A 54989-nucleotide genomic window follows, 5' to 3' on the forward strand; every position below is an offset into this window, starting at 1 on the left:
GGTGGGTTGTTTATTTTGTTTATTTGCCACTCCTTTGGGGCGGGGCTTTTCGCCTGGGTGGGGGTGGGGTGGGTTGTCCACCACTAACCCCCCCAAAACTGGGGCCGGGGCCCCCCCTGCCCCCCGCGCCCGACTGCACGAGTACTGCGGGGTTCGCTCTCAGCCCTCGTCGGACTTCTTGAGCGCCTCCATGGCCCGCTCGGTCACATCGGTGACCTTGCCGAGCGCGGAGATGGTGACCACCAGGTCCTGAGCCCTGTAGTAGTCGATGATCGGCTCGGTCTGCGTGTGGTAGACCTCGAGCCGGGTGCGGACCGTCTCTTCGCTGTCGTCGTCGCGCTGGTACAGCTCGCCGCCGCAGGTGTCGCAGACACCCTCGGTCTTCGGCGGGTTGTACGTCACGTGGAACACGTGCGCGCTCTCGTTGCGGCAGACGCGGCGGCCCGCGATCCGCTTCACGACCTCGTCCTCGGGGACTTCGAGGTCGAGTACCGCGTCCAGCTTTACGCCCTCGTCCTTGAGCATCACATCAAGGGCTTCGGCCTGACCCACGTTGCGCGGGAAGCCGTCGAGCAGGAAGCCGTTGACCGCGTCCGACTGGGACATACGGTCCTTGGCCATCCCGATCGTGACCTCGTCCGGCACCAGCTGTCCCGCGTCCATGTAGGCGCGGGCCTGCTTGCCAAGGTCAGTGCCCTGGCTGATGTTGGCGCGGAAGAGGTCGCCCGTGGAGATGTGCGGAATCGACAGGTTCTTGGCAAGGTACGCAGCCTGCGTTCCCTTGCCGGCACCCGGCGGGCCGACGAGGACGATTCGCATCAGCGGAGGAACCCTTCGTAATTGCGCTGCTGGAGCTGACTCTCAATCTGCTTCACGGTCTCCAGACCCACACCCACGATGATCAGGATGCTCGTCCCGCCGAACGGGAAGTTCTGGTTGGCGCCACCGAAGCCTGCCAACGCCATCGTTGGCACAAGAGCGATCAGACCCAGGTACAGCGAGCCCGGCCAAGTGATCCTGTTGAGCACGTAGCTCAGGTACTCGGCAGTAGGTCGACCAGCCCGGATACCCGGAATGAAGCCACCATACTTCTTCATGTTGTCGGCGACTTCCTCGGGGTTGAACGAAATCGCCACATAGAAGAAGGCGAAGAAGACGATCAACAGGAAGTACGCGGTGATGTAGTACGGGTGGTCACCCTTGACGAAGTGGTCCTTGATCCAGGTCGCCCAGCCCGCGGTGGAGTTGGAGAACTGGACGATCAGGGCCGGGATGTAGAGCAGCGAAGAAGCGAAGATGACGGGGATCACACCCGCCTGGTTGACCTTCAGCGGGATGTAGGTGGACGTACCACCGTAGGACCTGCGGCCGATCATGCGCTTCGCGTACTGCACCGGGATACGGCGCTGGGCCTGCTCGACGAAGACCACGAGGGCCACCATCACGAAGCCGATCAGGATGACGGTGCCGAACTCGATCCAGCCGTCCGCGAGCTTGCCGCTCGTCTTGATGGCCCACAGGGCGCCGGGGAAGCTGGCCGCGATCGAGATGAACATCAGGATCGACATGCCGTTGCCGATGCCGCGGTCGGTGATGAGCTCACCGAGCCACATCACGCAGGCGGTGCCGGCGGTCATCGTGGTGACCATGACGATGGTCGTGAAGATGGAGTGGTTCGGGACGATCTGGTCGGCGACGGGGCAGCCGCTGAACAGCGCGCCGCTGGTGGCCGTGGCCACCAGACCGGTGCCCTGCAGGATGGCGAGTGCGACCGTCAGATAACGCGTGTACTGCGTGATCTTTGCCTGGCCGGACTGCCCCTCCTTCTTGAGCGCCTCGAGTCGGGGGATCACCACGGTCAGCAGCTGAAGAATGATGCTGGCCGTGATGTACGGCATGATGCCGAGCGCGAAGATCGTGATCTGCAGCAGTGCACCACCGCTGAACATGTTCACCAGGCCGAAGAGGCTGTTGTTGCCCTTGCTTGCCTGATCAACACAGGTCTGGACGTTCTCGTAGCTCACTCCCGGGACCGGGATGTGTGCCCCGAGCCGGTAGAGCACGATGATGCCGAGCGTGAAGAACAGCTTCTTGCGCAGGTCGGGCGTCTTGAACGCCCGGGCGAACGCGGTGAGCACGGTGCCTCCTGCGACCCCCGCGCGATGCGTAGAGGTGACGGTCTTGAGGATCGACGAATACGTAATAGTCAAAGGTCCCTGGACGTCTGCGCCCAGGGGTTACCACAGCAACGGAGGCCACCTTACCGGCGTACATGCCCCCCTAGGAACGACCAACCGGGGATGCCCCATATGAGAGGCATCCCCGGTCGGATGTTCAGTCCACCGAACTGTCCGAGTTGCCTCAGACGAGCTCAGTGACGGTGCCGCCCGCAGCGGCGATCTTCTCCTTGGCGGAGCCGGAGACGGCGTCAACCGAAACCTGCAGCGCCACGGAGATCTCGCCCTGTCCGAGGACCTTGACGAGGTGGTTGTTGCGCACCGCGCCCTTGGCGACCAGATCGGCCACCGTGACCTCTCCACCCTCGGGGTAGAGCGTCGCGAGCTTGTCCAGGTTCACGACCTGGTACTCGGTGCGGAACGGGTTCTTGAAGCCCTTGAGCTTCGGGAGACGCATGTGGAGGGGCATCTGCCCACCCTCGAAGCGCTCCGGAACCTGGTAGCGGGCCTTGGTGCCCTTGGTGCCACGTCCGGCGGTCTTACCCTTGGACGCCTCGCCTCGACCCACACGGGTCTTGGCGGTCTTGGCGCCCGGGGCAGGCCGGAGGTCGTGGGCCTTCAGCGGCTGGTTCTCCGCCATGTCAGTCGACCTCCTCGACCGTCACGAGGTGGCGGACGGTGTTAGCCATTCCGCGGAACTCGGGGCGGTCCTCCTTGACAACCACGTCGTGCAGGCGCTTGAGCCCGAGCGAACGCAGGGTGTCGCGGTGGTTCTGCTTGCTGCCGATGTACGACTTGGTCTGCGTGATCTTGAGGCGAGCCATCACACACCCGCCGCTCGGGCACGGAGCAGAGCGGCCGGGGCCACGTCCTCGAGGGGCAGACCACGGCGAGCCGCGATCTCCTCGGGACGCTGCAGGCCCTGAAGGGCAGCCACCGTCGCGTGCACGATGTTGATCGGGTTCGAAGAACCGAGCGACTTCGACAGGATGTCGTGAACGCCCGCGCACTCCAGAACGGCGCGCACCGGGCCACCGGCGATCACACCGGTACCGGGGGAAGCAGGCTTGAGCAGGACAACGCCCGCAGCCTTCTCGCCCTGGATCGGGTGCGGGATGGTGCCCTGGATACGCGGAACCTTGAAGAAGCTCTTCTTGGCCTCTTCAACGCCCTTGGCGATGGCCGCGGGAACTTCCTTGGCCTTGCCGTATCCGACACCGACGCTGCCGTCACCGTCGCCCACCACGACCAGCGCGGTGAAGCTGAAGCGACGACCACCCTTCACGACCTTGGCGACACGGTTGATCGCGACGACGCGCTCGACGTACGCGGTCTTCTCGGCCGCAGCACCGTCACGGCCCTTCCGGTCCCGCCGCTCGCCGCCACCGGCACCGCTTCCGCGGCGCTGGGGTCCAGCCATTGGAATTACCTCTCTCTGTTACGTCCGCTGTGCGTAGGAACCGGGGCTTAGAACTTCAGCCCGGCTTCACGGGCGGCGTCAGCCAGAGCGGCAATCCGCCCGGCGTACTGGTTACCACCGCGGTCAAACACGACGGCCTCGACGCCTGCGGCCTTGGCGCGCTCGGCGACCAGGGCCCCGACCTGCTTGGCGAGGGCACTCTTGTCACCCTCGACGCCGCGGATGGATGCGTCCAGCGTCGACGCCGACGCGAGCGTGTGGCCCGCGATGTCGTCGATGACCTGCGCGACCATGTGGCGGTTCGAACGCGTCACAACCAAGCGCGGACGCTCGGGCGAACCGGAGATGTGCTTCCGGACGCGGATGTGGCGGCGCTTGAGGGCGGCACGCTTGTAGGCGTCGCCCTTGGCAATCTTTACACCGTATGCCATGGCTTACTTACCCGCCTTTCCGACCTTGCGGCGGATAACCTCGCCGGCGTACTTGACGCCCTTGGCCTTGTACGGGTCGGGCTTCCGCAGCTTGCGGATCTTCGCCGAAACCTCGCCGACCTTCTGCTTGTCGATGCCCTCGACGGTGAACTTCGTCGGGGACTCGACCTTGAAGGTGATGCCTTCGGGGGCCTCGATGAGGATCGGGTGGCTGTAACCCAGGGCGAACTCCAGGTTGGAGCCCTTCGCCTGGACTCGGTAACCGACACCGCTGATCTCGAGCGCCTTGATGTATCCCGTGGTCACGCCGGTGATCATGTTCGCCACCAGCGTGCGGGACAGGCCGTGAAGGGCCTTGTTCTGACGCTCGTCGTTCGGGCGGACGACGTTCAGGACGCCGTCCTCACCCTTGGTGACCTCGATCGGCGCGGCAACGGTGTGCGAGAGGGAACCCTTGGGGCCCTTCACCGCGACCGTGCGGCCATCGATGGTGACGTCCACACCGGCGGGAACCTGGATGGGGAGCTTGCCGATTCGCGACATGAGCTTTTCCTCCGTTCCCGACTACCAGACGTAGGCGAGGACTTCCCCACCTACGCCCTTCTTGCTGGCCTGCTGGCCGGTCAGGAGACCGTGGGACGTGGAGATGATCGCCACGCCCAGGCCGCCCAGAACCTTCGGCAGATTGGTGGACTTTGCGTATACACGCAGACCCGGCTTCGAAATACGCTTGATGCCGGCGATCGAACGCTCGCGGTTCGGACCGAACTTCAGGTCGAGAACGAGGCTCTTGCCGACCTCGGCGTCCTCGACCTTCCAGCCGGTGATGAAGCCCTCCTGCTGGAGGATCTCCGCGATGTGCGACTTGATCTTGCTGTGCGGCATCTTGACGTCGTCGTGATACGCCGAGTTCGCGTTACGCAGACGCGTGAGCATGTCTGCGATGGGATCAGTCATGGTCATGAGTTGGCCTTCGGCCTCTCTCGCCGGGGTTTCCTGTATGCGCCATCCCTCTCCCCACTCAGTGGCGGGACGGGTGCGGTGCGGGGACCTACGGCGTAGTAAGTCGGTCTTGGGCGGCAGGCGCCCAACCACACAAGCCTACGGCATGTGGGGCCGGGCTCCTGCCGACCAGATACTTACCGAGAGCTTCCGGATAATCCCAACGCCCAAAGGGCGAAGGAGGATTACCAGGAGCTCTTGGTCACGCCCGGCAGCTCGCCACGGTGAGCCATCTCACGAAGGCACACGCGGCACAGGCCGAACTTGCGGTAGACGGAGTGGGGCCGGCCGCAGCGCTGGCAGCGGGTGTACCCGCGGACGCCGAACTTCGGCTTGCGGGCGGCCTTAGCGATCAGGGACTTCTTCGCCACGGTCAGTTCTCCTTGAACGGGAAGCCGAGGTGACGAAGGAGGGCACGACCCTCGTCGTCATTGGTCGCCGTGGTGACCACGGTGATGTCCATGCCCCGGACCCGGTCGATCTTGTCCTGGTCGATCTCGTGGAACATGACCTGCTCCGTGAGACCGAAGGTGTAGTTGCCACGGCCGTCGAACTGCTTCGGCGACAGGCCACGGAAGTCACGGATACGCGGAAGCGCGAGCGACAGCGTACGGTCCAGGAACTCCCACATGCGGTCACCACGGAGGGTGACGTGGCAGCCGATCGGCTGCCCCTCGCGCAGCTTGAACTGCGCGATCGACTTGCGGGCCTTGGTGACGGCCGGCTTCTGGCCGGTGATCGTGGTGAGGTCGCGCACGGCGCCATCGATCAGCTTGGAGTCGCGGGCGGCGTCGCCCACACCCATGTTGACCACGATCTTGACCAGGCCGGGGATCTGCATGACGTTCTCGTAGGAGAACTCCTCACGCAGCTTGCCGGCGATTTCCTCGCGGTAGCGCGTCTTGAGACGCGGCGCTGTGGTGGTAGTCATCAGATGTCCTCACCGGTGCGCTTGGCAACGCGGATCTTGTTGCCCTCGTCGTCAAAGCGGTAGCCGACGCGAGTAACGACCTTGTTGCCGTCCTTCTCAACAACCAGCTGCACGTTGCTGACGTGGACGGGGGCCTCGGTCGTCACAATGCCACCGGTCTGCGAACCGCGAGCGGTCTGACCGGCCTTCGTGTGCTTCTTGACCCGGTTGACACCCTCGACGAGGACGCGGTCCTGAGCGGGGTAGGCAACGATGACCTTGCCCTGCTTGCCCTTGTCCTTACCGGTGATGACCTGAACCAGGTCGCCCTTCTTGATCTTCATGCTTACAGCACCTCCGGCGCGAGCGAGATGATCTTCATGAACTTCTTCTCGCGCAGCTCACGGCCCACCGGGCCGAAGATACGGGTGCCGCGGGGGTCGCCGTCGTTCTTCAGAATGACGGCGGCGTTCTCGTCGAAGCGGATGTACGAGCCATCCTGACGACGACGCTCCTTGACGGTGCGAACGATGACGGCCTTGACGACGTCACCCTTCTTCACGTTGCCACCGGGGATCGCGTCCTTGACGGTGGCGACGATGACGTCACCGATGCCCGCGTAGCGGCGACCCGAGCCACCGAGAACACGGATGGTGAGAATTTCCTTCGCACCCGTGTTGTCGGCGACGCGAAGTCGCGACTCCTGCTGGATCACGTCTATCTCCTGATCGTCTGCCGGTTCCCGGTGGGGAGCTCCGTAAGTGACTTACGAAGGCTCCCCACCGAGCCTGGCGGAACCTGCCTGAGGGGAATGCCCCTCAGGAATTACTTGGCCTTCTCGAGGATCTCGACGACGCGCCACCGCTTCGTGGCGGACAGCGGCCGGGTCTCCATGAGGATGACACGGTCGCCGACGCCGGCGGCGTTCTGCTCGTCGTGAGCCTTGAGCTTGTTCGTACGGCGGATGACCTTGCCGTACAGCGCGTGCTTGACGCGGTCCTCGACAGCGACGACGACGGTCTTGTCCATCTTGTCGCTGACGACCAGACCCTCACGGGTCTTACGGAAACCGCGGTCAGTGTTCGTCTCAGTCACAGTCTTCTCGCTCATCAGACGCTCTCCACCGTCTCGATGCCGAGCTCGCGCTCGCGCATCAGGGTGTAGATCCGGGCGATGTCCTTACGGACGGACTTGAGCCGGCCGTGGTTCTCGAGCTGTCCGGTCGCCGCCTGGAAGCGGAGGTTGAACAGCTCTTCCTTGGCCTCGCGGAGCTTGTTGAGGAGCTCCTCGTTGCCCAGCTCGCGCAGCTCGGACGCCTTGGTACCGGCCGACATCACGACTCACCTGCCTCGCGCCGAACGATCCGGCACTTCATCGGAAGCTTGTGAGCAGCGCGGGTGAGCGCCTCACGAGCAATCTTCTCGTTCGGGTAGGACAGCTCGAACATCACCCGACCCGGCTTGACGTTCGCGATCCACCACTCGGGAGAACCCTTACCGGAACCCATGCGGGTCTCGGCAGGCTTCTTCGTCAGGGGACGGTCCGGGTAGATGTTGATCCAGACCTTGCCGCCACGCTTGATGTGACGGGTCATCGCGATACGAGCGGACTCGATCTGACGGTTCGTCACGTACGCCGGGGTCAGCGCCTGGATGCCGTACTCGCCGAACGCAACCTGCGTGCCACCCTTGGACATACCGCTGCGCTTCGGGTGGTGCTGCTTGCGGTGCTTGACCCTACGGGGGATCAGCATTTCGGTCAGGCCTCCGTTCCGGTGCTCTCAGCAGCCGGAGCAGCGGCGGGCGCCTCGGCCTTGGGGGCCTCGGCGGCCGGAGCCGACTGCTGCGGCTTGCGGCCGCGACCGCCACGCTCGCCACCACGGCCACCGCGGCCGGCCGGACGGTCAGCGCCGCCACGGGCCGGGCGGTTGCCCGCACGGGCAGCAGCGTTCTCGGCGCGGACCTCGGCGATGTTCTTGACGTCGCCCTTGTAGATCCAGACCTTCACGCCGATGCGGCCGAAGGTCGTCTTGGCCTCGAAGAAGCCGTAGTCGACGTTCGCGCGGAGCGTGTGCAGGGGCACGCGGCCCTCGCGGTAGAACTCCGAGCGGGACATCTCGGCGCCGCCGAGACGACCGCCGCACTGGATCTTGATGCCCTTGGCGCCGGCCTTCATCGTGCTCTGCATGCTCTTGCGCATGGCACGACGGAAGGAGACGCGGGAGGAGAGCTGCTCGGCGACGGCCTGGGCCACCAGCTGAGCGTCCACCTCGGGGTTCTTGACCTCGAGGATGTTCAGCTGGACCTGCTTGCCGGTCAGCTTCTCCAGCTCGCCACGGATGCGGTCGGCCTCGGCGCCGCGGCGGCCGATGACGATGCCCGGGCGGGCGGTGTGGATGTCAACGCGGACGCGGTCGCGGGTGCGCTCGATCTCTACCTTCGAGATGCCGGCCCGCTCCATGCCCTTCGTCATCATGCGACGAATGGCGACGTCTTCCTTGACGTAGTCCTTGTACAGCTTGTCGGCGTACCAACGGGACTTGAAGTCCGTGGTAATGCCGAGCCGGAACCCATGCGGGTTAACCTTCTGGCCCATTACCGGGTTCCTTCCTTGCTGCTGACGACCACGGTGATGTGGCTGGTCCGCTTACGGATCCGGTAGGCACGGCCCTGAGCACGCGGACGGAACCGCTTCAGGGTCGGACCCTCGTCCACAAACGCCTCGCTGATGACCAGCGAAGAAGCGTCGGGGTGGTCGTAGTTGTGTGCAGCGTTGGCGATGGCGCTGTCAAGCACCTTGCCAACCGGCACGCTCGCGGCCTGCGGGGCGAAACGCAGGACCGCCTGAGCCTCCGTGGCATCCATGCCACGGATGAGGTCCACCACTCGGCGGGCCTTCATGGGCGTGACGCGGATGTACCGCGCCTGGGCCCTGGCTTCCATGGTTGTCCCTTCGGTGTGAGTCATAGTCGTTTCCACCCCGCGCTAGCGGCGCTTCGACTTCCGGTCGTCCTTGACGTGGCCGCGGAAGGTGCGAGTCGGCGAGAACTCGCCGAGCTTGTGGCCGACCATCGACTCGGTGACGAACACCGGGACGTGGATCTTGCCGTTGTGCACCGCGATGGTGTGACCCAGCATGGCCGGGATGATCATCGAGCGACGGGACCAGGTCTTGATGACGTTCTTGGTGCCAGCTTCGTTCTGGACGTCCACCTTCTTGACGAGGTGGCCGTCGACGAAGGGCCCCTTCTTGAGACTGCGCGGCATCTAAACCCGCTCCTAGCGCTTCTTGTTCGTCTTGCGGCGGCGGACGATGTACTTGCTCGATGCCTTCTTCGGCGAGCGAGTACGACCCTCCTTCTGACCCCACGGCGAGACCGGGTGACGTCCACCGGAGGTCTTGCCTTCACCACCACCGTGCGGGTGGTCGACCGGGTTCATCGCAACACCGCGGACGGACGGGCGAACGCCCTTCCAGCGCATGCGACCGGCCTTGCCCCAGTTGATGTTCGACTGCTCGGCGTTGCCGACCTCACCGATCGTGGCGCGGCAGCGGGCGTCGACCAGGCGGATCTCACCCGACGGCATACGAAGGTGGGCCATGGTGCCCTCCTTCGCCAGCAGCTGCACGGAGGCACCCGCGGAACGGGCGAACTTCGCGCCGCCGCCGGGCCGCAGCTCGATGGCGTGGATGGTCGTACCGACCGGGATGTTGCGCAGCGCCAGGTTGTTACCGGGCTTGATGTCGGCGGCCGGGCCGTTCTCGACACGGTCGCCCTGCGTCAGGCCGCGCGGCGCGATGATGTAGCGCTTCTCGCCGTCGGCGTAGTGCAGGAGCGCGATGCGCGCGGTGCGGTTCGGGTCGTACTCGATGTGCGCGACCTTGGCCGGCACGCCGTCCTTGTCGTGACGACGGAAGTCGATCACGCGGTAGGCGCGCTTGTGGCCACCACCCTGGTGGCGAACGGTCACACGACCGGTGTTGTTACGGCCGCCCTTGCTGTGCAGGGGGCGGACCAGCGACTTCTCCGGCGTGGACCGCGTGATCTCGACAAAGTCGGCGACGCTGGAGCCACGACGGCCCGGGGTCGTCGGCTTGTACTTGCGGATACCCATTTCTCAGTCCTCGTCCGATTCCGGACGACTCGACCTCCGTTAGGAGGTCGGGCCGCCGAAGATGTCGATTCGGTCGCCCTCAGCGAGGGTCACGATGGCGCGCTTGGTGTCAGCGCGCTTGCCGAAACCGGTCTTGGTGCGCTTGCGCTTACCCTGCCGGTTGATCGTGTTGACCCCGGTGACCTTGACCGAGAAGACCGCTTCCACGGCCTGCTTGATCTGGGTCTTGTTGGAGCCGGGCGCGACGATGAACGTGTACTTGTTCTCGTCGAGCAGCGCGTAGCTCTTCTCCGAAACAACCGGCTTGACGAGAACGTCACGCGGGTCGGAGTAGGTCTTGCTGGTAACGGTCGCCTCACTCATCAGGCGTCGCTCCCTTCGGTCTCAGCGGTCTGGGGGCCAGACACGAAGGACTCGAAAGCGGCCTGGGTGAAGACCACGTCGTCAGAGACGATCACGTCGTACGTGTTCAGCTGGCCCGGGTCCAGGATGTGCACCTGGGGCAGGTTGCGAGCGGAGAGCCACGCGGCCTCGTCGCTGCGGTCGACGACCAGGAGCACGTTCTTGCGCTCCGAGATCTTGCCGAACAGCGTCTTGGCGGCCTTCGTGGAGACCGCAGCACCCTCGACCACGCCGGTGACGACGTGGATGCGGGAGTGGCGCGCCCGGTCGGAGAGGGCACCGCGCAGGGCGGCGGCCTTCATCTTCTTGGGGGTGCGCTGCGAGTAGTCACGCGGCTGCGGGCCGTGGACGACGCCACCGCCGACGAACTGCGGCGCGCGGGTCGAACCCTGACGCGCACGGCCGGTGCCCTTCTGGCGGTAAGGCTTGCGCCCACCACCGCGGACCTCGCCGCGACGCTTGGTCTTGTGCGTGCCCTGACGGGCAGCTGCCAGCTGTGCGACAACGACCTGGTGGATCAGCGGAACGCTGGTCTTCGCGTCGAAGATCTCCGCGGGGAGCTCGACGGTACCGGCCTTGTCGCCTGCCGGCGAAAGGATGTCAATGGTGCTCATTACCTCAAGCCCCCTTGGCCGCGGTACGGACCAGGACGAGGCCGCCGTTCGGACCGGGGACCGCGCCCTTGATGAGGAGCAGACCCTTCTCCGCGTCAACCGCGTGGATGGTCAGGTTCTGGGTGGTGACGCGCTCGTTGCCCATCCGGCCGGCCATGCGCATGCCCTTGAAGACACGCCCAGGGGTGGCGCAGCCACCGATCGAACCGGGGGAACGGTGCTTGCGCTGGACGCCGTGTCCGGCGCCGAGGCCCTTGAAGTTGTGACGCTTCATGACACCGGCGAAGCCCTTGCCCTTGCTCTTGCCCGTGACGTCAACCTTGACGCCGGACTCGAACACCTCGGCAGTGACCTCCTGGCCCAGCGTGTACTCGCTGGCGTCAGGGGTGCGGAGCTCCACCAGGTGGCGGCGCGGGGTGACGTCGGCCTTGGCGAAGTGGCCCTTGAGGGGCTTGTTCACCTTGCGCGGGTCGATCTCGCCGAAGGCGATCTGGACCGACTCGTAGCCGTCGCTGTCGTTCGTACGAACCTGCGTCACGACGCACGGCCCGGCCTTGACGACGGTCACCGGGACAACCCGGTTGTTCTCGTCCCAGACCTGGGTCATGCCGAGCTTCTCGCCCAGGACGCCCTTGATGTTCTTGCTCATCTCGGCCCGTCCCCTCAGAGCTTGATCTCGATGTCGACGCCAGCCGGCAGGTCGAGGCGCATCAGCGAGTCAACCGTCTTCGGCGTGGGGTCGAGAATGTCGATGAGGCGCTTGTGCGTGCGCATCTCGAAGTGCTCGCGAGAGTCCTTGTACTTGTGCGGCGACTTGATGACGCAGTACACGTTCTTCTCAGTGGGCAGCGGCACCGGGCCCGCGACCGACGCACCAGTGCGGGTCACCGTCTCGACGATCTTCTTCGCCGAGGAGTCGATGACCTCGTGGTCGTAGGCCTTGAGCCGGATGCGGATCTTCTGTCCCGCCATGGCTACTAGTAGTCCTGTCTCTCGTAACGCTCTGGAACCCGGGGATCTGATTACTCCGCCTCCGACCCACGCGGTCGGGCGTGTCGCATCCCCTCTACGAAAATCTCCCGAAAGAGATCCCAACCAAGGGGGTGCGGGCCTGAGACCGCGGATGCCGGGGGAGGAACCCCACCGGGTGCCTGGCCGGTGCCACACATACGCTTCCCGAAAGATTCCCGTACGTCCGGCCCAAAGGGCCGACGAGTACTGTGGGACTCGCTTCCGGTCCTCCCGGCGGGAGGCGCGCAGCATTGACACTCAACCGAGCAACCTGGTCAGTGTGCCATACGGGGTATGAGCCTGGCCAATCGGGCGGAGGATCTTACCCCCCGGGGTCCGATGGTCAAACGCGGGCACGCATCGGCGACGCCCGTTCGCCTCCCCCGCACCGTAATTCGGTCGAGCGCCGCGACGCACCGCCCCTACAGTGACCGGCCGGGAAAGGCATCGGCACCGGGGGCAGAGATCATGCGTACGCACTATCCGCGGACCCCGCACCTGCCCTGGTCGCCGGGGGCCGCATCGGACGACGTACGGATCACGGACCTCGCCGCGCTCAGCGGCTCGCAGGTCGTCGTCACCGAGAAGCTGGACGGCGAGAACACCACGCTGTACGCCGACGGACTGCACGCCCGGTCCCCCGACTCCGCGCACCACCCGTCCCGGGCCCGGGTCAAGGCACTCCAGGGGCGCGTCGGCCCCCGCGTCCCCGCGGGTTGGCGGATCTGCGGCGAGAACGTGTTCGCCCGCCATTCGATCCCGTACGACGAACTGGCGGGCCACTTCTACGGCTTCTCCGTCTGGGACGGGGACACCTGCCTGGCCTGGGACGAGACCGTGGCCTTCCTCCGGGACCTGGGCATCCCGACGCCGCCCGTGCTGTGGCGCGGGGTGTTCGACGCCCGCGCGGAGCGGACACTGCGGGCGCTGCGGCTGGACACCGGCCGCCAGGAGGGTTACGTCGTACGGCCCGCCGGGGAGTTCCCGGCCGCCGCGTTCGGCCGCCGGGTCGCCAAGTGGGTACGGCCCGGCCACGTCCGTACGGACACCCACTGGATGCACGCGGCGGTCGTGGAGAACACGCTCGGACCGGCCGCCGCCCTGTGGGACGTGCGCTCGGGCGCCCCGGTGGACCCCGGCGCACTCGCCGCCGCCGTGGGGAGCGCCCCGGGCGACGCACCGGCCGCCCGCAGGACCGCCGACGCCCTGGACGTACTCGGCCGCACTGGTGACGACCGGCTGACCGGAGTGCTCGCCGCCCTGCTGCACGGCACCCGCCGGGCCGCGCTGGCACCGGCACTCGCGGGCCCGCTCGGCATGCCGCTCGCCCGCCGCACCGCGGACCTCGCGGGCCTGGCACCCCTGCTGCACCGCCCCCACCCGGACGAGGAGCGCCGCGGCGGACTGGTGCGGATGTCGTGGGCCGCCGGCCTGCCGGTGCTGCACGCGGTGGCCTCCGGTCTCGCCACCACCCCGGACGCCCGCGAACAGGTGGAGTGGTCGCAGCTGCACGCCCAGGAGGCGGCCGAACCGGACGGGCTCCAGGAGGAGTTCGCCGGTCTGGAGCCCGACGCGGCCGACCGCTGCCGCGCCCAGGCCCGGGAGGCCTACGCGCTGGGCCGGATCAGCACCGCGCAGGAGGCCACCGCCGCGACCTGGCGGTGGCGGTCCGGCGACTTCCCGCGCCTGGTCCACCTGGCCGGCCCGTCGGGCAGCGGCAAGAGCACCTTCGGCCGCGGACTGTCCGGCACCGACACCTACGTCTCCCTCGACGACCTGCGGCGGGCGCGCGGCTCCCGCGCCGACCAGAGCGCCAACGGCGACGTACTGCGCGAGGGCCTGCGGCGGCTGGACGAAGCACTGGTCCCCGGCGCCACCGTGGTCTGGGACGCCACCTCGCTCAACGTGCACCAGCGCTCCCAGGTGCACGCGGTCGCCCGCCACCGGGACGCGCTGGTCACCCATGCCGTGGCGTGGATCGGCGAGGAGGAGCTCACCGCGCGCAACGGGCGGCGGGAGCACCCCGTGCCCCCGGAGGTGCTGGCCTCGCAGCTGCGCCGGTTCGTGCCGCCGTACCCCGGCCAGGCGCACCGCACCTGGTACATCGGCACCAGCACCACCGTGGAGGACCGGACCTGATGCGTACGAGCGAGGAGATCTACCACCGGGTCCGCTGGGACGCCAGGTTCGACCCGGCGCGCTTCGTGCTGGGCGTCGCCCAGCGCGGCCGGGACCCCAAGCGCGTACCGCTGGACCGGTTCACCCCGGGCGGGGACATCCCCTGGCACCGGGTGCTGTTCTTCGAGGCGGACGGCGAGACGGTGTGGGACCGGTCCACCGGCACCGACCGGATCGACGCGACGGACGCGGGACGAGTGCGGAGCCCGCGCCGCCTGCCGTCCCCCTACTTCACCTCCCGCGTTCCGAACGCCTTCTCCCCTTCCACGGGCACCTGGGAACCGGCGGCGGCCGGGTCCCCCGCCCCGTCCCCCGGTCTGACCGTCCTCACCTGGAACACCCTCTGGGACCGTTACGACAGCGACCGCATCGACACCGCCCGGCGCCGGCCCCTGCTGCTCGACGCCCTGCGCGCGGCGGACGCGGACGTCATCGCGCTCCAGGAGGCGGAGCCCGCGCTGCTGGATCTGCTGCTGGGCTCCGGCTGGGTGCGCGACGGATACGTCGTCGCGAGCGAACCGTTGGGCCGGGACGTACCGGACTACGGCCTGCTGCTGCTCAGCCGACTGCCCGTGCGCGAGGCGGGGCTGCACTCCCTCGGCCCGCACAAGGCCGTCGCGGCCGCGGTCGTGGACACGGCCGGGGGCCCCGTCACGGTGGCCGTGACCCACCTCAGCAGCGACCACTCCCCCGAGGGCGCCGTCCGCCGGGACGCCGAACTCGCCGAGCTGGCAACGGGGCTGGCCGGCGTCGAGGGTGAGTTGCTGCTCGTCGGCGACTTCAACGACGGCGGCGACCGCCCGCAGAGCCGGCTCACGATGGCGGACGCCTGGCACGAGGTGCACGGCCCCACGGACCGGACCGCGACCTTCGATCCGTCCGTCAACCCGCTGGCCGCCGTCTCCTCACTGTCGGGGCGCGTCTCCCGGCTGGACCGGGTGCTGCTGCGCACGGAGAGGCTGCGGGCCCGGAACGCCGCGCTCACCGGCGCTGCGCCGGGCGCGGAGGGGCTGTACATCTCCGATCACTTCGGCGTACGGGTGGAGCTCGGCATGGCCGGAGCCCTGCCGGAACGCCACGGCACCGACGCCGACGCCGATCGCCTCGCGGAGCGGGTCCCCGCGGAGGCAGGGCCGCCCCCCGCACCGGCCGACGCGGACCGCCTCGTGGAACGGGTCGCGGCCGCCCTGCCCGGCGCCCGGGTCCACCTCGTCGGCTCCCGGCGCATGGGCTGCGCACTGCCCGGCGCGGACGTGGACCTGGTGGCGGCGCTGCCCGGCCCGTCCGATCCGGCGGGGCTGCGGCGGCGGCTCGTCGCCGCGTTCCCCGGCGCCCGGGATCTGCGGGAGGTGACCGGCGCCCGGGTACCGGGCCTGCGCTGGCGCATGGACGGGACCGGTGTCGATCTGGCCGCCGTCGCGACCGGTGCGCTCTCCCCCGACGAGGCCGTGGCCCGCCGCACCGGGCTCGGCGACGCGGCGGCCGTCGCGCTGAGCGCGGTGAGCGATGCCGACGCGGTGCTCGCGGCGGCGGACCCCCACCGGCCGGCCTTCAAGGTCCTGGCCCGCGACATCAAGGCATGGGCGCTGGCGCGCGGCCTGGACTCCGCCCCCTGCGGCACACTGCCGGGACTGGCCTGGACCGTACTCGCGGCGCGTACCGCCCACGAGTCGGGCGCCCTGCCGGCCCTGCCGCTGCTCCGGCACTTCTTCGCGACCTGGGCGGCATGGGACTGGCGCGATGCGGTCGGCCCGGCCCCGGCCACCGGCGCCCCCGTCACCGTGCTGACCCCGACCGACCCCGGCGCCCCCGTCACCGTGCTGACCCCGACCGACCCCGCGCGCTCCTGCACCACGCAGGTCTCCCCCGCCGGCCGCGATCTCCTCACCGCCGAACTCTTCCGTGCCTGGGAGATCCTGGATTCCGCCCCGGACGGGTCCGACCCGCGCCCCCTGCTGTGCGCACCGCCCGTGCTGCGCGAAGGCCACCCACGCTGGGCCCTCGCCTCCGTACCCACCGGTCCGGACGACGAGGGCAGACTCCGCGGTCGGCTGCTGGCCCTGCTCGCCGCCCTCGCCGAGGCGGGCGCAGCCGACGCCCGCGTCTGGCCGCGCCCGAACACGGCCGGCGGTCGCACGGGATACGCGATCGGCCTGGGCGCGTCCCCGCCCGACGGGCCCCGGCTGGCGGAGATCGGGGCGGAGCTGCTGCGCGGGATCCGGGACGCGTCGCTGGCGCCGGTGGACCCGTCCACTCTCCGGTCGGCCGGGGGTCCGGCCTTCGCCCTCTGAGAGACTCCCGCCATGTCTGTACGTACCACCCAGGTGTGGTCCCTGCGGCCCGCCACCCCCGCGGACCTCGATGCCACGGCCGAACTCCGGGCCGTCGTGATGCGCCCGGACCTGGTCCGTCTCGGCCGCTACGACGAGGAGCGGGTGCGGCAGCGGCTGCGCGACTCCTACGAATCCGACTACACCTCGGTGATCGTCGTCGACGGCCGCTTCGCCGGCAGTGTCACGCTGCGGCCCTTCGAGGACGGCTGGTGTCTGGAGAGCTTCTTCCTCGACGAGGCGCTCCAGGGGCGGGGCATCGGCTCGGCCGTGCTGAGCAGCCTGCTGGACCGTACGGACGCGGAAGGCGTGCCGGTCCGCCTCAATGTGCTCCAGGGCAGTGCGGCCCGGCGGCTGTACGAGCGGCACGGGTTCACGACCGAGCGTGAGGACCCCGTGGACGTCTTCATGGTGCGGCCCGCCAGGGGGTAGCCGGGCCGGCACGGCGGCGAGCCGAGGGCTTGGAGCAACCGCCATGCCCGCCCGGGCCATCGCCTCCCGTCACGGCGCGACCCCGTCCGACCACAGAAGATCCGACCACAGAAGAAGGGCCCCGTCCCACCGCTTGCGCGGCGGGACGGGGCCCTTCCAGGTGCTCTGTGCGGAGCTACCAGGTCAGACTCTCAAGTACTTACTTGAGAATCTTGGTGACCTGGCCGGCGCCCACGGTCCGGCCACCCTCACGGATGGCGAACTTCAGGCCCTCTTCCATGGCGACCGGCTGGATCAGCGCGACGTCCATGAGGGTGTTGTCACCCGGCATGACCATCTCGGTGCCCTCGGGAAGGGTCACAACGCCCGTAACGTCCGTGGTACGGAAGTAGAACTGCGGGCGGTAGTTGTTGAAGAAGGGGGTGTGACGGCCACCCTCGTCCTTCGACAGGATGTAGGCCTGGGCCTGGAACTCGGTGTGCGGCGTGACCGAACCGGGCTTGATGATGACCTGGCCGCGCTCGACGTCCTCGCGCTTGATGCCACGGAGGAGCAGACCGACGTTCTCACCGGCCTGGCCCTCGTCGAGCAGCTTGCGGAACATCTCGATGCCGGTGACCGTGGTGGTGGTCTTCTCGGTCTTGATACCGACGATGTCGACGGTCTCGTTGACCTTCAGGACACCACGCTCGATACGACCGGTGACGACGGTGCCACGACCGGTGATCGTGAAGACGTCCTCGATCGGCATGAGGAACGGCTTCTCGACGTCACGCTCGGGCTGCGGGATGGACTCGTCGACGGCCTTCATCAGGTCGAGGACGGTGTTGCCCCACTCCTTGTCACCCTCAAGAGCCTTGAGCGCCGAGACCTTGACGACCGGAAGGTCGTCGCCCGGGAACTCGTACTCGGAGAGGAGCTCACGGACCTCGAGCTCGACGAGCTCCAGGATCTCCTCGTCGTCCACCATGTCGGCCTTGTTCAGGGCGACGACGATGTACGGAACGCCGACCTGGCGGGCCAGGAGCACGTGCTCCTTGGTCTGCGGCATCGGGCCGTCGGTCGCGGCGACGACGAGGATGGCGCCGTCCATCTGCGCCGCACCCGTGATCATGTTCTTGATGTAGTCGGCGTGACCCGGGCAGTCGACGTGCGCGTAGTGACGCGACTCCGTCTGGTACTCGACGTGCGCGATCGAGATGGTGATACCGCGCTGGCGCTCCTCGGGAGCCTTGTCGATCTGGTCGAAGGCCGAGGCCTCGTTCAGGTCCGGGTACGCGTCGTGAAGCACCTTGGTAATGGCGGCCGTGAGGGTCGTCTTACCGTGGTCGATGTGACCGATGGTGCCGATGTTGACGTGCGGCTTAGTCCGCTCGAACTTTGCCTTCGCCACTGGGTCCTCCTGCGGAGTGGTTCTGTACGCCTTGCTTCATCGGCGCCAGGTGATCTTTGCTGGGATGCCGGGTCCCGGGGGCATTCGCCACGGCGCTTGCGCGCCGCGCCGAATGCCTCACCGGGCTCCGGTGACAAGCCTAAAGCGTGAGCTCGGGAGAGTTACTCGCCCTTGGCCTTCGCGATGATCTCCTCGGCGACGTTCCGCGGAACCTCGGCGTAGGAGTCGAACTGCATCGAGTAGCTTGCGCGACCCGAGGTCTTGCTGCGGAGGTCTCCGACGTAGCCGAACATCTCCGAGAGGGGCACGAGGCCCTTCACGACGCGAGCGCCGTGGCGCTCCTCCATGGCCTGGATCTGGCCACGGCGGGAGTTGAGGTCGCCGATCACATCGCCCATGTAGTCCTCGGGCGTGGTGACCTCGACCGACATCATCGGCTCGAGGAGCACGGGGGACGCCCTGCGGGCACCCTCCTTGAACGCCTGCGAACCGGCGATCTTGAACGCGAGCTCGGACGAGTCGACCTCGTGGTAACCACCGTCGAGAAGGGTGACGCGGACGCCGACCATCTCGTAACCGGCCAGGATGCCGAACTGCATGGCTTCCTGAGCACCCGCGTCCACCGAGGGAATGTACTCACGGGGGATGCGGCCACCGGTGACCTTGTTGACGAACTCGTACGAGGCGTCGCCGCCCTCGATGGGCTCGATGGCGATCTGCACCTTCGCGAACTGGCCGGTACCACCAGTCTGCTTCTTGTGCGTGTAGTCGATGCGCTCGACGGTCTTGCGGATCGTCTCGCGGTACGCGACCTGCGGCTTGCCGACGTTCGCCTCGACGCGGAACTCGCGCTTCATGCGGTCGACGAGCACCTCGAGGTGAAGCTCGCCCATACCACCGATGATGGTCTGGCCGGTCTCCTCGTCGGAGTGCACCTGGAAGGACGGGTCCTCCTCGGAGAGGCGCTGGATGGCAACACCCAGCTTCTCCTGGTCGCCCTTGGACTTCGGCTCGATGGCGACCTCGATGACCGGCGCCGGGAAGTCCATGGACTCCAGGATCACCGGTGCCTTGTCGTCACAGAGCGTCTCACCGGTCGTGGTCTGCTTGAGACCCATGACGGCGATGATGTCGCCCGCGCCCACCGACGCGATCTCCTCACGCTTGTTCGCGTGCATGCGGTAGATCTTGCCGATGCGCTCCTTCTTGCCCTTGACCGAGTTCAGCACCGCGGTGCCGGCCACGAGGCGACCGGAGTAGATCCGGACGAAGGTGAGCTTGCCCAGGTGCGGGTCGCTCGCGATCTTGAACGCCAGGCCGGAGAACGGCTCGTCGTCCGAGGGGCGGCGCTCGATGACCTTCTCCGGGTCCTTGACGTCGTGGCCTTCGATGGCCTCGACGTCCAGGGGGGAAGGCAGGTAGCGCACGACCGCGTCGAGCAGGGGCTGAACGCCCTTGTTCTTGAACGCGGTGCCACAGAACACCGGGGTGACGGTGACCGAGTCGGCACTGCCCTTCGACGCCAGCGTGATCCGACGGATCGCCTCGTGCAGCTGCTCCTCGGTGGGCTCGGTGCCCTCCAGGTACAGCTCCATCATGGCGTCGTCGTTCTCGGCCACGGCCTCAAGGAGCTTGCCGCGCCATTCCTCGGCGGCCTCCTTGTGGGTGTCCGGGATCTCGACGGTGTCGTACATCTCGCCCTTGGCGGCCTCTTCGGGCCACACGAAGGCCTTCATCGACACGAGGTCGACGACGCCCTTGAAGTCGGCCTCGGCGCCGATGGGGAGCTGCATGACGAGCGGGACAGCGCCGAGGCGCTGAACGATCATGTCGACACAGCGGTGGAACTCGGCACCGGTGCGGTCGAGCTTGTTGACGAAGCAGATACGCGGCACGCCGTAGCGGTCCGCCTGACGCCAGACGGTCTCGGACTGCGGCTCGACGCCGGCCACACCGTCGAACACGGTGACGGCACCGTCGAGGACGCGGAGCGAACGCTCCACCTCGACGGTGAAGTCGACGTGACCGGGGGTGTCGATGATGTTGATGGTGTGGTCAACATCATTGAGCGGCCAGTGACAGGTCGTCGCGGCCGACGTGATCGTGATGCCGCGCTCCTGCTCCTGCTCCATCCAGTCCATCGTGGCAGCGCCGTCGTGGACTTCACCGATCTTGTAGCTCACACCGGTGTAGAAGAGGATCCGCTCGGTGGTGGTCGTCTTCCCCGCGTCGATGTGGGCCATGATCCCGATGTTGCGGACCTTGGCCAGGTCAAGCGAAGTGGTGGCCATAAGGCTCAATCTTCTCTCGGTCTCGATGGGGTGAGCGACTACCAGCGGTAGTGCGCGAAGGCCTTGTTCGACTCGGCCATCTTGTGGGTGTCCTCGCGCTTCTTGACGGCAGCGCCAAGACCGTTGGAGGCGTCGAGCAGCTCGTTCATGAGCCGCTCGGTCATCGTCTTCTCGCGGCGGGCGCGGGAGTAACCGACGACCCAGCGCAGCGCGAGGGTGGCGGCACGACCGGGCTTGACCTCGATCGGCACCTGGTAGGTGGCGCCACCGACACGGCGGGACTTGACCTCGAGCGAGGGCTTGACGTTCTCAAGCGCGCGCTTCAGCGTGATGACCGGGTCAGCGCCGGTCTTCTCGCGGAGGCCTTCCATGGCGCCGTACACGATCCGCTCGGCGGTGGAACGCTTGCCGTTGAGCAGGATCTTGTTGATCAGCGAGGTGACAAGAGGAGAACCATAGACCGGGTCAATGATGACCGGGCGCTTCGGGGCGGGGCCCTTACGAGGCATTCTTACTTCTCCTTCTTGGCGCCGTAGCGGCTGCGGGCCTGCTTGCGGTTCTTGACACCCTGGGTGTCAAGGGAGCCGCGGATGATCTTGTAACGAACACCCGGCAGGTCCTTCACACGGCCACCACGCACGAGCACGATGGAGTGCTCCTGCAGGTTGTGTCCCTCACCCGGGATGTAGGCCGTGACCTCGATGCCGGAGGTCAGACGCACACGTGCGACCTTCCGGAGCGCGGAGTTCGGCTTCTTCGGGGTGGTCGTGAACACACGCGTGCAGACGCCGCGGCGCTGGGGAGAACCCTCGAGCGCGGGCGTCTTGTTCTTCTCGACCTTGTCCTGCCGGCCCTTCCGGACCAGCTGCTGAATCGTAGGCACTACTTCTCCGGTTTCTGTGTGCCGTCGGTGAAACTAACCTGGAACATCGCCGACCCACGCGGTCGGGTGTGTCGAATGCTGCGGGCCACTGCCCTGAGGCGGTGAATGCGCAGATCACGGTGGCCAAAGACGGGCTCGCCGTGCGGTTGAGGACACGCACACGAGCCCAGGCACACCCCAGGCACAAGGTCTGAGCGTACCTACCTCATCGACTCCGGTCAAAACAAGTGCTGTCCAACCGGACACGCCGTACGCCGGCAGCCCCCGTACGCGCCCCGTGACAGGCGTCCGCACGCACGCCGGAGGGCGGCCACCCCGCGTACGGGATGACCGCCCTCCGGTCGGATCAGGCGACTCGCCTACTGGTTGTACGGACCGTAGTCGTAGTCCTCCAGCGGAACGGCCTGGCCGGAGCCCGTGCCGAACGGCGAGTAGTCGATGTCGTCGTAACCGACGGCCGAGTACATCGCGGCCTTGGCCTCCTCGGTCGGCTCGACCCGGATGTTGCGGTAGCGGGACAGACCCGTACCGGCCGGGATGAGCTTACCGATGATGACGTTCTCCTTGAGGCCGATCAGGGAGTCGGACTTGGCGTTGATCGCCGCGTCCGTCAGGACCCTGGTCGTCTCCTGGAAGGAAGCCGCGGACAGCCACGACTCCGTCGCCAGCGAGGCCTTGGTGATACCCATCAGCTGCGGACGGCCGGAGGCGGGGTGACCGCTCTCCTGGACCACACGACGGTTCTCGGTCTCGAACTTCGAACGCTCGACGAGCTCGCCCGGCAGCAGTTCCGCGTCGCCGGACTCGATGATCGTCACACGGCGGAGCATCTGCCGGATGATGATCTCGATGTGCTTGTCGTGGATCGACACACCCTGCGAGTTGTAGACCTTCTGGACCTCGCCGACCAGGTGGACCTGGACCGCGCGCTGACCGAGGATCCGCAGCACGTCGTGCGGGTTGGTGGCACCCACGGTGAGCTTCTGGCCCACCTGGACGTGGTCGCCCTCGCCGACCAGCAGACGGGCGCGCTTGGAGATCGGGAAGGGGATCTCGTCGCTCCCGTCGTCCGGCGTGACGACGAGCTTCTTGGTCTTCTCGGTCTCCTCGATCCGGACCCGGCCGGCGGACTCCGAGATCGGGGCGACACCCTTGGGCGTACGGGCTTCGAAGAGCTCGACGACTCGGGGCAGACCCTGGGTGATGTCGTCACCGGCCACACCACCGGTGTGGAAGGTACGCATCGTCAGCTGGGTGCCGGGCTCACCGATGGACTGGGCGGCGATGATGCCGACCGCCTCACCGATGTCGACCAGCTTGCCGGTGGCGAGCGAGCGTCCGTAGCAGAAGGCACAGGTGCCGACCGCGGACTCACAGGTCAGGACCGAGCGGGTCTTGACCTCCTCGACGCCGGCGCCCACCAGGGCGTCGATCAGGACGTCACCGAGGTCGACGTTGGCAGGCGCGATGACCTTGCCGTCGACGACGACGTCCTCGGCGAGCATGCGGGCGTAGACCGAGGTCTCGACGTCCTCCGTCTTGCGGAGCACGCCGTCGGCGCCCTTGACGGCGATCTTCAGCTTGAGGCCACGGTCGGTGCCGCAGTCCTCCTCGCGAATGATCACGTCCTGCGAGACGTCCACCAGACGACGGGTCAGGTAACCCGAGTCGGCGGTACGCAGGGCGGTGTCCGCCAGACCCTTACGGGCACCGTGCGTGGAGATGAAGTACTCCAGAACGGTGAGGCCCTCACGGAAGGACGCCTTGATGGGACGAGGGATCGTCTCGTTCTTGGCGTTGGACACCAGACCACGCATACCGGCGATCTGACGCATCTGCATCATGTTTCCTCGGGCACCCGAGTCAACCATCATGAAGATGGGGTTCGTCTTGGGGAAGTTCGCGTTCATCGCCTCGGCAACCTCGTTGGTCGCCTTGGTCCAGATCGCGATGAGCTCCTGCGTGCGCTCGTCCTTGGTGATCAGACCGCGCTCGTACTGCTTCTGGACCTTCTCGTCCTGGTCCTCGTAGCCCTTGACGATGGCCTTCTTGGCCTCGGGCACGACGATGTCCGCGACGGACACGGTGACGCCGGAACGGGTGGCCCAGTGGAAGCCCGCCGCCTTCAGGTTGTCGAGCGTCGCCGCCACGATGACCTTGGGGTAGCGCTCGGCGAGGTCGTTGACGATCTCGGAGAGCTGCTTCTTGCCGACCGAGTAGTCGACGAACGGGTAGTCCTCGGGCAGCAGCTCGTTGAAGAGCGCGCGGCCCAGGCTCGTCCGCAGCCGGAAGGTGTCACCCGGCTGGTACTCGGGCTCGCCCTCCTCGGCGACCGGCGGCACCCAGCCACGCGGCGGGATGGTGCCCACCGGGAAGCGGATGTCGACGGACGACTGGAGCGCCAGCTCACCGGCGTCGAACGCCATGATCGCCTCGGCCGTGGAGCCGAACGCACGGCCCTCGCCCTTGGTGTCACGGAGTTCACCGTCGGTGGTCAGGAAGAACAGACCCAGCACCATGTCCTGGGTCGGCATCGTGACCGGACGGCCGTCGGCCGGCTTCAGGATGTTGTTCGAGGACAGCATCAGGATGCGGGCCTCGGCCTGCGCCTCCGCGGAGAGCGGCAGGTGCACGGCCATCTGGTCACCGTCGAAGTCCGCGTTGAACGCGGTGCAGACGAGCGGGTGGATCTGGATGGCCTTGCCCTCGACCAGCTGCGGCTCGAATGCCTGGATGCCGAGGCGGTGCAGGGTCGGTGCACGGTTCAGCAGCACCGGGTGCTCGGCGATGACCTCTTCGAGGACGTCGTACACCACGGTGCGGCCGCGCTCGACCATGCGCTTGGCCGACTTGATGTTCTGCGCGTGGTTCAGGTCCACCAGGCGCTTCATCACGAACGGCTTGAAGAGCTCCAGCGCCATCGCCTTCGGCAGACCGCACTGGTGCAGCTTGAGCTGCGGACCGACGACGATCACGGAACGCGCGGAGTAGTCCACACGCTTGCCGAGGAGGTTCTGACGGAATCGGCCCTGCTTGCCCTTCAGCATGTCGCTGAGGGACTTGAGCGGGCGGTTACCGGGACCGGTGACCGGGCGACCGCGGCGGCCGTTGTCGAACAGCGCGTCGACGGCCTCCTGCAGCATCCGCTTCTCGTTGTTCACGATGATCTCGGGGGCACCGAGGTCAAGGAGACGCTTGAGGCGGTTGTTGCGGTTGATCACGCGGCGGTACAGGTCGTTCAGGTCGGAGGTCGCGAAGCGGCCACCGTCCAGCTGCACCATCGGACGCAGGTCCGGCGGGATGACCGGCACGCAGTCGAGCACCATGCCCTTGGGCTTGTTGCTGGTCTGCAGGAACGCGGAGACGACCTTGAGGCGCTTGAGCGCACGGGTCTTCTTCTGGCCCTTGCCGGTGCGGATGATCTCGCGGAGGCGCTCGGCCTCCTCGTCGAGGTCGAAGGACTCCAGGCGCTTCTGCAGAGCGGCAGCGCCCATGCAGCCGTCGAAGTACGTGCCGAAGCGGTCACGCAGCTCGCGGTAGAGCAGCTCGTCGCCCTCGAGGTCCTGGACCTTGAGGTTCTTGAAGCGGCTCCACACCTCGTCGAGGCGGTCGATCTCGCGCTGCGCACGGTCGCGCAGCTGCTTCATCTCACGCTCGGCACCTTCGCGCACCTTGCGGCGCACGTCGGCCTTGGCGCCCTCGGCCTCGAGCTCGCCGAGGTCGGTCTCGAGCTTCTTGGCGCGGTTCTCGAGGTCCGAGTCGCGACGGTTCTCGACCTGCTGACGCTCGACGGAGACGTGCGCCTCCAGTGACGGGAGGTCGCGGGTACGGCGCTCCTCGTCGACGAACGTGATCATGTACGCGGCGAAGTAGATGACCTTCTCGAGGTCCTTCGGCGCGAGGTCCAGCAGGTAGCCCAGTCGCGACGGGACGCCCTTGAAGTACCAGATGTGGGTGACGGGAGCGGCAAGCTCGATGTGGCCCATGCGCTCACGGCGCACCTTGGCACGAGTTACCTCGACGCCACAGCGCTCACAGATGATGCCCTTGAAGCGGACACGCTTGTACTTGCCGCAGTAGCACTCCCAGTCCCGGGTCGGACCGAAGATCTTCTCGCAGAAGAGTCCGTCCTTTTCGGGCTTGAGCGTGCGGTAGTTGATGGTCTCCGGCTTCTTCACTTCGCCGTGGGACCAGGTCCGGATGTCGTCCGCGGTGGCAAGGCCGATCCGCAGCTCGTCGAAGAAGTTGACGTCGAGCACTTGTCGTCAATCCCTCTTTCGGGGGTTCGAGCCCCCTCGCGTCAAGCGAGAAATCGGGGCACTTCAGCAATGGTCTGAACGGGTCCGGGGAGAGCCGGCCGGATCACTGGGATCCGGCCGGCCAACCCGTCAGACCTCTTCGACGCTGCTCGGCTCTCGCCGGGACAGGTCGATACCGAGCTCCTCCGCCGCACGGAAGACGTCCTCGTCCGTGTCGCGCATCTCGATGGACATGCCGTCCGAGGACAGCACCTCCACGTTGAGGCAGAGCGACTGCATTTCCTTGATGAGCACCTTGAAGGACTCGGGAATGCCGGGCTCGGGGATGTTCTCGCCCTTGACGATGGCCTCGTAGACCTTCACGCGGCCGGTCACGTCGTCGGACTTGATCGTCAGCAGCTCCTGGAGGGCGTATGCGGCGCCATAAGCTTCAAGGGCCCACACCTCCATTTCACCGAAGCGCTGTCCACCGAACTGAGCCTTACCACCCAGCGGCTGCTGGGTGATCATGGAGTACGGGCCCGTCGAACGAGCGTGGAGCTTGTCGTCGACGAGGTGGTGGAGCTTGAGGATGTACATGAAGCCGACCGAGACCGGCTCGGGGAACGGCTCACCGGAGCGGCCGTCGAACAGGTTGGCCTTGCCCGAGGGCTGGACCAGCCGGTCGCCGTCGCGGTTCGGGATCGTGGCCTGGAAGAGGCCGGTGATCTCGTCCTCACGCGCACCGTCGAAGACCGGGGTCGCGACGTTGGTGCCGGCGGCGACCTGGTCGGCACCGATGGACTGCAGGCGCTTGGCCCACTCGTCACCGAGGCCGGAGACGTCCCAGCCGCGGCTGGCGAGCCAGCCGAGGTGGATCTCCAGGACCTGTCCCGGGTTCATTCGGGACGGGACACCCAGCGGGTTGAGGATGATGTCGACCGGGGTGCCGTCCTCCAGGAACGGCATGTCCTCGATCGGCAGGATCTTCGAGATGACGCCCTTGTTGCCGTGACGGCCGGCGAGCTTGTCACCATCGGTGATCTTGCGCTTCTGCGCGACGTAGACGCGGACCAGCTGGTTCACGCCCGGCGGCAGCTCGTCGCCCTCTTCGCGGTCGAAGACGCGGACGCCGATGACCTTGCCGATCTCACCGTGCGGCACCTTCAGCGAGGTGTCGCGCACTTCGCGCGCCTTCTCACCGAAGATCGCGCGGAGCAGACGCTCCTCGGGGGTCAGCTCGGTCTCACCCTTGGGCGTGACCTTGCCGACGAGGATGTCACCGGCGACGACCTCGGCACCGATCCGGATGATGCCGCGCTCGTCGAGGTCGGCGAGGACCTCTTCGGAGACGTTCGGGATGTCCCGGGTGATCTCCTCCGGGCCGAGCTTGGTGTCACGGGCGTCGACCTCGTGCTCCTCGATGTGGATCGAGGAGAGGACGTCGTCCTGCACGAGGCGCTGCGACAGGATGATCGCGTCCTCGTAGTTGTGACCCTCCCACGGCATGAACGCCACGAGCAGGTTCTTGCCCAGGGCCATCTCACCGTTCTCGGTGGCCGGGCCGTCGGCGAGCACCTGGCCCTCGATGACCCGGTCGCCCTCGGCGACGACGACCTTCTGGTTGACCGAGGTGCCCTGGTTGGAGCGCATGAACTTCGCGATCCGGTACGTGGTGTACGTGCCGTCGTCGTTGGTCACGGTGATGTAGTCCGCGGAGACCTCCTGGACCACACCGTCCTTCTCGGCCTTCAGAACGTCACCGGCGTCGGTGGCGCAGCGGTACTCCATGCCGGTGCCGACCAGCGGCGCCTCGGACTTGATGAGCGGCACCGCCTGACGCATCATGTTCGCGCCCATGAGGGCACGGTTGGCGTCGTCGTGCTCCAGGAACGGGATCATCGCGGTGGCGACGGACACCATCTGGCGCGGCGAGACGTCCATGTAGTCGACTTCGGTGCCGGGCACGTAGTCGACCTCTCCGCCACGACGGCGGACCAGGACGCGGGGCTCGGTGAAGCGCAGCTCGTCGGAGAGCGTCGCGTTCGCCTGGGCGATGACGTAACGGTCTTCCTCGTCGGCCGTGATGTAGTCGACCTCGTCGGTGACCTGGCCGTCGACGACCTTGCGGTACGGCGTCTCGATGAAACCGAACGCGTTGACGCGTCCGTACGAGGCGAGCGAACCGATCAGACCGATGTTCGGGCCTTCAGGGGTCTCGATCGGGCACATGCGTCCGTAGTGGGACGGGTGCACGTCACGGACCTCGAAGCCGGCCCGCTCACGGGAGAGACCACCCGGGCCAAGAGCCGACAGGCGGCGCTTGTGGGTGAGACCCGACAGCGGGTTGTTCTGGTCCATGAACTGCGACAGCTGGCTGGTGCCGAAGAACTCCTTGATGGAGGCGACGACCGGCCGGATGTTGATCAGGGTCTGCGGCGTGATCGCCTCGACGTCCTGGGTCGTCATGCGCTCACGCACGACGCGCTCCATCCGCGCCAGGCCCGTACGGACCTGGTTCTGGATGAGCTCGCCGACGTTGCGCAGACGGCGGTTGCCGAAGTGGTCGATGTCGTCGGTCTCGACGACGATCGAACGGCCGGACTCGCCCACCGTCTCGGTCTCGCCGGCGTGCAGCTTCACGAGGTACTTGATGGTCGCGATGATGTCGTCGCTGGTGAGGACACCGGCGTCGAGCGGCTCATCCGCGCCGAGCTTCTTGTTCACCTTGTAGCGGCCGACCTTCGCGAGGTCGTAGCGCTTCGGGTTGAAGTAGAGGTTCTCGAGCAGCGTCTGAGCAGCTTCGCGGGTGGGCGGCTCGCCCGGACGCAGCTTGCGGTAGATGTCGAGCAGTGCGTCGTCCTGGCCCTGGGTGTGGTCCTTCTCCAGGGTGGCGCGCATCGACTCGTACTCGCCGAACTCCTCGAGGATCTGCTCGGTGGTCCAGCCGAGAGCCTTCAGGAGGACGGTGACGGACTGCTTGCGCTTGCGGTCGATGCGGACACCGACCATGTCGCGCTTGTCGATCTCCATCTCCAGCCAGGCACCCCGGGAAGGGATGATCTTGGCGGAGAAGATGTCCTTGTCGGACGTCTTGTCGATCGACGAGTCGAAGTAGACACCCGGCGAGCGGACCAGCTGCGACACGACGACACGCTCGGTGCCGTTGATGACGAAGGTGCCCTTGTTGGTCATGAGCGGGAAATCGCCCATGAAGACCGTCTGGGACTTGATCTCGCCGGTCTCGTTGTTGGTGAACTCGGCCGTGACGAAGAGCGGGGCCGCGAACGTGAAGTCGCGCTCCTTGCACTCGTCGATCGAGTTCTTGGGGGGCTCGAAGCGGTGGTCGCGGAACGTAAGCGACATCGACCCGGAGAAGTCCTCGATCGGTGAGATCTCCTCGAAGATCTCCTCCAGGCCGGACTTGGTGGGGACGTCTTGTCCACTGTCCAGAGCAGCCTCGACGCGAGCCTTCCAGGCGGCGTTGCCGAGGAGCCAGTCAAAGCTCTCGGTCTGCAGCGCGAGGAGGTTCGGAACCTCGAGGGGCTCCTTGATCTTTGCAAAAGAGATGCGCAGCGGGGCGGTGCTGGCGCCGTTGTTCGTATTCGCGGTCGAGGCGTTGCGCGAGGCGGCCAAGAGGGGGTCCTTCCGAGGGCTCGGACTCACTACGCGCGTACCGGTCCCAAACTGGACACATGGATAGATGTCCCTCTTCAGGGATGCTCAGTCCACGGTGCACAAGATGGGTATGCCCCTGGTGACGGGCAGGAGGCAGCTAACAGGCAGCGCAAAGGGTCAGTGTAGCCAAGCGGCACACTGATGTCCAGTCGGGGTTCTCAGAGACCCACGTTGCTCTCAACAGCTGTTCTCAACACCTATGTCTAGCCCTGCATGAGCTGCGCTCTTCTTTACTGCCCTCTTCGCCCTCGATCCATGCCTCGGATCCGGATCGATATGGCGACGCGCCTTGAGAATTGCGCGCCTCGTGCGGTTCGTCAAGGCCCCCCAGCCCCTACAGGGCCCAGAGACCCGCCCACGCCGGCCCCTAGGCACCGCCCGCGCTCCCTCGGAGAGGCGCACGGCGAAGATCACCATACTCGTCAGCACAGGAAGAGCAAGGCACCCCCACGGGTACGCCGAAAGGCGACCACCCGTACGGGTGATCGCCTTTCGCGGTGTGACGTCCGTGCCTCGCGGCACGGGTGTCCAGACGAGTCAGATGACTCGCAAGGTCACTTGACCTCGACGGAGGCGCCGGCGCCCTTGAGGGACTCGGCGGCCTTCTCGGCGGCGTCCTTGGCGACCTTCTCGAGGACGGGCTTCGGGGCGCCGTCGACGAGGTCCTTGGCCTCCTTGAGACCCAGCGAGGTCAGCTCACGCACGACCTTGATGACCTGGATCTTCTTCTCGCCGGCACCCGTGAGGATGACGTCGAACTCGTCCTGCTCGGCCTCGGCCTCGGCGGCCGGGCCACCCTGGGCGGGACCGGCGACGGCGACCGCGGCGGCGGCGGTGACGTCGAACTTGGCCTCAAACGCCTTAACGAACTCGGAGAGCTCGATGAGGGTGAGCTCCTCGAACTGGGCGAGCAGGTCTTCCTGGCTGAGCTTCGCCATGATGGCGTCCTTCCACTAATTCGGCAGGTGCCGGATGTATATGTCGGCGGGCGTACGGGAGCCCGCTGGACCGCTGAGCGAAATTACTCGGCAGCCTCGGCGGGAGCCGGCGTACCGGCACCGCCCTGCTCGGCCTTCTTGGCGCGAAGCGCTTCCGCGGTGCGGACGAACTTCGACGGCAGAGCCTGGAAGAGCTGCGCAGCCTGAGTCTGCTTGCCCTTCATGGCGCCGGCCAGCTTGGCGAGCAGAACCTCGCGGGACTCGAGGTCCGCGAGCTTCTTGATCTCATCGGCGGACAGCGCCTTGCCGTCAAGGACACCGCCCTTGATGACGAGGTTGGGGTTGTCCTTGGCGAAGTCACGAAGACCCTTCGCCGACTCCACCGGGTCACCGGTGACGAAGGCAACCGCCGTCGGACCTGCGAACAGGTCGTCCAGCGTGTCGATCCCGGCCTCGTTGGCCGCAATCTTGGTCAGCGTGTTCTTCACCACGGCGTACTGGGCGTTCTCACCGAGCGAACGGCGCAGCTCCTTGAGCTGTGCCACGGTGAGACCCCGGTACTCGGTCAGCACAGCGGCGTTCGAGCTGCGGAACTGGTCCGCGAGCTCGGCTACCGCGGCAGCCTTGTCGGGCCTTGCCATGAGCGTCGGCCTCCTTCCGGGTGATGAGGACCGCTCAGAAGGGGCCGTGAAAGACGAAACGCCCCGGCACAGGTGCCAGGGCGTAGCTCAACCGCACGAAGTCCGGGAGCTTTCCACAGTCACCTGCGCAGGTCGTCCGTGTTCAACGGATCCTTCGGTTGCTGTTCTTCCTTGCGGAAGTGCAGCAACGACCAGCGGTCTTTGGCTTCTGCAGAAGAGTACGCGACCGGGGACGCGCCGAGCAAATCCGTCCCTCTCCGTTCGCCGCGGGAGGTTTAGGACGCGCCCGAGGCAGCGCCCTGCTGCTGCTCCAGCAGGTCCTTGAAATCGATGGTCTCGCCGGCCGGCGGCCGCTCGGCCGAGACCTTGGTCCCGTAGTCGCTGTAGAACACCGTCGAGTTGAGCTCACCGGTCTTCATCGAGCCGCGCTCGGTCTTCTTCACCAGCAGGTCGTTCCCGTCGACCCAGAGGTCGACCTTCTCCGTGGTGATCCCGGCGTCGTTGAGCTGCTTCTTGAGTTCGCTGAGCTGCTCGGCGTCGAGCTTGGAGTTCTTGGCGGTCAGCTCGGCGACGTCGACCGTGCCGGAGTAGTGCGTGGTGGTGACACCCCGGACCTGCTCCTTGCCGACCTTCTTCACGTCCCCGGAGGCGAGCAGAGGCCTCACGCCCTGGTCGGGGCTGGTGTTCTGCATCTGGTCCTGCATGGCCGCACCCGAGGGTCCGCCGACCGCGGCGAGGTCGTCGTAGGAGTAGCTGATCCAGCGCTTGCCACCGGTCTGCCCGGCCAGGGCCGCACCCATGTCCGCCGCGTAGCCGTCCTTGAAGTAGCGGGCCTGCATCGTGCCGTTGCCGCCGAGCTTCTTCAGGGAGTCGGCCATGTCGCCGCCGGTGTACGTGATCGTCATGGCGCCCGTGATGCCGTCGGACCAGTCCAGGGACCCCGACTGCTTCAGGGACATCGTGGAGCCCATGGTGGTGGTGCCCTCGACCTTGGCGGAGCTGGCGGCGCCGGTCTTCTTCTGCACGGTGAGCAGAGCGGAGATGGAGTCGGCGTTCACCACCGGACCCGCGTGACTCCCGCTCCCGCCGCTGTCCGCCTTGTCGGACCCGCCGCAGGCCGCAACCGACGTCAGCGCCGCCGCCACTGCCACAGACAGGCCCACACGTCGCACAGTGCTGGTCCTCATATCCGCTCCCACCCCTTGTTCGACTCTCGGTGAACCAAAGCTAACGCACGGCTCCGACAGTCACCGGTACGTATGTACGAGGACGGGCCCCGCACCTCGAAAGGTTGCGGGGCCCGTCAATGTCACACGTGACGCGGCGTACGTACGAGCGCGAGGGCTCAGACGGAGGCCGGGTCCTCCTCGACGAGGAGGTTACGGGTGCGGTTGGCGTCCAGCGGGATGCCGGGGCCCATCGTGGTGGCCAGCGTGGCCTTCTTGATGTAGCGGCCCTTGGCGGCGGACGGCTTCAGACGGAGGATCTCGTCCAGCGCCGCTGCGTAGTTCTCCACCAGCTTGGTCTCGTCGAACGAGCTCTTGCCGATGATGAAGTGCAGGTTCGAGTGCTTGTCGACGCGGAACTCGATCTTGCCGCCCTTGATGTCGTTGACAGCCTTCACGACATCGGGGGTGACGGTGCCGGTCTTCGGGTTCGGCATCAGACCACGCGGGCCGAGCACGCGGCCGAGGCGGCCGACCTTGCCCATGAGGTCCGGGGTCGCGACGACGGCGTCGAAGTCCAGACGACCCTTCGCCACCTCGTCGATGAGCTCGTCGGCGCCGACGATGTCGGCGCCCGCGGCTTCCGCGGCCGCAGCACGGTCACCGGTCGCGAAGACCAGGACCCGGGCGGTCTTGCCGGTGCCGTGCGGGAGGTTCACGGTGCCACGGACCATCTGGTCGGCCTTGCGAGGGTCAACACCCAGAGCAAACGCGACCTCGACGGTGCTGTCGAACTTCGTGGAGGAGGTCTCCTTGGCGAGACGGACGGCCTCGAGGGGGGCGTAGTTGTGCCCCGCGTCGATCTTGGCGTCCGCAGCGCGGAGGTTCTTGCTGCGCTTCACTTCTACTCCTGTGGTTTCAGAGTGTGGAGTCGTGGTGCGGACCAGCGCTTGGTCCTACCACTGAGGGGTGGGGCTGAATCAGCCTTCGACCGTGATGCCCATGGAACGGGCGGTGCCGGCGATGATCTTCGACGCGGCGTCGAGGTCATTGGCGTTCAGGTCGGGGAGCTTCGCCGTGGCGATCTCACGGACCTGGGCAGCCGTCAGCTTGGCGACCTTGGTCTTGTGCGGCTCGCCTGAGCCCTTGTCCACACCCGCGGCCTTGAGGATCAGCTTGGCGGCCGGCGGAGTCTTGGTGATGAAGGTGAAGGAGCGGTCCTCGTAGACCGTGATCTCCACCGGCACGACCATGCCACGCTGCGACTCGGTCGCGGCGTTGTAGGCCTTGCAGAACTCCATGATGTTGACGCCGTGCTGACCCAGTGCGGGGCCGACCGGCGGGGCCGGGTTGGCCGCACCGGCGTTGATCTGGAGCTTGATAAGCCCCGTGACCTTCTTCTTCTTGGGAGGCATGTGCTCTCTCCGGGTCCTAGTGAGAGTTTTCGCCGTCATCCGGTCATCCGGATGCAGGCATACCGCACAACGATAACGGGTATAGCTGCGCGACCAAAAACCAAGCAGGTCAGACAGGCTTTGACAGCCGGTCTGACCTGCTTGGTAGGCATGTGTCCAGAAGCTGGCGGAGCCCGCTCGGGGCAGTCGCTAGTTCTTCTGGATCTGGTCGAAGCTGAGCTCGACCGGCGTCTCGCGGCCGAAGATCTCGACGAGACCCTTGACCTTCTTCGAGTCGGCGTTGATCTCGTTGATCGTCGCCTGCAGGGTCGCGAACGGGCCGTCGGTGACCGTGACGGAGTCGCCCACCTCGAAGTCCAGCACCTGGACCTCGACCTTGCGGGACGGAGCCGGCTTGCCCTCGGCCTCGGCGGCCTCACGGGCCGCCTTCTCCTCGGCCTCCGGCGCCAGCATCTTGACGATCTCGTCCAGCGTCAGCGGGTACGGGTCGTAGGCGTTGCCCACGAAGCCGGTGACACCGGGAGTGTTGCGCACGACGCCCCAGGACTCGTTCGTCAGGTCCATGCGCACCAGGACGTAACCCGGGAGCTTGTTCTGACGGACGTTCTTGCGCTCGCCGTTCTTGATCTGGACGATTTCCTCCTCAGGCACCTCGGCCTGATAGATGAACTCCTCCACGTTCAGCGAGACGGCACGCTGCTCCAGGTTGGCCTTCACGCGCTTCTCGTAACCGGCGTACGTGTGGATGACGTACCACTCGCCCGGCAGGCCGCGCAGTTCCTCGCGCAGGGCCGTGACGGTGTCGACGGGCTCGGCCGGCTCGGCCTCTTCCTCGTCGGCCTCGTCCGCGGCTTCCTCCGCCTCCTCGGCGGACGCGTCCGCCTCGGCGCTCTCGTCGTCAGCGCTCTCGGCCTCGGCGTCGGCCGCTGCGGCCTCGTCGTTGGACTCGGTGTGCACGGCGGCCTGCTCGGCGGGCTCGCCCGCGGCGTCGTCGGCAGCTTCAGCCTGGTCCGGCTCCACAGCGTCCGCCGCCTCGACGATGTCGAGCTCGTCCTCGGCGGACTCGAAGGCGCCCGCCGTCGGCTCGACGGCGTCGTTCAGGTTCGGGTCAGACACGGTGGCTGCTTCTTCCTGGATACAAATGGGTGGAACATGCGAAAGGGGCGCCCATGAGGCGCCCTCCGCGGGATCAGCCGAAGACGTACTTGATGACCCGCTGGAATCCGAAGTCAATCACGGTCACGAGACCAATCATGACGACCACGAAGACGATCACCACTGAGGTGTACGTCGTCAGCTGGTTGCGGGTCGGCCAGACAACCTTGCGGAGCTCGGCCACGATCTGGCGGTAGAAGAGCGCGAGACGGCCCAGAGGGCCCTTCTTGCCGCGCTTTCCGCCCTTCCGGGTCTTCTTCTTCGACTCGGGGACTTCATCCTCGGCATCAGGCATGTCGATGGAGCCCACGGCGTCCGTCACGCTTCTCACCTGATTCCGGGTCATGGCCGTGCCGCGCCCGGTGGAGCCGCACGGCGATGCATTGAAGTACGTACATGCGCACACATCCTGGCGAAGGAGTGTGTAGCAGGGCCGGAGGGACTTGAACCCCCAACCGCTGGTTTTGGAGACCAGTGCTCTACCAATTGAGCTACGACCCTTTGTGGTTTCCACCAACCTACCGCATGCTCCCGAATGCTCCGAGTGCAGGAACGGCGTGACTGGTGAAGGCCAACGACAGGTGAGTGTACGTGTTCAGCGGCCCGGCGTCGAACAGATAGCTCCCGACCGTTCCTGTCCGATGCTGCCCGGTTGCCCGTCCGCATGCTGTCCAAGTGCTGTCCGGTCCCTGAAACCCCTGTGCCGACGCGGAATGCGGTCTGCGAGCATGGGGCGCATGAGCGCTGCTACTTCTCCCTCCGAGCGCCGGGTCTCCGCCCGCGTCGGTGCCATCTCAGAGTCCGCCACCCTCGCCGTCGACGCCAAGGCCAAGGCCCTCAAGGCCGCCGGCCGTCCGGTGATCGGCTTCGGTGCCGGCGAGCCCGACTTCCCGACCCCCGGCTACATCGTCGACGCCGCGGTCGAGGCCTGCCGCAACCCGAAGTACCACCGCTACACCCCGGCCGGCGGGCTCCCCGAGCTCAAGGCCGCCATCGCGGAGAAGACGCTGCGCGACTCCGGCTACGCGGTCGACGCCTCCCAGATCCTGGTGACCAACGGCGGCAAGCAGGCCATCTACGAGGCCTTCGCCGCGATCCTCGACCCGGGCGACGAGGTCATCGTCCCGGCTCCGTACTGGACCACCTACCCCGAGTCGATCCGCCTCGCGGGCGGCGTCCCGGTGGAGGTCGTCGCCGACGAGACCACCGGTTACCGGGTCTCCGTGGAGCAGCTGGAGGCGGCCCGTACCGAGCGTACGAAGGTCGTCCTGTTCGTCTCCCCGTCGAACCCGACCGGTGCGGTCTACAGCGAGGCCGACGCCGAGGCGATCGGCCGCTGGGCCGTGGAGCACGGTCTGTGGGTGCTGACCGACGAGATCTACGAGCACCTGGTCTACGGCGACGCGAAGTTCACCTCGCTCCCGGCGATCGTGCCCGAGCTGCGCGACAAGTGCATCGTGGTCAACGGGGTCGCCAAGACGTACGCGATGACCGGCTGGCGCGTGGGCTGGATCGTCGGCCCCAAGGACGTCGTGAAGGCCGCGACCAACCTGCAGTCGCACGCCACGTCCAACGTCTCCAACGTGGCCCAGGTCGCCGCCCTGGCCGCCGTCTCCGGGAACCTGGACGCGGTCGCCGAGATGCGCAGTGCCTTCGACCGGCGCCGGCAGACCATCGTGCGGATGCTCAACGAGATCGACGGCGTGCTGTGCCCGGAGCCCGAGGGCGCGTTCTACGCGTACCCCTCGGTGAAGGAGCTGCTCGGCAAGGAGATCCGCGGCAGGCGCCCGGCCACCTCGGTCGAGCTGGCGGCGCTGATCCTGGACGAGGCCGAGGTCGCGGTCGTACCGGGCGAGGCCTTCGGTACCCCGGGCTACCTGCGCCTCTCCTACGCGCTGGGTGACGAGGACCTCGTCGAGGGTGTTTCGCGGCTCCAGAAGCTGCTGGGCGAGGCCAAGGCCTGAGCACGTTCCGGATCCTGTGGGCGACCCCCGGCCTCGGCCGGGGGTCGCTTTCGTGTTCGGGAGGCAACTCGATGGGGAAAGCGGGTACCGCGACCCCCGGTCCGTGCGGCAGGATCTTGGAATGGAGCGTGACGTACGGCTGTTGCCCAAGGCCCACCTGCACTTGCATTTCACCGGGTCGATGCGGCCCACGACGCTGCTCGAACTCGCCGACAAGTACGGCGTGCGGCTGCCGGAGGCACTGACCGGCGGTGAGCCTCCCCGGCTGCGTGCGACGGACGAACGCGGCTGGTTCCGCTTCCAGCGGCTCTACGACATCGCCAGATCCTGTCTGCGGTCGCCCGAGGACATCCAGCGGCTGGTGCGCGAGGCGGCCCAGGAGGACGTCTCGGACGGCTCGGGCTGGCTGGAGATCCAGGTCGATCCCACCTCGTACGCCCCGCTGCTCGGCGGGCTCATCCCGGCGATCGAGATCATCCTGGACGCGGTGGACAGCGCCTCGCGCGAGACCGGACTGCCGATCCGGGTGGTCATCGCGGCGAACCGGATGAAGCACCCGCTGGACGCCAGGACGCTGGCCCGGCTGGCGGTGCGGTACGCGGACCGGGGCGTCGTCGGGTTCGGGCTCTCCAACGACGAGCGGCGCGGCATGGCCCGCGACTTCGACCGGGCCTTCGCCATCGCGAGGGAGGGCGGGCTGCTGGCGGCCCCGCACGGGGGCGAGCTCTCGGGCCCCTCCAGCGTCCGCGACTGCCTGGACGACCTCGACGCCTCCCGGGTCGGGCACGGCGTACGGGCCGCCGAGGACCCGCGGCTGCTGCGCAGGCTGGCGGAGCGCGGCGTGACCTGCGAGGTGTGCCCGGCGTCGAACGTGGCCCTGGGCGTCTACGAGAAGCCGTCCGACGTCCCCCTGCGCACGCTGTTCGACGCCGGTGTGCCGATGGCGCTCGGCGCCGACGACCCGCTGCTCTTCGGCTCCCGGCTGGCCGCGCAGTACGACCTCGTGCGCCGCCACCACGCGTTCACGGACGAGGAGCTGGCGGAGCTGGCGCGTCAGTCGGTACGGGGCTCGGCGGCGCCGGACACGCTACGGGCCGAGCTGCTGGCGGGCGTGGACGACTGGCTGGCGAAGCCGGTGGTCTGACACCTGCCGTCGCGGCCTACGCCGTGAGTCCGCCCAGCAGCGTCCGGGCGATCGACGCGGCGAAGGCGTCGAGCGACTGCGGCGGCCCACCGGTCTCCGTGGCGTCGTAGGCGAACGCCCGCTGGGCGCAGGCCCCCATGAGCAGGGATGCTGCCGCGTACGTGTCGGCGTCGGCCCGCACGCGGCCCGCGGACTGTTCGGCGCGCAGGTAGGCGTCCACTCCGCGGATCGGCACGTGGGGGCCGGTGCGCAGCTCCCGCATCGCCGCGTTGTGCCGTTCCTTGAGCCTCGGCTCGGCGTACAGGGACGCCGCGATCGGGAAGCTCTGCTCGTAGAAGAGGGCGGCCTCGCGGGCGATCTCGGTGAGGTTCCGCTCGACCGTCCGCTCCCCCTCCCCCGGGTCGGCGATGAGTCGCTTCAGGATTCCGTCCACCCTGGGGAGCCGTTCCTTCAGCACCACCACGAAGAGCTCCTCCTTGCTCGGGAAGTGCTTGTAGAGCGCGGCCTCCGAGCAGCCGGCGGCCTTGGCGATCTCCTTGGTGGTGGCGCGGGCCAGGCCGATGGTGAGCATCAGCCGGTGGGCGGCGTCGATGATGCGGGCGCGGGTCGGCTTCTGCTCCATGTGCACTCCAACGAAGCTTGACGGAAGGGTGAGTACTCACTCACCCTAGAGGTGAGTGAATACTTACCCACCTTGGGAGGGTGTGCCATGAGGCTCACAGTGTTCGGTGCGACAGGCGGTATCGGGCAGGAGATCGTCCGCCAGGCGGTGGCTGCGGGGCACGAGGTGACGGCGGTGGTGCGCGATCCCGCCCGGCTGCCGGTCCCGCTCTCCGACGTGACGGTCCACACGGTGGCCCGGATCGACGATCCGCAGGCGCTGCGCGAGGCGGTGAAGGGGCGCGACGCGGTGCTCTCGGGTCTGGGCTCGCGGGGCCGCAAGGCCGACGGGATCGCCGAGCGGCTGACCCGCGCCGTCCTGGCCGCGATGGAGACGGAGGGGACGCGGCGGCTGCTCGTGGTGAGCGCGGCCCCTGTCGCGCCGAAGCCCGCGGACGACCCGCTGCTCGACCGGATGATGCTCGGGGCGATCGGCGCGATCCTCAAGGAGGTCTACGCGGACCTCACCGCGATGGAGGCCGCGCTCGCCGCCTCCGCGACGGACTGGACGTCCGTACGGCCTCCGAAGCTCACCAACGGCCCCCTGACGGGCACGTACCGGACCGTGCACGGCAGCAACCCGCGCAGCGGCCGGTCCATCTCCCGAGCCGATGTGGCGCACGCGATGCTGGCGCTGATCGACGACCCGGCGGCGGTGAAGCAGGGCGTGGGCGTGGCGTACTGAGCGGCGCGCCCGCGCGGCGCCTCGCTACAGCGTCACGCCCACGGTCACCGGTTCGTTGACGAGCGTGACGCCGAAGGCCTCGTGGACCCCGGCGACGACCTCGCGAGCCAGGGCCAGCAGGTCCTCGGTGCTCGCGGCGCCCCGGTTGGTGAGGGCGAGCGTGTGCTTGGTGGAGATGCGGGCCGGGCCTGTGCCGTATCCCTTGGTGAAGCCGGCCCGGTCGATGAGCCAGGCCGCCGACGTCTTGGTGTGTCCCCCGCCCGCGGGGAAGGCGGGGGGCGCCACCTCCGGTCCGAGCCGGTCCGCGACCCGGGCGAGGAACGCGTCGAACTGCTCCTGGTCCAGGACCGGGTTGGTGAAGAACGAGCCGGCCGACCAGGTGTCGTGGTCCTCGGGGTCGAGCACCATGCCCTTGCCGGCCCGGAGCCGGAGCACGGTCTCGCGGGCGTCGGCGGCGGGCACGCGCTCGCCCTCGGCGACGCCCATGGCACGCGCCGTTTCGGGGTACTTGAGGGGCGCGGACAGCCCGCCCGCGTCCTCCAGGCCGAAGCGGACACGCAGCACCACGAAACGGTCGGGTTCGGCCTTGAAGCGGCTGTGCCGGTACGAGAAGTCGCACTCGGCGTTCGGAATGGTCACCGTCTCGCGGCTGTGCCGGTCGTAGGCGACGACCTCGGTGATGGTGGACGACACCTCCTGCCCGTACGCGCCGACGTTCTGGATGGGTGTCGCCCCGGCGGAACCGGGGATGCCGGACAGGCATTCGAGCCCGGCGAGACCGGCCTCCACGCTGCGGGCGACGGCGTCGGTCCAGATCTCGCCTGCGGCCAGTTCGAGCGTCGCGCCGTCCAGCACGAAGCCCTTGGTGGCGATGCGCAGGGCGGTGCCTTCGAAGCCCTTGTCACCGATGACCAGGTTGCTGCCGCCGCCGATGACCAGGAGCGGGGTGCCGCTGTCGTCGGCCGCGCGTACCGCGTCGACCACTTCGGCGTCGGTCGTCGCGGTGAGGAGGCGGGTGGCGGGGCCGCCGAGCCGGAAGGTGGTCAGGGGGGCGAGGGGCGCGTCGTGGAGTTCCTGCACGCGGACAAGACTACGGTCCGTTCCCCCGCCGTCCTGGCGCGGGAGCGGACCGTATCGGCGTGGCACCTGCTCAGGCGGGTACGGGGACCCGCGCCTCGGCCTGCTCGGGCTCCTGCGCCGGGGTGCTGGCACGGCGCGGGATGAGCAGGGCGACGAGCGCGGCGAGCGCCACCACTCCGGCGCCGATCCAGACCGCGGGAACGGTCCCGTCGGTGAAGGACTGCGGGGAGTCGTAACCGCCCTGCGAGGAGAAGACCGTGGCGAGCACGGCGACGCCGAGGGCGCCGCCGACCTCGCGGAGCGCGTTGTTGGCACCGGAGGCGATGCCCTGTTCACCGGGGCGGACGCTGGACATGACCAGGCTGGCGGCGGGTGCGAAGTACAGGGCCATTCCGACGCCGCCGACGATCAGTCCGGGCAGCTGCGAGGCGTAGGAGGCGTCCGGGGCGAGCGCCATGGCGAACAGGCCGAGGCCGACGGCCTGGAGGGCGAGCCCCGTCACGACCACCGGACGGCCGCCGAACCGGTCGGCGAGCACTCCGGCGATGGGGGCCACCAGCATCGGCATCCCGGTCCAGGGCAGCATCCGCAGACCGGCCTCGGTGGGCGAGTAGCCGAGCACGCCCTGGAGGTACTGGCTGAGCAGGAAGATCGAACCGAACATGCCGAGGAACATCAGCAGGCTGGCCATGTTGATCCCGAAGAACGCCCGGTCCTTGAAGAGCCGCATCGGCAGGATGGGGTTCTTGGCGCGGAAGCCGTGGTGGATGAAGGCGCCGAGGAGCGCGGTGCCGGCGATGAGGGCGGTCAGCACGGTGGGGCTGGTCCACCCGTCGGAGTTGGCGTTGACCAGGCCGTAGACGATCCCGAAGAGCCCGCCGCTGACCAGGATGGTGCCGGGGACGTCGAGCCGGGAGTCCGGGGCGTGGGACTCGGCCAGCCGCAGCCGGGCGAGCGGCAGCAGGATCAGCCCGATGGGCACGTTCAGCCAGAAGATCCACTGCCAGGAGAGGTGTTCGGTGAGGCTGCCGCCGATCAGCGGCCCGCTGGCCACCGCGAGTCCGGTCGCGGCACCGAAGATGCCCAGCGCGGCTCCTCTGCGGGCGGGCGGCACGGCTGCCGTGAGCAGGGTGAGCGTCAGGGGCATCATGATCGCCGCGCCCACGCCCTGGACGGCGCGGAAGGCGATGAGTTCGTTGATCCCGGGCGAGAGGGCGGCCGCGGCGGACGCGCCGGTGAAGACGGTGAGCCCGATGCTGAAGAGACGACGCCGGCCGAACCGGTCACCGAGGGAGGCACCGAACATCAGCAGGACGGCGAAGGTGAGGGTGTACGCGTTCACCGTCCATTCGAGCTCCTCCAGCTCCCCGCCGAGGCTCTCGCGGATGGACGGCAGGGCGGTGGTGACGACGAGGTTGTCGAGGGCGGCCATGAAGCCGGCCACGCTGGTGATGACAAGGGCCCAGACCGCTCCCGCGCGGCCCTTCGTGTGCTGGGTCACTGCTCCCCCTGAGGGTTAGTTATTGATGACTAACTTTTCTGGGCAGAAATCCGGGCCGAAGAGGGCCGAACCCGGTCCGCACCGCTCGGACGACCGGCGCGCTTCAGATGATCGGCCGGGCCGATTCGTAGAACCTCGACCAGATCCGGTGATCCGCCGGATAGCCGAGCGACGTCAGGGTGTTGATGAGCATGCCGAACGCGAGAAACGTGGTCGCCTCGTCGGGGTCGGCACCGAGCGTGAGGGAGATGTCGTCGAACATCTGCAGCCAGCCCGCACGGACCGACTCGCCGAATTCATGGTCCCCGGCCGCCTCCGCCGCCGCGACGGCCGCGTACATCTGCATCTGCATCAGCAGCCGGTCGGGGTCATGGACGATCAGCTGCTGATACGCCTCAGCCATCGCATGCAGCGCTTCGTCGCCCTCGAGCCCCTCGGCGGCCTCCGCGAAGACCTTGCGGGTGTCCACCAGGCACCGCTCGGACGCGGCGAGGAACATGGCCTGCTTGTTGGGGAAGAGACGGAAGAGGTACGGCTGCGAGACACCGACACGTCTGGCGATCGACTCGGTCGACGTGGCGTTGTACCCGCCGCGGGCGAACTCGGTGATCGACGCGCGGATGACACTCTCGCGCCGCTCGTCTGCACTCATCCTTACCATGCGGGCTAAGTTAGTACTCAATCACTAACTTAGTCAACCGGGATGGACGCCCGGCCTCACGCACGGCACGGCGACCACCCCGTACGCAGGGGCACAGCCCATGGACCGTGCCCCCATGCGTAAGGGGCACAGCCCCAGGACCGCACCCCTTACGCCTCACCAGGTCGCTCAGCTCTTCCTCGCGGCGTCAGCCGAGCTGCACCACGGCGCGGGACATGCCCAGCACCTTCTTGCCCTCGCTCATCACCGTCAGGTCGACCCGCACCCGCTTGTCGTCCAGCAGGGCGGCCACCTTCCCGCTGACCTCGATCAGCGCGCCCTTGTCGTCGTCGGCCACGACGACCGGCTTGGTGAACCGAACCCCGTACTCGACGACCGCACCCGGATCGCCGGTCCAGTCCGTGACCACCCGGATCGCCTCGGCCATCGTGAACATGCCGTGCGCGATCACGTCCGGCAGTCCGACCTCGCGGGCGAACCTCTCGTTCCAGTGGATCGGGTTGAAGTCTCCGGAGGCGCCCGCGTACTGCACCAGCGTCGCCCGGGTGACCGGGAACGACCGCGCCGGCAGCTCCGTACCGACCTCGACCGAGCCGTAGCTCACCTTCGCCGTCATCACGCCTCCTCGGCGGCGCGTGCCACCAGCTTCGTCCACGCCGTCACGACATGCTCCCCGGCCTCGTCGTGGACCTCGCCACGAACATCCAGAATGTCGTTGCCCGCCATGGACTTGACGGCCTCGATCGTCGAGGTGACCGTCAGCCGGTCCCCCGCCCGCACCGGACGGACGTAGACGAACCTCTGGTCTCCGTGCACCACCCGGCTGTAGTCCAGGCCCAGCTGCGGGTCCTGCACGACCTGGCCCGCGGCCTTGAAGGTGATCGAGAAGACGAAGGTCGGCGGCGCGATCACATCGCTGTGACCGAGCGCCCTGGCCGCCTCCGGATCGACGTACGCCGGGTTGGTGTCACCCACCGCCTCGGCGAACTCGCGGATCTTCTCCCGGCCGACCTCGTACGGCGCGGTGGGCGGATAGGTCCGCCCCACGAAGGACTGGTCGAGCGCCATGAGCTCGCAACCTCCTGATGGAAAGACGAATGGGCCGAAGTACAGCCCTATACAACGACACGAGGCCGCCCCCAACGGGGACGGCCTCGTGTACGAGCCTGATTCAGCGCGTTTCGCGGTGCGCGGTGTGCGAGTTGCAGCGCGGGCAATGCTTCTTCATCTCAAGACGGTCCGGGTTGTTACGCCGGTTCTTCTTGGTGATGTAGTTCCGCTCCTTGCACTCCACGCAGGCCAGCGTGATCTTCGGGCGGACGTCGGTGGCAGCCACGTGAGTGCTCCTTGGACGGACGATGGACGGATGAACGCAAAAAAGAGTAGCCGATCGAAGGACCGACCCCACAATCGGCTACTGTTAGTAGCGGTGACCGGACTTGAACCGGTGACACAGCGATTATGAGCCGCTTGCTCTACCGACTGAGCTACACCGCTTTGATGACGAGTCTCCCCGCCGAAGCGGGGTTACCCGATCACCAGAGCCCCAATGCGGAATCGAACCGCAGACCTTCTCCTTACCATGGAGACGCTCTACCGACTGAGCTATTGGGGCGAGCGATGAAGACATTACACGGTCTGTCGCCGATCGCCCAAATCCGTTTCGAAGCCCCATCCAGAGCCCTTGATCGGCTCCGCGACGAACCCTCGGCCAGCCGCCCGTCGGCCACTTGATCAGCGGTTCGGCAACCACCGGGCCACCTCCCGTCCGGTACGCCCGGACACCTGCGGACGCCACCGGACGGCACCGGTACGACTATTCAACTCCTCCTCGAACCTGACACATCACACCCCTAGGCTCGACTCACTCTGCGTAACCCTGCCCCCTCCCTGGAGCACGATGCCCGACAGCCGGCCGCGGCCGCCCGACGACCACGCCGCCGACGCGACCACCGGCCGGGAGAGCTCCGCGCTGACACTCTGCGGGGCCCGTCTCACCGACGGCCGCATCGTGGACGTACGGCTCGGAGACGGCCGCATCGAGGCGGTCGGCACAGCGGGCAGCCTCATCGCACCCGGCACCCGTATCGACCTGCGCGGCCACCTCCTGCTCCCGGCGCCTGCCGAGCCGCACGCCCACAGCGACACCGCGCTCACCGCCGACGGCGCCGGACCGGACACCCCGGGACCGGCGCCACAAGGCCCCGAGGACGTCCAGCGGCGCGCCACCGAGGCCGCGTTGCTCCAACTCGGCCACGGCGCGACCGCCCTGCGCTCGCACGTACGGATCGGCGACGTACAGGGCCTCGCCGCCCTGGAAGCCGTCCTCCAGGCCCGCCGCTCGCTGCGCGGGCTCGCCGATCTGACCCCGGTCGCCGTCCCCCGGCTGCTCACCGGCATCGCGGGCGCCGACGGACTCGCCATGCTGCGGGACGCGGTGAAGATGGGGGCCGGCGCGGTCGGCGGCCGGCCCGACCTCGATCCGGACCCCACGGGGTACGTGGAAGCCGTCCTGGAGATCGCCGCCGAGCACGGCTGCCCCGTCGACCTGCACACGGACGGTGACGACCCCGCCCGGCTGGCCCGGCTCGCGGCCATGGCGGGCGGGCTGCGGCAGGGGGTCGCCATCGGGCCCTGCGCGGGCCTCGCTCGGCTCGGCGACGAGGCCGCGGGCCGCGCCGCCGACCAGCTCGCCTCCTCCGGCGTGACGGTGGTCTGCCTCCCCCAGGGCGGCTGCTGCGGATCCGAGCGCCGGGGCACCGCCCCGGTACGGCTGCTGCGGGCGGCCGGAGTGCGGGTCGCGGCGGGCAGCGGCGCGCTGCGGGACCTCGCCAACCCGGTCGGGCGCGGCGATCCGCTGGAAGCCGCCTTCCTGCTGGCATCGCAGAGCGGACTGCGGGCCGAACAGGCCTACGGGGCGGTGTCCACCGAGGCCAGGCGTGCGATGGGACTGCCCGAGGTGCGGGTCGAGGCGGGCTTCCCCGCCGAACTGCTCGCCGTGCGCGGAGAACGGCTCACCGGGGTGCTCTCCCTGGCGTACAGCCGGATCGTCGTCCACCGCGGCCGGGTGGTCGCCCGGACCAGCGCGGTACGCGAGTACTGCGACTCGGAGACGGGCGGCGGGCCCGGCCTCCCCCGCCAGGGGCGGCCGGAAACCGGCGCCGGCGGCGGGCCCTGAGCGCGCCGCGGCGTGCTCCGGCGTACCGTCGTGACCATGCGCATTGTCATCGCAGGTGGACACGGTCAGATCGCGCTGCGGCTGGAGCGGCTGCTCGCTGCACGCGGGGATGAGGCCGCAGGCATCATCCGCAATCCCGAACAGAGTGACGATCTCCGGGCGGTCGGCGCGGAGCCGGTGGTCCTGGACCTCGAATCGGCCACCGTGGAGGAGACCGCGGAGGTGCTGCGCGGTGCCGACGCGGTGGTCTTCGCGGCCGGTGCGGGCCCCAACAGCGGCACGGGCCGCAAGGACACGGTGGACCGCGGGGCCGCGGTGCTCTTCGCGGACGCGGCGGAGCGGGCTGGAGTGCGGCGTTACGTCGTGGTCTCGTCCATGGGAGCCGACGCCGACCACCCCGGCGACGAAGTGTTCGACGCGTACCTGCGCGCCAAAGGCGCGGCGGACGCGTACGTGCGCTCCCGGACGGCTCTTGACTGGACGATCCTGCGCCCCGGCATGCTGACCAACGACGCGGGCACCGGCGAGGTGCTGCTCGCCGCGTCGACCGGCCGCGGCCCGGTGCCGCGCGACGACGTGGCGGCCGCGCTCCTGGAGCTGCTGGACACCCCGGCGACGGCGGGGCTGACCCTGGAGCTCATCTCGGGGAGCGTGCCGGTGATGGTCGCGGTGAAGGACATCGCGGGGAACTGACACACGGGCCGGGGCGGCTTCCACGGCCGCCCCGTTCAGCCCCCGGTGCCCGGACCGGCTTCCACCGCCGCCCCGTTCAGCCCCGGCCGCCGGACGTACGGTGATGCCGTGCCGCCCCAGCAGGGCCCCGGCGACCCGTCGCCCGCACGCAACCGGCCGGCGAACGCACCGTCATGAACGGTGCCCCGCCCGCACGAAGGGCTCCGGGCCATTCAACAGCGCCTCGGTGCGGCCGGTCCTGCGCGCCACCTCCAGCGCCTCCCCGCACCGCCCAGGAACGCCCCGGCCACACATCGTGTCGTCGCCGCCGAGATCTCTGCGGGCCGGCGGGGCGGGGGCGGCGGGGCGGGAACGGCACAACAGAGAAGGCCCCCGTCCGAGGACGAGGGCCTTGCTTTGTGGCGGCGCCAGGGTTCGAACCTGGGTAGGCTGAGCCGGCAGATTTACAGTCTGCTCCCTTTGGCCACTCGGGCACACCGCCAAGGGATGCTGCCGTGAGACCCGTCTGTCGACGGCGCTCTGTGGCAACGACGTAAACGATACCTGATGCCCAGGGGTGCTACGCCACTGGATTGACCAGCGGCTCGGACGGGCGCGGGTGGCCAAGGGCTGGCCCGTAATCCCTGATGGATCAGCGCGCGGCGTCGGACGCGGTGCATCGTAAGGCGGAGAGACGTCCGCATACTGGATGTATTCGGGCGTTCCGACAACGCGGCGAGGCGCCGTAGCCGGCTTCGCGCGCCCGCCAGGGATCACGGGACAGCCCTTAGGCTTCGGGGGGCGGGGTGTGGCGTCGGCAGGCGTTGCGGCCGCCCTGTAGTCATTCCGTTTTCAGCACCCCGATACAAGGAGCCACACGTCATGGCCGACTCCAGTTTCGACATCGTCTCGAAGGTCGAGCGGCAGGAGGTCGACAACGCCCTCAACCAGGCCGCCAAGGAAATCTCGCAGCGTTACGACTTCAAGGGAACCGGCGCCTCGATCTCCTGGTCGGGCGAGAAGATCCTCATGGAGGCGAGCGGCGAGGAGCGGGTCAAGGCGATCCTCGACATCTTCCAGACCAAGCTGATCAAGCGCGGCATCTCGCTGAAGTCCCTGGACGCGGGCGAGCCGCAGCTTTCCGGCAAGGAGTACAAGCTCTTCGCCACCATCGAGGAGGGCATCTCCCAGGAGAACGCCAAGAAGGTCGCGAAGGTCATTCGCGATGAGGGCCCCAAGGGCGTCAAGGCGCAGGTCCAGGGTGACGAGCTGCGGGTCAGCTCGAAGAGCCGGGACGACCTGCAGACCGTTCAGGCGCTCGTGAAGGCCCAGGACTTCGACTTCGATGTGCAGTTCGCGAACTACCGGTAGGACGCGGCGGTCCGGGCGCGGGGCGGAACATCTGGTTCCGCGTCCGGACGTCATGTCCGAATACCGCCGGTCGCGGCGGTCCGGGCGACGGAGACTGGTCCTCGGCAGCCGATGATCCGGCTTTCCGAGGACGAGGAGAGGGACGAGTCATGACCATGTACGCGACGGTCGACAGCCCGCTGGGCGAACTGCTGCTGGTCGGCGAGGAGGCCGCGGGACCGGTCGGCATGGCGCTCGTCTCGCTCTCCCTGCCCGGCCAGAAGGGTGCGGCGGTCATCGAGGACGGCTGGGTCCGCGAGCCCGGGGCCTTCGCGGGGGTGGCCGCCCAGCTGACGGAGTACTTCGAGGGGCGCCGGACCCGGTTCGACGTCGTGTACGCGGACGGCCGGGGCACGGACTTCCAGCGCCGGGTCTGGGCCGCGCTGGAGGATGTCCCCTACGGCGAGACGGTGTCGTACGGGCAGATCGCCGAGCGCGTCGGTGCTTCCGGGGCGGGGGTACGGGCCGTGGGTACGGCGATCGGGCGCAACCCGGTGCTGGTCGTGCGGCCGTGCCACCGGGTGATCGGCTCGGACGGGGCGCTGCGCGGCTACGCGGGCGGCCTGGAGCGCAAGGAGCGGCTTCTGGGGCTTGAGGGCGCCCTGGCGGTGCGCTGATGTCCGGGCTCTTTCCCAGGCCGCGTACGGTGGTCGCGCCGGGGGCCGTGCATGTTCCCGAGTGGCTTTCGGTGGAGCGGCAGCGGGAGTTGGTGGCGGCCTGCCGGGAGTGGGCCCGCGGCCCCGTGCCGTTGCGGCGCACGGCGTTGCCGGGCGGCGGGGTGATGTCGGTGCGGACCGTGTGCCTGGGGTGGCACTGGCAGCCGTACCGGTATTCGCGTACGGCGGACGATGTGAACGGGGCGCCGGTGGCGCCGTTTCCGGAGTGGCTCGGGGAGTTGGGGCGGGCGGCGCTGGCCGAGGCGTACGGGCAGGAGGGTCCGGTGCGGTCGTACGCGCCGGACACCGCGCTGATCAACTTCTATGACGATGCCGCCCGGATGGGCATGCACCAGGACAAGGAGGAGCGGTCCGGTGCTCCCGTGGTGTCGCTGAGCATCGGTGACACCTGTGTCTTCCGCTTCGGCAACACGGAGACCCGGGGAAGGCCCTACACGGACGTGGAGTTGGCCTCGGGGGATCTGTTCGTATTCGGCGGGCCGTCGCGGTTCGCGTTCCACGGGGTGCCGAGGATCCGGCCGGGAACGGCCGGTCCCGCGACAGGCATGAGCGGTGGTCGGCTCAATCTGACCCTGCGCGAGACCGGGTTGGGTGTCTGAAAAACTGGCTGATCAGCGGCGCTCGCGGGAGTTCCCGAAGAACAACCGGTAGATGATCAGCAGGACCAGCGATCCGCCGATGGCGGAGACCCAGGTCCCTGCGTCGAAGAAGTCCTTGGAGATCGGACGGTCCAGGAACTTCGACGATATCCAGCCACCCAGGAAGGCACCGACGATGCCGGTCAGGGTGGTTCCGACGAGGCCACCGGGGTCGCGGCCCGGCAGCAGAATCTTGGCGATGACGCCGGCAATCAGTCCGAGAATGATCCAGCCAATGATGCTCATGCGTGCGAACCTACCCGTCACTCGGTCTTGAAATCCAAAGACGTCGGTGACGGCCGGGCGGTTGCGGGGCACCGCCTGTGAACTGCGGGTGCCCCTCCCCGTCCTGGGCGCTCTACCAGCCGGCGAACTGCTCGTCGGTGCTGACGATCTCCTTGCCGAAGGGCATCAGTGACACCGGGATCAGCTTGAAGTTCGCGATGCCCAGGGGGATGCCGATGATCGTGATGCACAGGGCGATGCCGGTGGTGATGTGACCCAGCGCCAGCCACCAGCCCGCGAGGACCAGCCAGAGGACGTTGCCCACGCAGGAGGGGGCGCCCGCGTCCCGGCGGTCGACGACGCGGTGGCCGAAGGGCCACAGGGCGTAGACGCCGATACGGAAGGCCGCGAGGCCGAACGGGATGCCGATGATCGTGATGCACAGCAGGAGGCCCGCGGCGAGGTAGCCGAGGAACATCCAGAAGCCGCACAGGACCAGCCAAATGACGTTCAGAATGGTTTTCACGGGCGATGACCTGCCATCTGCTCGAGTCGGGCAATGCGCTCCGCCATCGGCGGATGTGTCGAGAACATCTTGGACATGCCCTGTCCGGGGCGGAAGGGATTCGCGATCATCATGTGGCTCGCGGTCTCGATCCTGGGCTCGGGCGGCAGCGGAAGCTGCTTGGTGCCGGCGTCCAGCTTCCGCAGGGCGCTCGCCAGGGCCAGCGGGTCCCCGGTCAGCTGGGCGCCAGAGGCGTCCGCCTGGTACTCCCTGGAGCGGCTGACGGCCAGCTGGATGACGGAGGCGGCGAGCGGGCCCAGGATCATGATCAGCAGCATGCCGAGGATGCCGGGGCCCTCGTCGTCGTTGGAGCGGCCGACCGGGATCAGCCAGGCGAAGTTGACCAGGAACATGACCACCGAGGCGAGGGCTCCGGCGACGGACGAGATCAGGATGTCCCGGTTGTAGACATGGCTGAGCTCGTGGCCGAGGACACCGCGCAGCTCCCGTTCGTCCAGGATCTGGAGGATGCCCTCGGTGCAGCAGACCGCGGCGTTGCGCGGGTTGCGGCCGGTCGCGAAGGCGTTCGGGGCCTGCGTCGGGGAGATGTAGAGGCGGGGCATGGGCTGGCGGGCGGCGGTGGAGAGCTCGCGGACCATGCGGTAGAGCTGGGGTGCCTCGAATTCGCTCACCGGGCGGGCGCGCATGGCTCGCAGCGCCAGCTTGTCGCTGTTCCAGTACGCGTAGGCGTTGGTGCCGACGGCTACGACGAGCGCGACGATCAGGCCGGTACGTCCGAAGAAGCTGCCGATGAGGATGATGAGTGCGGACAGGCCCCCGAGGAGTACGGCGGTTCTCAGCCCGTTGTGCCGGCGGTGCACGGTACGCCCTCCAGGTGGTGCAAGCAGGGGAACCCTTTGCTTGGTGGTGCTCCACTCCCCAGTGGAGCCTCCCGTACTGGTCAACGCCAGGCGAGGGGAGCTAGTTCCCTTGTGCTTACCGCCGCGGGGCCGGGCCGCTCCGGGGGTGTGCACCGGAGCGGGCCGTAGGCCGTACGGGTGGAGGGGCCGGGGCGGGTCAGCGCTGGACGGGCACCTTGGCGAGTTCCACGGCCTCGGGGTCGGGCTCGACCTCGCTGGTGCAGTGGGCGCACCGGGAGGCGATGGCGGGGATCTCCGTGTAGCAGCGGGGGCAGTCGCGCAGGGCGGCCTTGATGTCGATCTGTTCCTGGTCCTTGTTGGCGGTGAAGCGGTCCTGGACCTTGGCCATGGGCACGACGACGCAGAAGTAGAGGACCGCCGCGGTGATGAGGAAGGCGATGGCGGCGCTGATGAAGAGCCCGTAGGGGAAGGTCACGTCGTCGAACTTGAACTCGGCCTTGCTGAAGTCGCCGGTGCCGCGGGTGATGAGGCCGATCAGCGGCACGATGAAAGCGTTGCTGAACCCGGTGACGACTGCGGTGAACGCGGCTCCGACGGCGAGGCCGATCGCCATGGAGACGACGTTTCCGCGCAGGATGAAGTCCTTGAAACCGTTCAGCACTGCTCTTGCTCCTCTGTGATGTGGACGCTCCGTGCGTCGTCTGCGGGCATGACCTTGCCCTGTTCGGGCTGCTGCGGGCAAGCCGATCTTGGCGTCGTCAGGACGGCGCGGCGGCGTCAGAACAGGCTGACGGCGGCGAACCTGAGGACGGTCTGCGGGGCTCCGGAGAGGGCGATCCCGGCGACGGCGGTGAGGACGATCGCGGCGGTCAGCGGGGCCGGAGTCCGGTGCCGGGTGGTGGTCTGCGGCTGTTGCGTACCGTCGGGCTCGGGGGCGCGGAACAGGGCCGCGGTCCACTGCAGGTAGTAGTAGAGCGCGATGACGACGTTGACGGCCATGACGACGGCGAGCCAGCCGAGCCCGGCGTCGACGGCCGAGGAGAAGACGGTGACCTTGGCGAAGAGGCCGATGATGCCCGGCGGCAGTCCGGCGAGGCAGAGCAGGAAGAAGCCCATCGCGAGAGCGGCCAGGGGCCGGGTGGCGTACAGGCCGCGGTAGTCGGTGATGCGGTTTCCGGGGTGGGTACGTGCGACCAGGGCGGCCACCGCGAAGGCGCCGAGGTTCACGACGGCGTACATCAGTGCGTACGCGACGGTGGAACCGATCTGCCGGTCGCCGGCGTACGCGGCCGACGCGATGGGCACCAGGAGGTAGCCGGCCTGGGCGACGGACGACCAGGCGAGGAGGCGTACGGCGCTGCGGGCGCGGGTGGCGCTCTGACGCAGCGCGGCGACGTTCCCGGTGGTCATGGTGAGCGCGGCGAGGACGGCGAGGGCGGGGCCCCAGACGTCCGAGTAGGAGGGGAACGCGACGACGGTGACGAGGATGAGACCGGAGAAGCCGACCGCCTTGCCGACGACCGAGAGGTAGGCGGCGATCGGCAGGGGGGCGCCGACGTAGGTGTCGGGGACCCAGAAGTGGAAGGGCGCGGCGGCCGTCTTGAAGGCGAATCCGACGAGGGTGAGGGCGACACCCGCTTCGGCGAGGGTGGTGAGCTGTCCGGGGACGTCGTCGAGGCGGTCGGCGATCTCCGTGAGGTGGAGGGTGCCGGTCGCCGCGTAGACGAAGCTGACGCCGAGGAGCATGACGGCGGTCGCGACGACGGAGGAGAGGAAGAACTTCAGTGCGGCCTCGGAGGAACGCCGGTCGCCACGCTTGATGCCGACGAGGGCGAAGGCGGGCAGTGAGGCGACTTCGAGGGCGACGACGAGGGTGGCGAGGTCGCGGGCTGCGGGCAGCAGCGCGGCGCCGGCTGCGGAGGACAGCAGCAGGAACCAGAACTCTCCGGCCGGGAGCTTGCGGGTGTCGCCGATCGAGAGCAGTGCGGTGAGGAGGGCGCCGCCGAGCACGAGGGCCTGGATGACCAGGGTGAAGTGGTCGGCGGTGTAGCTGCAGGCGTGGGCGTCGGTGGTGAGGCAGAAGGTCGAGCGGTCGCCTTCGTGCAGGGGGACGACGAGGGCGAGGGCGGCGACGAGTCCGGCGACGGCTCCGTAGCCGAGGAGGTGTTTGCGTTCCTGGGGTACGAAGAGGTCGGCGACCAGGACGACGAGGGCGACGGCGGCGACGGTGACCGGGGGCGCGATGGCGAGCCAGTCGACGGACTGGACGAGGCCGGTGGTGCTCTCGGCGGCTGACTGGACGATGCCGGTGGTGCTCTCGGCCGCTGACTGGGCGAGGTGGGTGGTGCTCTCGGCCGCTGTGGTCACGACTTGCCTCCTGCGAGGAGCTTCTGCACGGCCGGGTCGGTGAGGCCGAGGAGGACGGCGGGCCACAGGCCGGCCAGGACGGTGAGGGCGGCGAGGGGGGTCCAGGCGGCGAACTCGTGGTGCTGGATGTCGGGGATCCGGTGCGGTGTCTCACGCTTGGCACCCATGCAGACGCGGCGCACCAGGATGAGCATGTACGCGGCGGTGAGCAGGGTGCCGAACGCCGCGATGGACATGAAGGTCAGGAAGGCGGGCCGGCTCAGGCCGTCGGCGGGGTCGAAGGCCCCGAACAGCGCGAGCATCTCGCCCCAGAACCCGGCGAGGCCGGGGAGCCCGAGGGAGGCGATCGCGGTGAAGGCGAGGAGGCCGCCGAGGCGGGGTGCGCTGCCGTAGAGCGCGGCGCCGGTGCTGCCGGAGAGGGTGTCGAGGTCGGCGGTGCCGTACCGGTCCTTGACCGCGCCGACGAGGAAGAACAGCAGGCCGGTGATGAGGCCGTGGGCGATGTTGGCGAAGAGTGCGCCGTTGACCCCGGTGGGGGTCATGCTCGCGATGCCGAGGAGGACGAAGCCCATGTGGCCGACGGAGGAGTACGCGATCAGTCGCTTCAGGTCGCCCTTGGCGCCGGGCCGGGCGAGCGCCAGGCAGGCGAGCGATCCGTAGATGATGCCGGCGACGGCGAAGGCCGCGAGGTAGGGCGCGAACGTGTGCATGCCGTCGGGGGCGATCGGGAGCAGGATCCGGACGAATCCGTACGTGCCCATTTTCAGCAGGACGCCCGCGAGCAGGACCGAGCCGACGGTCGGGGCGGCGGTGTGGGCGTCCGGGAGCCAGCTGTGCAGCGGCCACATCGGGGTCTTCACCGCGAGCCCGATCCCGATCGCGAGAACGGCGATGACCTGCACGGACGAGGTGAGGCCGCGGCCGTTGTCAGTGGCGAGTGCCACCATGTCGAAGGTGCCGCTCTTCAGTCCGATGAGGAGCAGCCCGAGCAGCATGACGACCGAGCCGAGCAGTGTGTAGAGGATGAATTTCCAGGCCGCCGCCTGCTTCTGCGCACCGCCCCAGCGGGCGATGAGGAAGTACATCGGGATGAGCACCATCTCGAACGCCAGGAAGAACAGCAGCAGATCGAGGACGGCGAAGGTCGCCAGGGTGCCGGATTCCAGGAGGAGGACCAGCGCGACGAAGGCCTTCGGGGAGGGGCCCGCGGGCATCTTGAAGTAGCTGTGGAGCGCGCAGAGGAAGGTCAGCAGCGCGGTCAGTACGAGAAGGGGGAGCGAGATGCCGTCGATGCCGAGGTGGATGCGGACGTCCAGCGCCGGGATCCAGCTGATGTCGGTGGTGGCCTGCGTCTTCGACGGGTGGTCGTGGTCGAAGCCGAGGGCGAGCACGATCGCGGCGACGAGGATCACGCCGGTCACGGTCACGCCGTGGCGGAGCACGGCCTGGTCGGGGTTGCGGCCCTTCAGTCCGGGCGGGGCCGGGAGCAGGGCTGCGACGGCGCCGAGGAGCGGGGCGACGACGATGAACGCGAGAAGGAACTGCATCACGGATTCGCTCATATCGATCACGGCTCACGACCCGGCGTTGACGTTGGCGAAGACGACGGCGGCGACCGCCAGGACCAGGGAACCGGCGAGCAGTGCGCTGAGGTAGGTCTGCACGTTGCCGGTCTGGGCGCGGCGGACGGCGGTGCCGAGCCAGCGTGCGCCGGTGGCGGAGCCGCGTACGTAGGTGTCGACGACCTCGCGGTCCAGGAAGCGGACGAGGCTCGCCGCGGCCTGGACGGGGCGGACGAACAGCGCCGCGTAGAGGGCGTCCAGGTGGAAGCCGGTGGCCGCGTGCCGGTGGAGGGGGCCGAGCAGCAGCCGGCCGGGGTCGGCAGGGTCGGGGGCGTCACCGGTTTCGCCGTAGGCGGCGG

The 54989-nt window shown here is 68.1% G+C and carries 61 protein-coding genes and 4 tRNA genes (1 of these 65 running past the window's edge); 11 read left to right on the forward strand and 54 right to left on the reverse strand.

Annotation, left to right across the window (positions count from 1 at the left end):
- Window positions 1-159 precede the first annotated feature (159 nt).
- The 23 genes from ACFVJX_RS24160 to rpsJ all read right to left on the reverse strand — a co-directional run bounded on the left by ACFVJX_RS24160 (window position 160) and on the right by rpsJ (window position 12043).
- Window positions 160-819: an adenylate kinase gene (locus tag ACFVJX_RS24160; RefSeq protein ID WP_384123296.1), complete on the reverse strand. Its 660-nt coding sequence runs from the start codon at window positions 817-819 to the stop codon at window positions 160-162.
- On the reverse strand, window positions 819-2138 hold the full coding sequence (gene secY, locus ACFVJX_RS24165) for a preprotein translocase subunit SecY (RefSeq protein ID WP_384123298.1): 1320 nt from the start codon (window positions 2136-2138) through the stop codon (window positions 819-821). The genes ACFVJX_RS24160 and secY overlap by 1 nt, the downstream gene beginning before the upstream one ends.
- A 223-nt stretch (window positions 2139-2361) precedes the next feature.
- Complete coding sequence (gene rplO / locus ACFVJX_RS24170; protein ID WP_123461069.1) at window positions 2362-2817, reverse strand: 50S ribosomal protein L15; 456 nt, start codon at window positions 2815-2817, stop codon at window positions 2362-2364.
- A gap of 1 nt (window position 2818) precedes the next feature.
- Window positions 2819-3001 (reverse strand): 50S ribosomal protein L30, encoded by a 183-nt coding sequence (gene rpmD / locus ACFVJX_RS24175; RefSeq protein WP_024491595.1) that lies wholly within the window; start codon window positions 2999-3001, stop codon window positions 2819-2821.
- The gene (rpsE, locus tag ACFVJX_RS24180) at window positions 3001-3597 is read right to left on the reverse strand and encodes a 30S ribosomal protein S5 (protein WP_384123300.1); all 597 of its coding nucleotides are present in this window, start codon (window positions 3595-3597) and stop codon (window positions 3001-3003) included. Before rpsE ends, rpmD begins: the two co-directional genes overlap by 1 nt.
- 47 nt (window positions 3598-3644) lie before the next feature.
- Window positions 3645-4028, reverse strand: a complete 384-nt coding sequence (gene rplR, locus ACFVJX_RS24185; protein WP_024491593.1) for a 50S ribosomal protein L18 — start codon at window positions 4026-4028, stop codon at window positions 3645-3647.
- A 3-nt stretch (window positions 4029-4031) separates the two neighbouring features.
- Entirely contained in the window at window positions 4032-4571 is a 540-nt protein-coding gene (gene rplF, locus ACFVJX_RS24190) for a 50S ribosomal protein L6 (protein ID WP_311303763.1), read from the reverse strand.
- 21 nt (window positions 4572-4592) lie between these two features.
- The gene (gene rpsH / locus ACFVJX_RS24195; protein ID WP_024491591.1) at window positions 4593-4991 is read right to left on the reverse strand and encodes a 30S ribosomal protein S8; all 399 of its coding nucleotides are present in this window, start codon (window positions 4989-4991) and stop codon (window positions 4593-4595) included.
- Between the two features lie 224 nt (window positions 4992-5215).
- Entirely contained in the window at window positions 5216-5401 is a 186-nt protein-coding gene (locus tag ACFVJX_RS24200; RefSeq protein WP_024491590.1) for a type Z 30S ribosomal protein S14, read from the reverse strand.
- 2 nt (window positions 5402-5403) lie between these two features.
- Complete coding sequence (gene rplE / locus ACFVJX_RS24205) at window positions 5404-5961, reverse strand: 50S ribosomal protein L5 (protein WP_018550615.1); 558 nt, start codon at window positions 5959-5961, stop codon at window positions 5404-5406.
- The gene (gene rplX / locus ACFVJX_RS24210) at window positions 5961-6284 is read right to left on the reverse strand and encodes a 50S ribosomal protein L24 (protein WP_018550616.1); all 324 of its coding nucleotides are present in this window, start codon (window positions 6282-6284) and stop codon (window positions 5961-5963) included. The genes rplE and rplX overlap by 1 nt, the downstream gene beginning before the upstream one ends.
- Before the next feature lie 2 nt (window positions 6285-6286).
- Window positions 6287-6655, reverse strand: coding sequence for a 50S ribosomal protein L14 (rplN, locus tag ACFVJX_RS24215; protein ID WP_003966950.1), 369 nt, complete (start codon window positions 6653-6655; stop codon window positions 6287-6289).
- Window positions 6656-6765: 110 nt separating this feature from the next.
- Window positions 6766-7050 carry a 30S ribosomal protein S17 gene (gene rpsQ / locus ACFVJX_RS24220; RefSeq protein WP_024494977.1) on the reverse strand — a complete coding sequence of 95 codons (285 nt, stop codon included), beginning with the start codon at window positions 7048-7050 and terminating at the stop codon, window positions 6766-6768.
- On the reverse strand, window positions 7050-7274 hold the full coding sequence (gene rpmC, locus ACFVJX_RS24225) for a 50S ribosomal protein L29 (RefSeq protein WP_014047786.1): 225 nt from the start codon (window positions 7272-7274) through the stop codon (window positions 7050-7052). The genes rpsQ and rpmC overlap by 1 nt, the downstream gene beginning before the upstream one ends.
- Entirely contained in the window at window positions 7274-7693 is a 420-nt protein-coding gene (gene rplP, locus ACFVJX_RS24230; RefSeq protein ID WP_003966953.1) for a 50S ribosomal protein L16, read from the reverse strand. The genes rpmC and rplP overlap by 1 nt, the downstream gene beginning before the upstream one ends.
- Before the next feature lie 5 nt (window positions 7694-7698).
- Window positions 7699-8535, reverse strand: a complete 837-nt coding sequence (gene rpsC / locus ACFVJX_RS24235; RefSeq protein WP_250968190.1) for a 30S ribosomal protein S3 — start codon at window positions 8533-8535, stop codon at window positions 7699-7701.
- The gene (rplV, locus tag ACFVJX_RS24240) at window positions 8535-8882 is read right to left on the reverse strand and encodes a 50S ribosomal protein L22 (RefSeq protein WP_073733141.1); all 348 of its coding nucleotides are present in this window, start codon (window positions 8880-8882) and stop codon (window positions 8535-8537) included. The genes rpsC and rplV overlap by 1 nt, the downstream gene beginning before the upstream one ends.
- 42 nt (window positions 8883-8924) lie before the next feature.
- Window positions 8925-9206 (reverse strand): 30S ribosomal protein S19, encoded by a 282-nt coding sequence (gene rpsS, locus ACFVJX_RS24245; protein ID WP_015610726.1) that lies wholly within the window; start codon window positions 9204-9206, stop codon window positions 8925-8927.
- Between the two features lie 12 nt (window positions 9207-9218).
- Entirely contained in the window at window positions 9219-10055 is an 837-nt protein-coding gene (rplB, locus tag ACFVJX_RS24250) for a 50S ribosomal protein L2 (RefSeq protein ID WP_145765090.1), read from the reverse strand.
- A gap of 39 nt (window positions 10056-10094) precedes the next feature.
- Complete coding sequence (gene rplW, locus ACFVJX_RS24255; RefSeq protein WP_014154589.1) at window positions 10095-10418, reverse strand: 50S ribosomal protein L23; 324 nt, start codon at window positions 10416-10418, stop codon at window positions 10095-10097.
- Window positions 10418-11071: a 50S ribosomal protein L4 gene (gene rplD, locus ACFVJX_RS24260; RefSeq protein WP_250968191.1), complete on the reverse strand. Its 654-nt coding sequence runs from the start codon at window positions 11069-11071 to the stop codon at window positions 10418-10420. The genes rplW and rplD overlap by 1 nt, the downstream gene beginning before the upstream one ends.
- Window positions 11072-11075: 4 nt before the next feature.
- Window positions 11076-11720 (reverse strand): 50S ribosomal protein L3, encoded by a 645-nt coding sequence (rplC, locus tag ACFVJX_RS24265; protein ID WP_014154591.1) that lies wholly within the window; start codon window positions 11718-11720, stop codon window positions 11076-11078.
- A 14-nt stretch (window positions 11721-11734) separates the two neighbouring features.
- Window positions 11735-12043 (reverse strand): 30S ribosomal protein S10, encoded by a 309-nt coding sequence (gene rpsJ, locus ACFVJX_RS24270; RefSeq protein WP_003948644.1) that lies wholly within the window; start codon window positions 12041-12043, stop codon window positions 11735-11737.
- Between the two features lie 507 nt (window positions 12044-12550).
- Between rpsJ and ACFVJX_RS24275 the strand changes: the two genes are divergently transcribed.
- Genes ACFVJX_RS24275 through ACFVJX_RS24285 form a run of 3 tightly spaced genes read left to right on the forward strand, consistent with a single transcriptional unit; the run spans window position 12551 to window position 17022 of the window.
- Window positions 12551-14221 (forward strand): RNA ligase family protein, encoded by a 1671-nt coding sequence (locus ACFVJX_RS24275; protein ID WP_384123305.1) that lies wholly within the window; start codon window positions 12551-12553, stop codon window positions 14219-14221.
- The gene (locus ACFVJX_RS24280; protein ID WP_384123307.1) at window positions 14221-16551 is read left to right on the forward strand and encodes a poly(A) polymerase; all 2331 of its coding nucleotides are present in this window, start codon (window positions 14221-14223) and stop codon (window positions 16549-16551) included. The genes ACFVJX_RS24275 and ACFVJX_RS24280 overlap by 1 nt, the downstream gene beginning before the upstream one ends.
- Window positions 16552-16563: 12 nt before the next feature.
- On the forward strand, window positions 16564-17022 hold the full coding sequence (locus tag ACFVJX_RS24285) for a GNAT family N-acetyltransferase (RefSeq protein WP_384123309.1): 459 nt from the start codon (window positions 16564-16566) through the stop codon (window positions 17020-17022).
- Window positions 17023-17221: 199 nt separating this feature from the next.
- Here ACFVJX_RS24285 and tuf read toward each other — a convergent pair whose 3' ends face one another.
- The 14 genes from tuf to ACFVJX_RS24355 all read right to left on the reverse strand — a co-directional run bounded on the left by tuf (window position 17222) and on the right by ACFVJX_RS24355 (window position 35321).
- Window positions 17222-18415, reverse strand: coding sequence for an elongation factor Tu (tuf, locus tag ACFVJX_RS24290; protein ID WP_384123310.1), 1194 nt, complete (start codon window positions 18413-18415; stop codon window positions 17222-17224).
- Between the two features lie 161 nt (window positions 18416-18576).
- On the reverse strand, window positions 18577-20706 hold the full coding sequence (gene fusA, locus ACFVJX_RS24295; RefSeq protein WP_384123312.1) for an elongation factor G: 2130 nt from the start codon (window positions 20704-20706) through the stop codon (window positions 18577-18579).
- A 38-nt stretch (window positions 20707-20744) separates the two neighbouring features.
- Window positions 20745-21215 (reverse strand): 30S ribosomal protein S7, encoded by a 471-nt coding sequence (gene rpsG, locus ACFVJX_RS24300; protein ID WP_014047773.1) that lies wholly within the window; start codon window positions 21213-21215, stop codon window positions 20745-20747.
- Window positions 21216-21217: 2 nt separating this feature from the next.
- A complete protein-coding gene (rpsL, locus tag ACFVJX_RS24305; RefSeq protein WP_003948652.1) occupies window positions 21218-21589 on the reverse strand; it encodes a 30S ribosomal protein S12 in 372 nt (123 codons plus the stop codon).
- Between the two features lie 359 nt (window positions 21590-21948).
- On the reverse strand, window positions 21949-25848 hold the full coding sequence (locus ACFVJX_RS24310) for a DNA-directed RNA polymerase subunit beta' (protein ID WP_384123314.1): 3900 nt from the start codon (window positions 25846-25848) through the stop codon (window positions 21949-21951).
- A 129-nt stretch (window positions 25849-25977) separates the two neighbouring features.
- Window positions 25978-29463, reverse strand: a complete 3486-nt coding sequence (gene rpoB / locus ACFVJX_RS24315) for a DNA-directed RNA polymerase subunit beta (RefSeq protein WP_384123316.1) — start codon at window positions 29461-29463, stop codon at window positions 25978-25980.
- A 596-nt stretch (window positions 29464-30059) separates the two neighbouring features.
- The gene (gene rplL / locus ACFVJX_RS24320; RefSeq protein WP_384123318.1) at window positions 30060-30443 is read right to left on the reverse strand and encodes a 50S ribosomal protein L7/L12; all 384 of its coding nucleotides are present in this window, start codon (window positions 30441-30443) and stop codon (window positions 30060-30062) included.
- Window positions 30444-30526: 83 nt separating this feature from the next.
- On the reverse strand, window positions 30527-31084 hold the full coding sequence (gene rplJ, locus ACFVJX_RS24325) for a 50S ribosomal protein L10 (RefSeq protein ID WP_384123320.1): 558 nt from the start codon (window positions 31082-31084) through the stop codon (window positions 30527-30529).
- A 275-nt stretch (window positions 31085-31359) separates the two neighbouring features.
- The gene (locus ACFVJX_RS24330; protein WP_384123322.1) at window positions 31360-32271 is read right to left on the reverse strand and encodes a hypothetical protein; all 912 of its coding nucleotides are present in this window, start codon (window positions 32269-32271) and stop codon (window positions 31360-31362) included.
- A gap of 158 nt (window positions 32272-32429) precedes the next feature.
- The gene (gene rplA, locus ACFVJX_RS24335; RefSeq protein WP_384123324.1) at window positions 32430-33152 is read right to left on the reverse strand and encodes a 50S ribosomal protein L1; all 723 of its coding nucleotides are present in this window, start codon (window positions 33150-33152) and stop codon (window positions 32430-32432) included.
- 78 nt (window positions 33153-33230) lie between these two features.
- Entirely contained in the window at window positions 33231-33665 is a 435-nt protein-coding gene (rplK, locus tag ACFVJX_RS24340; protein WP_384123326.1) for a 50S ribosomal protein L11, read from the reverse strand.
- Between the two features lie 189 nt (window positions 33666-33854).
- Window positions 33855-34781 carry a transcription termination/antitermination protein NusG gene (nusG, locus tag ACFVJX_RS24345; RefSeq protein ID WP_384123328.1) on the reverse strand — a complete coding sequence of 309 codons (927 nt, stop codon included), beginning with the start codon at window positions 34779-34781 and terminating at the stop codon, window positions 33855-33857.
- Between the two features lie 73 nt (window positions 34782-34854).
- Window positions 34855-35142, reverse strand: a complete 288-nt coding sequence (gene secE, locus ACFVJX_RS24350) for a preprotein translocase subunit SecE (protein ID WP_073732696.1) — start codon at window positions 35140-35142, stop codon at window positions 34855-34857.
- A 106-nt stretch (window positions 35143-35248) separates the two neighbouring features.
- Window positions 35249-35321, reverse strand: a tRNA-Trp gene (locus ACFVJX_RS24355).
- 236 nt (window positions 35322-35557) lie between these two features.
- Here ACFVJX_RS24355 and ACFVJX_RS24360 point away from each other — a divergent pair.
- Both ACFVJX_RS24360 and ACFVJX_RS24365 read left to right on the forward strand, forming a co-directional pair.
- Window positions 35558-36784, forward strand: coding sequence for a pyridoxal phosphate-dependent aminotransferase (locus ACFVJX_RS24360; RefSeq protein WP_384123330.1), 1227 nt, complete (start codon window positions 35558-35560; stop codon window positions 36782-36784).
- Window positions 36785-36905: 121 nt separating this feature from the next.
- Window positions 36906-37928: an adenosine deaminase gene (locus tag ACFVJX_RS24365; RefSeq protein WP_384123332.1), complete on the forward strand. Its 1023-nt coding sequence runs from the start codon at window positions 36906-36908 to the stop codon at window positions 37926-37928.
- A gap of 16 nt (window positions 37929-37944) precedes the next feature.
- Here the strand turns inward: ACFVJX_RS24365 and ACFVJX_RS24370 are convergent, their stop codons facing one another.
- Complete coding sequence (locus tag ACFVJX_RS24370) at window positions 37945-38550, reverse strand: TetR/AcrR family transcriptional regulator (protein WP_384123334.1); 606 nt, start codon at window positions 38548-38550, stop codon at window positions 37945-37947.
- An 87-nt stretch (window positions 38551-38637) separates the two neighbouring features.
- Here ACFVJX_RS24370 and ACFVJX_RS24375 point away from each other — a divergent pair, with 87 nt between their 5' ends.
- Window positions 38638-39273: an NAD(P)-dependent oxidoreductase gene (locus ACFVJX_RS24375; protein ID WP_384123336.1), complete on the forward strand. Its 636-nt coding sequence runs from the start codon at window positions 38638-38640 to the stop codon at window positions 39271-39273.
- Between the two features lie 24 nt (window positions 39274-39297).
- On the opposite strand, the gene ACFVJX_RS24380 is transcribed toward ACFVJX_RS24375, so the two are convergent.
- The 8 genes from ACFVJX_RS24380 to ACFVJX_RS24415 form a co-directional block, all read right to left on the reverse strand.
- Window positions 39298-40353 carry a UDP-N-acetylmuramate dehydrogenase gene (locus tag ACFVJX_RS24380; protein WP_384123338.1) on the reverse strand — a complete coding sequence of 352 codons (1056 nt, stop codon included), beginning with the start codon at window positions 40351-40353 and terminating at the stop codon, window positions 39298-39300.
- A gap of 70 nt (window positions 40354-40423) precedes the next feature.
- Entirely contained in the window at window positions 40424-41854 is a 1431-nt protein-coding gene (locus ACFVJX_RS24385; protein WP_384123340.1) for an MFS transporter, read from the reverse strand.
- Between the two features lie 103 nt (window positions 41855-41957).
- A complete protein-coding gene (locus ACFVJX_RS24390; RefSeq protein WP_384123341.1) occupies window positions 41958-42506 on the reverse strand; it encodes a TetR/AcrR family transcriptional regulator in 549 nt (182 codons plus the stop codon).
- A gap of 196 nt (window positions 42507-42702) precedes the next feature.
- The gene (locus tag ACFVJX_RS24395; RefSeq protein WP_384123343.1) at window positions 42703-43131 is read right to left on the reverse strand and encodes a MaoC family dehydratase; all 429 of its coding nucleotides are present in this window, start codon (window positions 43129-43131) and stop codon (window positions 42703-42705) included.
- Window positions 43131-43583, reverse strand: coding sequence for a MaoC family dehydratase N-terminal domain-containing protein (locus tag ACFVJX_RS24400; protein ID WP_384123345.1), 453 nt, complete (start codon window positions 43581-43583; stop codon window positions 43131-43133). Before ACFVJX_RS24400 ends, ACFVJX_RS24395 begins: the two co-directional genes overlap by 1 nt.
- Window positions 43584-43686: 103 nt before the next feature.
- Complete coding sequence (gene rpmG, locus ACFVJX_RS24405) at window positions 43687-43851, reverse strand: 50S ribosomal protein L33 (RefSeq protein WP_003956487.1); 165 nt, start codon at window positions 43849-43851, stop codon at window positions 43687-43689.
- An 88-nt stretch (window positions 43852-43939) separates the two neighbouring features.
- Window positions 43940-44012 (reverse strand) — tRNA-Met (locus tag ACFVJX_RS24410).
- A gap of 45 nt (window positions 44013-44057) precedes the next feature.
- Window positions 44058-44130: transfer RNA gene (locus ACFVJX_RS24415), tRNA-Thr, on the reverse strand.
- Window positions 44131-44415: 285 nt separating this feature from the next.
- Between ACFVJX_RS24415 and ACFVJX_RS24420 the strand changes: the two genes are divergently transcribed.
- On the forward strand, window positions 44416-45693 hold the full coding sequence (locus tag ACFVJX_RS24420) for an amidohydrolase family protein (RefSeq protein ID WP_384123347.1): 1278 nt from the start codon (window positions 44416-44418) through the stop codon (window positions 45691-45693).
- A 36-nt stretch (window positions 45694-45729) separates the two neighbouring features.
- Complete coding sequence (locus ACFVJX_RS24425) at window positions 45730-46386, forward strand: SDR family oxidoreductase (RefSeq protein ID WP_384123349.1); 657 nt, start codon at window positions 45730-45732, stop codon at window positions 46384-46386.
- A 399-nt stretch (window positions 46387-46785) separates the two neighbouring features.
- Here the strand turns inward: ACFVJX_RS24425 and ACFVJX_RS24430 are convergent.
- Window positions 46786-46867, reverse strand: a tRNA-Tyr gene (locus ACFVJX_RS24430).
- Window positions 46868-47247: 380 nt separating this feature from the next.
- Here ACFVJX_RS24430 and ACFVJX_RS24435 point away from each other — a divergent pair.
- From ACFVJX_RS24435 to ACFVJX_RS24445, 3 genes are all read left to right on the forward strand, one after another.
- Window positions 47248-47736, forward strand: a complete 489-nt coding sequence (locus tag ACFVJX_RS24435; RefSeq protein WP_384123351.1) for a YajQ family cyclic di-GMP-binding protein — start codon at window positions 47248-47250, stop codon at window positions 47734-47736.
- A gap of 149 nt (window positions 47737-47885) precedes the next feature.
- Window positions 47886-48392 carry a methylated-DNA--[protein]-cysteine S-methyltransferase gene (locus ACFVJX_RS24440; RefSeq protein ID WP_384123353.1) on the forward strand — a complete coding sequence of 169 codons (507 nt, stop codon included), beginning with the start codon at window positions 47886-47888 and terminating at the stop codon, window positions 48390-48392.
- Entirely contained in the window at window positions 48392-49051 is a 660-nt protein-coding gene (locus tag ACFVJX_RS24445) for an alpha-ketoglutarate-dependent dioxygenase AlkB family protein (protein WP_384123355.1), read from the forward strand. Before ACFVJX_RS24440 ends, ACFVJX_RS24445 begins: the two co-directional genes overlap by 1 nt.
- Window positions 49052-49063: 12 nt before the next feature.
- Here ACFVJX_RS24445 and ACFVJX_RS24450 read toward each other — a convergent pair whose 3' ends face one another.
- From ACFVJX_RS24450 to ACFVJX_RS24480, 7 genes are all read right to left on the reverse strand, one after another.
- The gene (locus ACFVJX_RS24450; protein ID WP_384123357.1) at window positions 49064-49336 is read right to left on the reverse strand and encodes a GlsB/YeaQ/YmgE family stress response membrane protein; all 273 of its coding nucleotides are present in this window, start codon (window positions 49334-49336) and stop codon (window positions 49064-49066) included.
- A 112-nt stretch (window positions 49337-49448) separates the two neighbouring features.
- Complete coding sequence (locus tag ACFVJX_RS24455) at window positions 49449-49841, reverse strand: YccF domain-containing protein (protein WP_384123359.1); 393 nt, start codon at window positions 49839-49841, stop codon at window positions 49449-49451.
- Window positions 49838-50701, reverse strand: coding sequence for a zinc metalloprotease HtpX (gene htpX, locus ACFVJX_RS24460; protein ID WP_384123361.1), 864 nt, complete (start codon window positions 50699-50701; stop codon window positions 49838-49840). The genes ACFVJX_RS24455 and htpX overlap by 4 nt, the downstream gene beginning before the upstream one ends.
- Before the next feature lie 196 nt (window positions 50702-50897).
- Window positions 50898-51362, reverse strand: coding sequence for a large conductance mechanosensitive channel protein MscL (gene mscL, locus ACFVJX_RS24465; protein ID WP_384123363.1), 465 nt, complete (start codon window positions 51360-51362; stop codon window positions 50898-50900).
- A 116-nt stretch (window positions 51363-51478) separates the two neighbouring features.
- Entirely contained in the window at window positions 51479-53005 is a 1527-nt protein-coding gene (locus ACFVJX_RS24470) for an NADH-quinone oxidoreductase subunit N (RefSeq protein ID WP_384123396.1), read from the reverse strand.
- A gap of 59 nt (window positions 53006-53064) precedes the next feature.
- Window positions 53065-54615, reverse strand: coding sequence for a NuoM family protein (locus ACFVJX_RS24475; RefSeq protein WP_384123398.1), 1551 nt, complete (start codon window positions 54613-54615; stop codon window positions 53065-53067).
- Window positions 54616-54642: 27 nt separating this feature from the next.
- A protein-coding gene (locus ACFVJX_RS24480; protein WP_384123365.1) for an NADH-quinone oxidoreductase subunit L crosses the window boundary here: on the reverse strand, window positions 54643-54989 show its final stretch. It continues 1654 nt past the right edge of the window; the window shows 347 of its 2001 coding nt (coding positions 1655-2001); the start codon falls outside the window, past its right edge; it ends in the stop codon at window positions 54643-54645.

This window comes from Streptomyces sp. NPDC127177 (genome assembly GCF_042672475.1).
Lineage (GTDB): Bacteria > Actinomycetota > Actinomycetes > Streptomycetales > Streptomycetaceae > Streptomyces.

Excerpts from the sequence above, each read along its gene's own strand:
- ACFVJX_RS24160 (WP_384123296.1), bottom strand. The coding sequence starts at position 819 with ATGCGAATCGTCCTCGTCGGCCCGCCGGGTGCCGGCAAGGGAACGCAG.
- rplO (WP_123461069.1), bottom strand. The coding sequence starts at position 2,817 with ATGGCGGAGAACCAGCCGCTGAAGGCCCACGACCTCCGGCCTGCCCCG.
- rpmD (WP_024491595.1), bottom strand. The coding sequence starts at position 3,001 with ATGGCTCGCCTCAAGATCACGCAGACCAAGTCGTACATCGGCAGCAAG.
- rpsE (WP_384123300.1), bottom strand. The coding sequence starts at position 3,597 with ATGGCTGGACCCCAGCGCCGCGGAAGCGGTGCCGGTGGCGGCGAGCGG.
- rplR (WP_024491593.1), bottom strand. The coding sequence starts at position 4,028 with ATGGCATACGGTGTAAAGATTGCCAAGGGCGACGCCTACAAGCGTGCC.
- rplF (WP_311303763.1), bottom strand. The coding sequence starts at position 4,571 with ATGTCGCGAATCGGCAAGCTCCCCATCCAGGTTCCCGCCGGTGTGGAC.
- rpsH (WP_024491591.1), bottom strand. The coding sequence starts at position 4,991 with ATGACCATGACTGATCCCATCGCAGACATGCTCACGCGTCTGCGTAAC.
- rplE (WP_018550615.1), bottom strand. The coding sequence starts at position 5,961 with ATGACTACCACCACAGCGCCGCGTCTCAAGACGCGCTACCGCGAGGAA.
- rplX (WP_018550616.1), bottom strand. The coding sequence starts at position 6,284 with ATGAAGATCAAGAAGGGCGACCTGGTTCAGGTCATCACCGGTAAGGAC.
- rpsQ (WP_024494977.1), bottom strand. The coding sequence starts at position 7,050 with ATGAGCGAGAAGACTGTGACTGAGACGAACACTGACCGCGGTTTCCGT.
- rpmC (WP_014047786.1), bottom strand. The coding sequence starts at position 7,274 with ATGTCGGCCGGTACCAAGGCGTCCGAGCTGCGCGAGCTGGGCAACGAG.
- rplP (WP_003966953.1), bottom strand. The coding sequence starts at position 7,693 with ATGCTGATCCCCCGTAGGGTCAAGCACCGCAAGCAGCACCACCCGAAG.
- rpsC (WP_250968190.1), bottom strand. The coding sequence starts at position 8,535 with ATGGGCCAGAAGGTTAACCCGCATGGGTTCCGGCTCGGCATTACCACG.
- rplV (WP_073733141.1), bottom strand. The coding sequence starts at position 8,882 with ATGGAAGCCAGGGCCCAGGCGCGGTACATCCGCGTCACGCCCATGAAG.
- rpsS (WP_015610726.1), bottom strand. The coding sequence starts at position 9,206 with ATGCCGCGCAGTCTCAAGAAGGGGCCCTTCGTCGACGGCCACCTCGTC.
- rplB (WP_145765090.1), bottom strand. The coding sequence starts at position 10,055 with ATGGGTATCCGCAAGTACAAGCCGACGACCCCGGGCCGTCGTGGCTCC.
- rplW (WP_014154589.1), bottom strand. The coding sequence starts at position 10,418 with ATGAGTGAGGCGACCGTTACCAGCAAGACCTACTCCGACCCGCGTGAC.
- rplD (WP_250968191.1), bottom strand. The coding sequence starts at position 11,071 with ATGAGCACCATTGACATCCTTTCGCCGGCAGGCGACAAGGCCGGTACC.
- rplC (WP_014154591.1), bottom strand. The coding sequence starts at position 11,720 with ATGAGCAAGAACATCAAGGGCGTCCTGGGCGAGAAGCTCGGCATGACC.
- rpsJ (WP_003948644.1), bottom strand. The coding sequence starts at position 12,043 with ATGGCGGGACAGAAGATCCGCATCCGGCTCAAGGCCTACGACCACGAG.
- ACFVJX_RS24275 (WP_384123305.1), top strand. The coding sequence starts at position 12,551 with ATGCGTACGCACTATCCGCGGACCCCGCACCTGCCCTGGTCGCCGGGG.
- ACFVJX_RS24280 (WP_384123307.1), top strand. The coding sequence starts at position 14,221 with ATGCGTACGAGCGAGGAGATCTACCACCGGGTCCGCTGGGACGCCAGG.
- ACFVJX_RS24285 (WP_384123309.1), top strand. The coding sequence starts at position 16,564 with ATGTCTGTACGTACCACCCAGGTGTGGTCCCTGCGGCCCGCCACCCCC.
- fusA (WP_384123312.1), bottom strand. The coding sequence starts at position 20,706 with ATGGCCACCACTTCGCTTGACCTGGCCAAGGTCCGCAACATCGGGATC.
- rpsG (WP_014047773.1), bottom strand. The coding sequence starts at position 21,215 with ATGCCTCGTAAGGGCCCCGCCCCGAAGCGCCCGGTCATCATTGACCCG.
- rplL (WP_384123318.1), bottom strand. The coding sequence starts at position 30,443 with ATGGCGAAGCTCAGCCAGGAAGACCTGCTCGCCCAGTTCGAGGAGCTC.
- rplJ (WP_384123320.1), bottom strand. The coding sequence starts at position 31,084 with ATGGCAAGGCCCGACAAGGCTGCCGCGGTAGCCGAGCTCGCGGACCAG.
- ACFVJX_RS24330 (WP_384123322.1), bottom strand. The coding sequence starts at position 32,271 with ATGAGGACCAGCACTGTGCGACGTGTGGGCCTGTCTGTGGCAGTGGCG.
- rplK (WP_384123326.1), bottom strand. The coding sequence starts at position 33,665 with ATGCCTCCCAAGAAGAAGAAGGTCACGGGGCTTATCAAGCTCCAGATC.
- ACFVJX_RS24360 (WP_384123330.1), top strand. The coding sequence starts at position 35,558 with ATGAGCGCTGCTACTTCTCCCTCCGAGCGCCGGGTCTCCGCCCGCGTC.
- ACFVJX_RS24365 (WP_384123332.1), top strand. The coding sequence starts at position 36,906 with ATGGAGCGTGACGTACGGCTGTTGCCCAAGGCCCACCTGCACTTGCAT.
- ACFVJX_RS24370 (WP_384123334.1), bottom strand. The coding sequence starts at position 38,550 with ATGGAGCAGAAGCCGACCCGCGCCCGCATCATCGACGCCGCCCACCGG.
- ACFVJX_RS24375 (WP_384123336.1), top strand. The coding sequence starts at position 38,638 with ATGAGGCTCACAGTGTTCGGTGCGACAGGCGGTATCGGGCAGGAGATC.
- ACFVJX_RS24390 (WP_384123341.1), bottom strand. The coding sequence starts at position 42,506 with ATGAGTGCAGACGAGCGGCGCGAGAGTGTCATCCGCGCGTCGATCACC.
- ACFVJX_RS24395 (WP_384123343.1), bottom strand. The coding sequence starts at position 43,131 with ATGACGGCGAAGGTGAGCTACGGCTCGGTCGAGGTCGGTACGGAGCTG.
- ACFVJX_RS24400 (WP_384123345.1), bottom strand. The coding sequence starts at position 43,583 with ATGGCGCTCGACCAGTCCTTCGTGGGGCGGACCTATCCGCCCACCGCG.
- ACFVJX_RS24420 (WP_384123347.1), top strand. The coding sequence starts at position 44,416 with ATGCCCGACAGCCGGCCGCGGCCGCCCGACGACCACGCCGCCGACGCG.
- ACFVJX_RS24425 (WP_384123349.1), top strand. The coding sequence starts at position 45,730 with ATGCGCATTGTCATCGCAGGTGGACACGGTCAGATCGCGCTGCGGCTG.
- ACFVJX_RS24435 (WP_384123351.1), top strand. The coding sequence starts at position 47,248 with ATGGCCGACTCCAGTTTCGACATCGTCTCGAAGGTCGAGCGGCAGGAG.
- ACFVJX_RS24440 (WP_384123353.1), top strand. The coding sequence starts at position 47,886 with ATGACCATGTACGCGACGGTCGACAGCCCGCTGGGCGAACTGCTGCTG.
- ACFVJX_RS24445 (WP_384123355.1), top strand. The coding sequence starts at position 48,392 with ATGTCCGGGCTCTTTCCCAGGCCGCGTACGGTGGTCGCGCCGGGGGCC.
- ACFVJX_RS24450 (WP_384123357.1), bottom strand. The coding sequence starts at position 49,336 with ATGAGCATCATTGGCTGGATCATTCTCGGACTGATTGCCGGCGTCATC.
- ACFVJX_RS24475 (WP_384123398.1), bottom strand. The coding sequence starts at position 54,615 with ATGCAGTTCCTTCTCGCGTTCATCGTCGTCGCCCCGCTCCTCGGCGCC.